The sequence below is a fragment of the Clostridium tyrobutyricum genome, assembly GCF_019144085.1.
GTDB lineage: Bacteria > Bacillota > Clostridia > Clostridiales > Clostridiaceae > Clostridium_B > Clostridium_B tyrobutyricum_A.
Genome location: NZ_JAHHUY010000009.1, coordinates 57672 through 98939, shown reverse-complemented (window position 1 = coordinate 98939; position 41268 = coordinate 57672). Strand labels below are relative to the sequence as shown.

Below are 41268 nucleotides of genomic sequence, written 5' to 3'. Positions count from 1 at the left end.
ACAAAAAATAATAAGAGTATAATTTTTTATTATACTCTTATTATTTTTTGTTGCAAAAGACTATTCAATTATTATATAAAGTAAAATTTAAGTTAAATCAAGCTGGAGTGAATGTAGCTGGTACATATAAAACACAATTTAAATAAACACCACGACCTTCATCAACTTTGGTCATTGACCAAACAAGAGCACCTCCAACTAAAGCTATTGAAGATAAATACCCACTAGCTACTGATTTTCCAGCCTTAGCTAAAAATCCACCAACCGTACCTCCTAAATACATATAATCTTTAAAATCATTTATTGCTCTATGCGAAAAATAAATTTGAGCTCCCCACCAAGTATATCTTACACTCATATAACTTGATGATGATGATACTGAAGCTACTGACATTTTTAACTTACCGTTTGATTTATTAGCTGACATATTATCAGTAGTTAAAGATTGAATAAATGTATTACCATTTTTAGTTATATCATTTGAATTTATAACTTCTTTTAAATTTTGATTATTATCTTTAATACAATCTAATACTGTCTTTAATTCATCCTTATTAAGTTTAGAATAACCTTCTTTGGAGAGATAAAAACTATTTTTAGTAGTTTTTATGTATGGAGTTGCCTTATTTATTAAGGCTTGGCTTATAGAACTTTGTTTAGTATTAGAAGTCGTTGTAGTGGATATATTTGTACTAGGCTTGTCTATAGATTTTGCACTAACTAGACTAGGTATTACAAAACTTCCTCCTACTGCAATGGTTAACGCTAAAGAGATATTTCTAACGGTCTTAATATTTTTCATTATTTGTCCCTCCTGATATGTATTTTTTTGGTACTTCGCTAATATATTAACATATAATGCACTTTAATACAATACATATATAATATTTAGCCATTTTATGCATAGATAGTATTAAATATACATATAAGGTTTTATATAATATATAGAAATTCTATAATTATTAAATATAAAAAGACTAAGTGTAGAGATATTTTCAAATCATTATCTATAAATAAACCTGTTTGACTATATATTTATAGATAATTACTAATCCTTAGTATTCTCAATTAGAATTTTATTTATTATTTAATGAAAAATATTATTATAACTAAAACCAGCAAATAGTTGATACATCTATATTTTCGCTGATTAATTATCTTACACTATAAGTTCACTAAATTCTAAATGTGTGATAAGATCATATTGTATTTATTATCGTGAAGTAAAAATTACTTAAATAAGTAATTTGTGAGGAGTGATAAGGTATGAGTAAATATGCTGTTTTGTGGGAATATATTCAAAAGAAAGATAGTCTATCAATGAAACTATCTTTTGATGAAATACAGGACATTGTAGGAATTAAGATAGATCATTTTTTTAAGATACAAAAAGGAACTAAATGAATATGGATATCAAGTTGGAAAGATTTCTCTTAAAGAACATGCAGTAATTTTCAATAAAACTGGTTAAGACTTATGAATTTCCAATTTACGACCGAGTAATATAAATAATAATTTGAAAAGGAGTAAGATATGGCTTCTAGTCAAGAATATTTAGATTTTATTATTGGACAATTAGATTTACTGGATGATATTTCTTTTAGAAAATGATGGGAGAATATATTTTATATTTTCGAGGAAAGATTTTTGGAGGAATATATGATGATCGTTTTTTAATTAAGATAACTAAGGCAAGTAGAAAGTTGATTCCAGATGCAATTGAGGAATTACCTTATGATGGTGCAAAACTAATGCTTTTGGTTGAGGATGTTGATAATAAAGACTTCCTATATCAACTAGTTATGGAGATGTACAAAGAACTTCCTACTCCAAAATTAAAAAAGAAAAAGTGATTTGAAAGGAAGATTAAAATGAAATTAGATGGTATTGGAATATTTGTTAGTGATATGAGAACTATGGTTGAGTTTTATAAAATATCCTTGGATTTGAAATTCATTGGGATGGAAAAGAACCAAATGTAATGTTAAAAAAAGATTGAGTATTGTTTATGTTTTACGGAAGAAATGATCTTGAAAAAAATGACGAATAAACGATTCAATTATGCTAATGGTATAAATGGTCATTATGAGATTGCTTTAAGTGTTCCCAAACATGAAGATGTAGATTTAGTATATGAAAATATCATTTCTAAAGGAGTAGAATCAGTGATGAAACCAACAACAGAATCTTGGGGTCAAAGGACATGTTATATTGCAGATCCTGAGGGCAATCTTATTGAGAGTGGTTCATTTAATAAATAAATTCCAATTTTGTCTTAATATCCTTAAAACTACGAATTAAACGAACAATATAAAATTTGTGCATAAAAAATCAGATATATATGTACTTTGGTAGCAAAAAATATCGGCACTATCGTCACTGTAAAAAATAGGATACAGTGATGATAGTGCTTATTTTTTTAAGTCTAAATATCTGTATTATCTCTGATAACCTTTTTAGCTTTCAGATAATAAAGTAGTTCTTTTTTGTCTTCTATGTTCCAGTCTTTAAAATCTTGGAGTAGATTAATTACATGCATGAAATCAGCATCATTAGTGGCATTTGAGAATATATTGTCTTTAGAATCCTCAATGAAAAAAGAAACCGGAGTCTCAAGGGCAGCAGCAATGAGTTTCAAATTTTCAAAGGAAGGGTTGCTCCTTCCATTTTCAATATCACTCAAAAATGATATTGATATCTTTCCATCAATTCTATTTGACAGTTCTTTTAATGAAAGTCTATTGGCTTTTCTAATCTCTTTTAATTTAGTTCCTATCATACTCATAATATAACTCCTTCTATTCCGTAAATAACGTAATAACTAAAGTATAAACAAAATCAGAAAAAATGTAAAATGCTATATTAAAACTACAAAATATTATATAATATACGTAATTATTACTTGTATTACTACGTAATTATCGTATAATAATATTATGGAGGTGGGAATCTTGGATAATATAGGTGAAAAAATAAAAGAGGAAAGAATTAAAAAAGGATTAAAGCAATATGAATTGGCAGAAAAAGCAGGCATATCTAATACGTATCTTTCGGATCTTGAAGTTGGAAGAACAGCACCTTCTATAAAGACGTTAGACAAGCTATCTAAAGCATTGGAAGTGGATATTAAGATATTTCTATAACATTTTTAATAATTTAAAGCGACAATATGAGTCTATATAAGTTAATAAAATAGACTTATAGATAACTTATATTAAAAAATAATTAAAGGGGGAACAAAACATGAATAAAAATTGTAAAAAGATATTTGCAAGTACTATGCTTATATCTCTGGTATTAACAACTGCAATAACAACAGGTGTAGTCAAGGCTGATGCTGGAAAGGTTACAAGACTAGGGGCATCAGATAGATATTCTACATCAGCACAAGTTGCCACATCAAATTGGGGTAATGGAAGTAACAGTGTAGTACTTGTATCTGGAGAAGGATACGCAGATGCGATAAGTGCTTCATCACTTGCCAAGACATTAGACGCACCTATACTACTTACTCAGTCCAATACTCTAAATAGTGATACTCAATCTGCACTTAATACTTTAAAGCCTAAGAATATTTATATTGTAGGTGGAACTGCTTCTGTGTCTCAATCAATAAGGAATACATTAAAAAAATCCTATAATTTAGTAGAACTTGGTGGAAAAAACAGATATGAAACTAATGTAGCAGTAGCAAATGAACTGGTAAATAATCATGGAGTAAGTGCAGACAATGTAATGGTTGTAGGAGGCCAAAATTTTTCAGATGCTTTATCTATAGCTCCCATTGCAGCAGCCAAGGGAGAAATCTTATTATTAGCCGACAATAATTCTAATGATATAAGCCAGCAATTAAATTTCATAAAAGCTAATAAATCAAAGGCTACTATAATAGGTACAAGCAATGTAATAAATGACAATATATATTCAAAATTTAGTGCAATAAACAGGGTAAATGGTGGTTCCGACAGGTTTGATACTAATCTTAAAATATTGAATTACTATAAATCTGACTTAAAAAATGACAAGATTTATATTGCTAATGCCACAGGAAATGGATATGCGGATGCTCTTGTAGCTTCTGTTTTATCTGGAAAATACACATCACCACTTGTATTGACTGATAAGGAAAACACACAAAATACAGATAATGCTATATCTTATATAACTAAAAATATTGATGGAAATAAAACCACTGTTAATGTAGTAGGTGGAAATGCTGTAGTACCAGATACTATAGTTAATATTATAAATATAAATATTAATAAATCTCAGCAGAATGATAATAATAGTAATGGAAACACTGATTCTTCATCTAGTAATACAAATAATTCAGGTTCTAGTGATGTTAAAGTAAGTTCTATAAGTTTAAACAAGTCAGCTGATACATTAACAGTAGGAGATACAGACAATTTAATTCCAATAATATCCCCAACTAATGCTACAAATAAAAATATAATATGGAACAGCTCTAATAAAGAAATTGCAACTATAGATTCCAATGGAAAAGTGACAGCAGTAAGTGTAGGTAAAACAACTATAGTAGCAACTACAGATGATGGAAATAAAACAGCATCATCTGTAGTTACAGTAAATGATAAAGATGCGTATGCTCCAAATGCTGAGATAACCTTTAAGGATATTAATCTAGAAAAAGCAGTAAGAAGTACAATAAATAAGCCAACTGGTAAGTTGTATAAAAGTGATGTGGACAAAATAACTAATTTATCTGCTAAAAATGAAAATTATGAAAATAGTATAACTGATATTAGTGGAATTGAAAATTTAACTAATTTAAAAACCCTTGATTTAAGTTGGAATGAAATATCAGATATAAGTAAATTAAAATCTTTAAATAGTTTAGAAATTCTTAATTTAGAGGGGAATGAAATAAGCGATATAGCTCCAATAAAAGATTTAACTAATTTACACGATTTGGATTTAAGAAGTAACTTTATACTGACAGATATAAATGTATTAAATAAATTAACTAATTTACAGACTCTTATTTTAGGTGTAAATCAAATAAGCGACATAAGTCCATTAAAAGATTTGACCAACCTACAATATTTAGATTTAGGTGGAAATCATATAACGGATATCAGTGAATTGAAGAATTTAACTAATTTGCAACACTTAGATTTATTTGGTAGTGAGCTTGAAAATAGCCAAATAAAGGATATAACACCCTTGATTAATTTAAGTAATTTGAAATGGCTTGATCTACAGGGTAATCTTATAGAGGATGTTAGTTCGTTAGAAAAGCTAAAAAAACTGGAGTATCTTGATTTAAGGGGTAATAAAATAACAGATGTAAGTTATATAAATAATTTAACTAACTTACAGTCTCTTTATTTGGGAGGAAATTCAATAAGTGATGATACTAAAAATATAATAACATTACCCAATTGTAATGTAGATTACTATTATTAAAATAAATAAGATATATAAGAATATAAAAAATTATTAATAGTTACATTATTATATTTAATATCTCAAAGTTATTAGATGTAATAATGTATTTTTAATAAAAAATAGATATGGCAAAATGGCTGATATTGATTTCCATAATAATATGGATAATATCAAAAGTATCGGGTAGTAGTAAAACTACATCTAAATAGGTGGGATAAAAATGAAATATATAAGTTTAATATTATTTCTAATAGGATTTTTGATGATATTACTGAGTTTGATATTGATACTTATTAAGACTGCCAAGTGTAGAAAGATAGGAATTCTACCTGTAAGTGCTGTTATTGTAGGAATTATTGTATTAGGTTCAGGAGTGGAATATGATAAGATGCAGAAAATTGTTTTAAGCAAGATACCAAGTAAACTTAAAACCTCAGTATCAAATAATAATAATAAAACAGAGATTTCAAAAAATAAACCTTTTGATGCCAATGGGTCTGTGGTTCCTAAAGTTTCAACTTTGAATAGTCTTGGAGATAAAATGACAATAGATGCAGATGGAAGTAAAACTATAAATGATAATATAAGATTTTCTCCAAATAATATAAGACATTTTATAGATAATGATGGAGCAAAGGTAGATGTGCCAGATGGTAAGAAGTATACAGATGGAATACATTATACTGAATATACATTTACAAAAGATGATAGTGCATTTGACTATTCTATATATGTATCTAATGAAAATTTGTCTACTAATAATTATAATGATCCAGGTGACTATAAGGAAGATGCAAGTAGTGGCAAATTAGAAGATCATTCAGGAGATAAATCATATGAAGCTATGAGTTATCTTGATTTCATAAGAAGATTTGTACCAGTTAAAACACCAAAGAATACAATATCGGGAGATTTTCTCATAGGAAACTGGGTTGGGGCAGAACAGCAAATATTAAATAGTCAAATGACAATAGATATGAATATAAATGATGGACAAACACTTGACCTGCATTGTAAGTACATACCAAATATTGATTCAACCTATGGATATAAAGTAGAAGAGCTAGGGAAGAATGCTTATAAGCTATATTTATATAATATGACTGTGAGAGCAGATAGCAATAATGGCGGTGGTGCAGTATTTTCAGATGAACCAATAAATACAACTTTCATATTGTATATGAAAAATAAGAATAGCTTTGATGCAGTATTTACTAATAATGAAGATAAAAGAGTATCTGTAAATATGACTAGGAGTTAATTGAGATTATTAAAAATAGTAACTATGTAGGAAGAAAATTTTGTATATCTTTCTTATATGGTTATTATTTTTTTATTGATACTAGTAAATTTTATATGCTCTTGTAGAAATATGTAGTATAATATTGCATTGTTAGATAATTTTTACTACAAAGTGTTAAAACTAATTAATAAGAGGAGCTTGATTTATCTATGAATGAAGAGGATATGAATTTTAAAGATTTTATAAAATCTTTGGGTTGGAGCAACAATAAATTTTATAATAATATTAAAAGAATGTGCAGTAAGGAAGTGTATGACATTGATATTAATAATTTCAGAAAAGCTGGCAAAGCTAAGCTAGATTACAAGAAAGATGATAGAAATTTTTGTTTCAAAAAAGAATGGAAAGATATAGCATACGTATTATTTACTATGTTTTCTGAAAACCCATTTTATAGAAAAAATAGTACGGCTGAAAGTGTAAATCTGAATGACATAATAGAATATAATAAAAAATGTTTAAAAGTTGTAGCTGATAAATTACCTAAGAACTTTAGAAGAGAAACTCAAATACATCCTGTATATACTAGTACAATAATGGAAACAGGGATTATTGAAAACATATCCACAAAAATAAAATTAATGTTTGACTGCATATCTAAGTTACCAATAGAGAAGAGAGTAGAAATGTGGCTGAATTTAGATAATCAAATTAATGAAGTAATTATATATTATTATTTATCGTCATATATAGATAAAAAGGATATGGATAATAGTAAAGGAGAAGAGTTCAAAAATCAGCTATTTGGAGAGTATGAAAATATAAGTCTTGATAAATATATGGCTCAGGTATTAAAAAATGAGATGAACAGTGATTTTGTAAAAGAGAGAGATGCAATAATTAAAAAAGAAGAGGATTATTGGAAGGCTTTAGATAACTTTGCTATGTCTTTTGATTCGCCGGAAGAAATAAAAGCTGTAAATGAAAGTTGGGAAAAAAATATTGGAGAGGAAAATTATAAAAAGATGCAGGAAGAAAGGCTTGAAAATGAAGTGAAAATACGATTAAAGTATGCACATGATGTTGTTAATATGAATACATCTATTGATAGTACAATAGACAAGCATATTGAGAGTATTAAGAATGAAGAACAAAATGAAACAAATAAGGAGTTTATAAAGCGACTTAAAGAATTAAGAGAAATGAATAAAGATGATAAGTTTAAGAATATAAGTGATAGAATTCTTTGTGAATTGAATTACGGAATAATAAATAGACAAGAATAAATAATAAAGAATGAGTTATTCTAGGATGGTTTTCTGGAATAACTCATTCTTTTATAAAAATTTGCTATCCCATAAAAAAAATTAATGTAGGATACCTAATGAATTATAAAATCTAAAAATATATAATGTAAATACAGTAAAGGCCAAAACTGAAATAGTTATAGCATAGCTGCAGATATGCTTATGAGAGGAAGCTTTAATTTGATTAATGATAAGTATTTAGAAGAAATAAAAAAGGGGTTGAATTTTATTAAAGAAAGTAATGAGCTATGCGAGATTCGTATGTTAAAGACTGATAAAGGAACAATATCAGGATATTATAACGATTATGAAAGGCTTGCAGATGATATCAAACCCTATATTGGGAAATATAATGTATTTTTTACATTGAATCCTGTAAAAAAAGATTTAATCTCAAAGTCTAAGAATAAATTGAAATATTATGCAAAAAATACAACATCAGATGCAGATATTACTAAAAGGCGAATTTTATTAATTGATTTGGACGCTGTAAGACCCACTGGTACTTCATCAACAGACGAAGAACATAAAAGCGCCATAGAAAGAGCAAAAGAAGTTGAAGAATTTCTTGAAGAACAAGGATGGTCTGAGCCTATATTAGCTGATAGTGGCAATGGAGCACACCTTTTATATCATATTGATCTTGAAAATAACAGTAACAGCGTACAACTTATAAAAAATGTACTCAAAGTTTTAGATGAAATTTTTTCAGATGAAAAAGTGGACATAGATAAATCAGTCTATAATGCTGCAAGAATATGCAAATTATATGGTTCAGTAGCATGTAAGGGTGATAATACTGAAGATAGACCTCATAGAATGGCAAAAGTGCTAGAATATCCTGAAAAGTTTGAAAAAGTTGATGTGAAACAACTTCAAAAATTAACGTCGATGCTACCAAATGAGAAAGAAAAAAATAATAGAATTGATAATCATAATAAAATTGATATAAAAAGTTGGATGAAAAGATATGGAATTGAAGTATTCAAGGAAAAAAATTGGGGAAATGCTACTGTATATGTACTTGAAAAGTGTCCTTGGAGAGAGGAACACACAGATTATTCTGCCTATATTATTCAATTTGATAATGGAGCTATTGTTGCTGGATGCCATCATGACCATTGTAGTCAAGAAAATTGGTATACACTTAGAGACAAGCTTGAGCCAGGATGGAGAAAGAATAATAAAAAAGATAGAAGAGATGCTGAAAGTACCAAGAAAAGTCAATCAGATATTCTCATTGAACTTGCAAGTCAAGCTGAATTTTTTTCAGATTATTCAGAAGAAACTTATTGTTCAATAAGAGTTGACAACCATGTTGAAGTATATAAGTTGTCAAGCTTGAAATTTAAAATGTGGTTGACTAAAATTTTTTTTGATAAGACAGGTAAGGCTATAACGTCAGAATCTATGAAGCAAGTTATTGGTGTTTTAAATATGAAAGCACTTACAGAGGAACAAAACCGATATGTATCTAAAAGATGTGTAAAATATGATGAAAAAATTTATTATGATCTTTGCGATAATAATTGGAAAGTTGTCGTAATAGATGAAAATGATTGGAAAATAATTGATAATAATGAACCAATGTTCTTAAAAAATAAAAATCTGAAAGCACAAGTGATACCTGAAAAGTACGAAGATCTTTCCATATTGAGTAAGTTTTATAGGTTTAGAAATGAAGATGATAAAATTCTTCACATGGTAGATATTGTAACAAAGTTTATACCAAATATTCCTCATCCAATAATTGTAATATATGGAGAAAAAGGTTCTTCAAAAACCACGTCAATGCGAAAAGACAGGTCTATAGTTGACCCTGCAATAAGAGATATTGTAGCAATGCCAACGAGCAATAGTGATCTTGGAATTATTTTGAACAACAATTATATGCCATGTTTTGATAATATTGATAACATAAGTGCTGGAAAAAGCGACATTTTATGTATGGCTGCTACAGGTGGTGGATTCAGTAAGAGAAAATTATTTACTGATGAGGATGAAACAATACTATTTCTAAAGGATTGTGTGGTATTAAATGGTATAAATGTTGTCGCTACAAGACCAGATTTGCTTGATCGTTCAATATTACTTGAACTTGAGAGAATTCCTGACACTGAAAGAAAAGATGAAGAAACTATATGGAAAGAATTCAACGATGCAAAACCGAAAATTTTAGGAGCAATATTTACAACGTTATCAAAAGCTATGAAATTATATAAAACTATTAAAGTAGAAAAGCTTGGGAGAATGGCTGACTTTACAAAATGGGGATATGCTATTTCAGAAGTTTCAGGTATAGGAGGAGAAAAATTCATTGGAGCGTATTTAAATAATCAGAACAGGGCAAATGATGAAGCTGTTGAATCAAATCCAGTTGCATCTGTAGTTATAGCGTTTATGAAAGATAGAAAAAATTGGTCGGGAACTATATCGGAATTTCTTGAAAAGTTATACGATGTTGCCTTTAAAGAAAAAATAGATACTAATTCAAAACTGTGGCCCAATGAACCAAATGTTTTAAGTAGACGATTGAATGAAGTGAAATCAAATCTTCTATTGTATCGTATAAGTTATACAATAAGGCATCACAGCAAAGGTAAAAAAATAACTATAATTAAAGAAATGGATGTTTCGGTAAAAGATTCTGATATTATTGATTTTTAATTTGTTTGGATATTATGTTAATAGTGTCGATAGTGCCAATATTTTTGATGGTGAAGGGGTGTGAATGTTCAAACTAAAAAAAGTTGTTATAAAGTAGCTGATATATTTAATATTAAAATAATATTTTTGGAGGATTATAATATGGAAAAATTGGAAAGTAATAATATAAATAATGAGGAAGAAAGTATAGGTATAGATGATATTTTAAAAAGTGCTACTCAAGCAAAAAGTAAGGATATAACAAGAAGTATAGGAAGATCCGGGGTAATGTCAATTGTAAATGGTAGAACTGGGTCAAGGTTTACTTTTTCAAATGTATTTTTAGAGAAAATAGGTAATCCAGAAGAAATAGAAAAAACAATAATAGTTGGACAATCACTAGGAAATGAAAATAGTTATAAACTTAGAAGAAGCGGTAATAAAAGAATCATATATTGCAAGGCACTCGTTGAAGAAATATCAAAAGCCATGGAATTAGAGTTTAGTAATAGAACATCTATAACATTTCAAGAAGCTGAATATATAAAGAATGGAGAAAATACAATTGCTGTAATAAAGTCAAAAAAATAGAATTAACTTAATATCAACAAAAAATATAATAAAAACCCATTTAAAATTAAGTGAAGATTCAATTAATTTTAAATGGGTATCAAAATAAAATATGGGGTGAAGTTAATGAAAAAAAGAGATGTAAGTTATGACATAATGATAGATGTTATTTCAAATATAGTTAAGAATTATCTTGATAATAAGTCAAGTGCTTCTAATAAAGATGAAAATATAAAATAGAGATATTTTTTAATATATAAGGTACTAAAATAAAAAAGGAATTGTCCAGTATATTTTAGTATCTAAAATACCGGCACTATCGACATTACCGTAAAAATATATTTCTGTGCCAATAGTTGTCAGTATTAATTTTAACCAAAGATTATAATGAGCGGATTTATAAATATATATTATAATTTTGGAGGTATAGAAAAATGATTAAAGTAGCAGGATATGTAAGAGTATCTACTGCTGAACAGGCAGAAGAAGGATACAGTATAGATGCACAAGAAAATATAATAAGACAAAAGTGTAAATTTGAAGGAAAGGAGGTAGTGAAGGTATATGCTGATAAAGGTATTAGTGGTAAGTCAATGAAAAATAGATTCCAGCTTCAACAAATGATAAGGGATGCAGAAGCAGGAAAGTTTGATGAAGTATGGGTATGGAAAACAAATAGACTTGCCAGAAATCAATATGATTTGCTTACTATAATAAAGAAATTTGAAAAGTATGATGTAGGTTTCAAAAGTTGTTCAGAAGCTTTTGATACTTCTACTGCAGCAGGAAAATTAATGATGAATGTTCTTTCTTCTATAGGAGAATTTGAGAGAGAAACTACAGTTGAAAATGTTAAGATGGGCATGAAACAGAGGGCAAGAACAGGAAAATGGAATGGTGGAATTGTACTTGGCTATAAGTCTGTACCTATTTCAGAAAGTGAGACAAGCCTAAAGGTTATACCAGAAGAATCAATTATTGTTAAGAAAATATTTGAATTGTATTCTTCAGGAAAAGGATTGAAAGCTATATGTAATAAACTCAATCATGAAGGATACAAGACTAAAAAAAGAAATATGTTTTCTACATGTGGAATAAAGGATATACTTATGAATCCCATATATATAGGAAAGATAAGATATAATGTAAGAGAAAACTGGACTGAAAAGAGAAGAAAGGGCATAAATAAGAATCCAATCATAGTTGATGGAGAGCATGAACCTATAATTTCAATGGATCTTTGGAATAAAGTACATGAACTATACAAGATAAAGAGTGGAAAACCTAAGAAGACATTTGAGAGTAACTATCTTCTGACAGGACTCATGAAGTGTCCTCAGTGTGGAGCATCTATGGTTGCAGGTAGAACAAAGAACAAGCTAAAAAAAGGTGGTTATAGAATTACTAGATATTATGTATGTGGAAACTGGAGGAGTAAGGGAACTGCAGCATGTCATTCAAATGGGATAAGAGCTGATTATGCAGAGAAATATGTATTATCAAGAATTAAGAAAGTACTTCTAAATAAAAGAATATTAAAAGATATTGTGAGTAATCTGAATAGAAAAAGGCAGGAAATAATAAAACCGCTAGAGGATGAAATAAAGCAATTAAATTTTAATTTGGATAATATGGCAAAGAAGAAAGATAGGATATTCGACCTATATACAGATGGAATAATAAATAAGGAAGTACTATCTGAAAGAATAGAGAAAATAACAAAGGATATTAATGAGCTTTCAGATAAAAAAGATAGAGTTGAAAGAGAACTTGAAAATAATGATTCAGGAATTATAGCATATGAACAAGTAAAAAGTATACTTAATGATTTTAGTAAACTTCTTGAAATAGCATCTCCAGAAGATCAGAAGACACTGCTTCAAGTCATAATAAAGAAGATAACTATCAAAGATAGAAAACAGATAGACAGTATAGAGCTGCATTTTGATGAAAAAATACGGAAATACTTTATAAAATCAAGAGAAGGAGAATCTCCAGGTGATGGGGGTTCTCCTTCTTTTAGTGTGTTTACATTATGTATATGATAAGAAATAATCTCCGAAGGGAGGTGAGGATTTGAAGTTAATAGATTTCTTTACAGCAGGAATTTTACTTGGTATTTCAGTGTATATGGAAGTAAAGAAAAAATTGAATAAGTAGGAAGAATTAATAAAAGGATGTGATATTAATGGGATATTTCATATTAGGATTTGGCATAGGTGTAGGATTATGTATATTAGTGGATTCTATGGGAATTAATTGTGTAATTGAGAAGTAAAATGTAGTATAATTATTTATAAATAGAAAAATATGCTATATTATGTGGTGCATTTTCTATTTATAAGTATAATAAAATATCTAGTTTATTGTTAATTTGGAGGATAAATGTCATATTCATTTATAGATTTAGTTATTGAAACATTAAAAGTTGTAAAAAAACCTTTAACAGCAAAAGAAATATGGGAAAATGCTCTTCGATTGAATATATCACGAAAAATTGATAGTAATGGAAAAACGCCATGGGCAACTATAGGAGCTAAAATTTATATAGATATTAGAGATAATATTAATACTAAATTTATTCAAGTTAGTAAAAGACCAGCAAAATTTTATCTTAAAGAATTGTACAATGATAATAAAATTAAAGAGATTGAAAATTTTACAAAGAATAAAAAAAATAAGTTTAATGAAAGAGAACTGCATCCATTATTAGTTAAGTTTTTGTATTCAAATTCTCATTTTAAATGTTACAGCAAAACTATATATCATGAACTTTCAAGTAGAAGAAAAAAGGGATATAATGAATGGTTACATCCAGATTTAGTAGGAGTATATTTCCCGTTTAAAGATTATTTAGGTGAAACTCAAAAATTGCAGGAAGCTTTTAAAATGAGTTCATTTAAATTGTATTCATTTGAAATAAAGATAAAGTTAACATTTAGTGATTTAAGAGAATATTATTTTCAGGCAGTATCTAATTCAAGTTGGGCTAATGAGGGATATTTAGTAGCATTAGATATGGAAGATGATGTTCTTTTAAGGGATGAGCTAAGAAGATTAAATAATTCATTTGGAATAGGTATTATATTGTTAAATTCTAGTGAAATAGAACAAAGTGAAATAATATTACCATCTAAGGAAAATGATATTATTGATTGGGATACAATTGACAGATTGGCAGGTGAAAACAAAAATTTTAAAGATTTTATTTGTAATCTTACGGAAGATATAGAAGTAGGAAAAGTAAAAAGCATATATGATAAAGTTTTAAGTGATGATGATTACCTAGATTATGTAAAAAATAAAAAAATAATTTAAATATATTTAAATTAGTTATGAAATGATGTTATGAAAATTTTAGACCGCAAAAATTAATAAGATGTTATTTTGATAAAAATTATGATTCTAGAGCTTATTTTTTTGATGAAAAATTTAATAAAAACATGAGGAAGTAAAATGGTTGAAAATAAAGAGATTCTATATAAATTAGATAAAGGTGAAGAGAGAAGAAAAGCTGATTTTAGTATATGGGGATACCTTTATCAATTCGATTTAATGCTAATGGACATGTTAAGTCAAAATGATGAAGGTAATTTTTTTAATGATTTGACTAAAGATGTAGATGCTGAATATGAAATAGAGATGGTAGAAGATTATGCTAAAAATTTTATATATGATAATAAACAGTACATTAGAATTGCTCAAGTGAAATATCACTCTAAATCTAATAATTTTAATGATAAAGAGGCAATTGTATTACTTTACTATGCTTATTTGAAATTTATTAATTTAAAGTGTAGTGATATTGATTTTAAGTGTGGATTATTTTATTACAATAAAATAAAAGAAGGATGGGATAATAAAAAAATTAGAAATTTTTTCAAAGATTCTTTAAATAATTATATGAAAGATGAAGTAAAGCCACAAGTGTCCATGACAGAAATAAAATCATATGAAACCTCCAATAAAGGTAACGGTAAAGTACCAAACAATATAAAAAATAGGGTAAAAACTATTGTAAATAAGTTAAGTAATGATTCAATAATTGATAAGTTTATAAATAAATGTATAGTGGTTTCATGGGTTAGTGATAGACAAAAGTTGATTAGTGATATAAAAGATTTGTTATCTAATATGTATTCCGATTATTTTTTAAAATACCAAGAAAAAAGAAAAGATATCTTATATTCATTATGTATAAATTATATAATTAATTCTTGGCAAAAGAAAAAGAATAAATCTGAGAGGATATATATAAAGTTAAGCGACATTAATAGAAGATTGAAAGAATTATCAGATAATGAAGACGAAACTAATTTTGAAAGATTAATTAATAGCTTGAGAAGTTACTTTGATACTGCTATAAAAGACATAAAAGAATTACTTTTAGATGATTATAGTGAAACCGAAGTACAAGATATAATTATGACTTATTGTAATATTAGTGAGAATTTTTATAATTACTTTATTTTAACTTTTAAAAATAGGAATCATATATATTCATTTTTAAATACAATAGCTCCAGATGAATTTATGAGCTTAGATGATTATAATACATTAAATTCAGAAAAAAAATATGATATATTTTTAGAAAATAAAACATTTATACGTAGTTATATAAGCAGAGTAATAAAGTTTATATATGCATATACTATAAATAATAAACAATATAAGTTAAAAATTGAAAATTGGTTTGCTATTGACGATGAAATGTGGTTATTTAAACATCCGTATGAAAATAAAGAAAGCATTCTATTACCTAAGCCGCATGATAGGCCTAAACTTATGCGGAAGAGAATACTTAAAAGGATTTACAGATCAAGAAAAACACCTAATACTTGGCTTTTTGGAGACTCAAAGTTTGAAGGCTTTTATGAGCTACACATTAATAAACCTTTGTATTCTAATGATGTGGAAGTAGACAAGCCAGGCTATAAAAAGCCATTTTCTGTGGAGTGTATGGAATGTTTTAAGGAAGATGAACCTGCAAATATTAAGCAATTGAATAGAATTTTTGAGGAGAGATGTGTGTCTAATGATAAACACAAAAATTGAAGAAATTCTTTTGATATGTGGATACTCAAAGTGTGAGTTTTTTATTAATGATTGTAAAGAAAATATTAAATTTGAATTTGATAATATTTTTTCTAATAAAGAAAAAACAGAAGCTTATATTATTATTTCAGAAGATATTTCAGAGAAAATAATGAAAAAATATGAAACGGAAATTTTATGGTTTCAAAATTGTTATAGAGATAATGAAGCTTTAATTTATAATATAAATTTAATAATTTTATACGATAATAAAAGATTAAACCAGGAAATGAGCAATTTAATATTTAAATATGAGAGGGATACACATATATGTAGGAAAATTTTTATTAATTCTGATAGTGAATTGGGAGAATTAGAATTGGATGTGTTGCCATTTAAACCTTTAAAAAAAATTGAATTTAAAGGACAGGAAGAACAACTTAGAAATAAAATAACTTCAATAATAGGTGGACAAGATATTTATTATGAATTGTTAAAGCCTTATGAAGAATTAGATATTAAAACAATTAGAAATAAGTTATTAACTTAATGGAGGGATAAATGGGTAATTTTTATATAAAAAGTGTCTACATAGATAATTTTAGAGGATATGAGAGCTTAAAAGAACCATTTGTATTCAGTTGTGATAATAAAGATGTTAAAATGATTTTATTGACAGGAGCAAATGGATATGGAAAAACTTCATTGCTAGAAGCTATTGAATGGTGCTTTACAGGTACAGTGGAAAGATTAGAAAGAGATTTTAGAAGTAGATGCAAAAATAAGGAAGCTACAACTGACAAAGCTAATAAAGGAATTCTTAGAAATAGAAATGGAGAAAGAAAACCTGTATTTGTTAAAGTTGAAGCTATATATAAGAAAAAAAGTATAGTAATAGAGAGAAAATTTGAAGAAAGTTTAGATATAGATGGGTATAAGTTATCATTGCCAAAAGTAACTTGCGAAGATAGCGATATAAAGAATGAATTTGTTAAGGAATTAGAGAAAGTAATATATGAATTTAATGATAGATATATATGTTCATATGAAAAAAACATAATATTGTATAATAAAGGAAGAAAAGATATATATGAAATGTTTTCTTGTTTTTATAGAGATAATATAGAAGCTAAGAATATATTAAGTAATATAGAAGAAGTTAAAAAAAGATTAGAGACGGAAGAAGAAGAGATAAAAGATAACTTAGAAAGTATAAGAAAAAATAAAGATGATTCACTTAAAGTAATGGAAAATGTACAATCTATTATAGGTCAAGATGTAGAAAAAGAAATTTATCCTAATAATTCTATTTATAGAGGGGAAAACACAAATCCATATGGTTATTTAAAAGCTAAGAATAAAGATGATAAAACAGACATACATAATGAATTTAATAGTCATATTAGTACATTAACTAAAATATCTGTAAATGTAATTTATAATAATTTGAGTAAGTATAAGCAATATTTAAGTAACAGTATGAGATTAAATGATTTTATTACTTTGAAATCGATATACGAAAATAATTTAAATATTATAAATAAGTTAAAAGCAATAGATTTATATTCTATAGAAAATAGTAAACTTTCTATAGAACAAAAAATATCTGCTTTAGAAAAAATTAAGTCATATAAGGAATTTGAAAGTAATTATACTAGTGTTGGAATTAATGAACAACTTTCAAATCATGAAAAAAAAGTAGTTGAAGAAAAAAATAATAAAATAAAAGGTAATTTTAGTGAAATTGTTAAATTGAATGAAAAAATTAAATTATACAGTACAGATAATCCAACTACAAAATTATTAAGATTAATTGTTGATAATATAAATGGATTTAATAAATATAGAGAATCAGATGATACATGCCCACTATGCGGAAGTAGAGAAAAGTTTAGTACATCTGAACTTGGCTTAACTGCAAAGAAGTATTTAGGAGAACAAGATGAACAAAGGCAGAATATAGCAAAGCTGATCAACGAATTTGAAAAAAGTAATCAAGTATTAATTGAGGAAATTATCAATTATACTAGTAATATATATATTAGAAAATTAATAAATATACAAAATTTAATTAAGTTAAAAGGAAAAGTAGAAAATTATTTAAATTTGGCTCAAAAATATTCAATAGATTATAAGTTAATTACGATAGAATTCCTTGAAGAAAATATAAGTGAGTTAACTGATAATATTAAATCACTTAATTTTAATGTGCAAAGGGAAGAAGAATTACTAAATGTAATAAGTTCTTATAATCATTCTACATTGTTAATTGAATTTCAAAATAGTTTAAAGAAAATAAATTATATAAACTTACCTTTAAATAGGAAGTATAATTTATTAAATGAAGCTTTATTGAATTTGAAAAATGAAGTTTTTGACGTAGATGATTTATTGTTAATTGGGATAGAAGAATTGAATCTTAAAGATATAGAAAAGCGTATAAATATTTGTAAGTATATAAAATATAATATTGAATTAAGTAATATAAATAGTAGTATAAAAAGTATTAACGAACAAGAAGTTAAAATTGATGGCGAGCATAAAAAGATTTCTAGAGAAATAAAAAAGATAACTAAAATTATAAAGGAAATAAAGAAAGTTATAAAAGAAACAGAGATCAATCAAGTTTCACGAATAGCAGAGCCATTAGATGAAATATATAGAAAGATAACAAGAAATACAAATATTAGAAGAATAAATTTTCATAGAGCAAATACTCAGAATGGAAATGCAGAACTTGAGGTAATTGACTTAAAAAATAATAAAAGCCCATTTGCTAATATACTAAGTTCAGGGCAAATATCAACATTAGCAATTTCTATATTTCTATCTAAAGCAATGATTAATAAAAACCAGTTAATGCGGTGTTATTTTATGGATGAACCTATTCAGACTATGGATGATTTAAATGTATTATCATTTGTAGATTTATTGAGGTTTCAACTTAGTGAAAAATCAAATAATAATATATTTATGGACCAAATATTTATTTCAACATGTGATAATGATTTGGAAAGGTTAATATTGCATAAAATGAAGAGCTTTGGTGTTGGAATATGCAGATATAAATTTGAGGGACCAGAAAAATTTATTAGACAGATAATTATTTAACTATTTTAGAATTTATACATTTCAAATGTTATAGATATAAGCAAAAAGATAAAAATTGTCTTGACAAAGGGGTGAACTTTACTTAATATGGTATGGTTTATGGTATATTTGAAAGGTAAAAAAATTACTAATAAACTTTTACATATATGTAAATTTAAAAAATAAAAATCTACGTTATACTTGTTACGGAGAACCTTATCACAAATGACGGAGGTTTTTTGTGTAATGGGTTGATATAAGCAAAAATTTTTAGAAAATATGATTTTAAATCATAAAATATGTTATAATACTCTTATAAAGAGAGAAAATAAAAACAGGATGCGCTAACATCCTGTAGTATACAATCTAGTTGCTTAGGCAACTGGTATTACTATGTTTATTAAATAAAAATAGTAGCGTCCAATTGCGAGTCGGGGCTACTATTTTTTTATTTCTTTAATAAGTAAAACTATAAATGTTAATAGTGAAATGAGGAATAATCCTGCTTCAAAAAGTAACATTAAGATGTCATTACTCATTGTATCACCTCCCTTCAACAGGGATGAGTGATACCAGTAGCCCACACGCAACATATTCAATTGTACCAGTAAATTATAGCATGTCTAATAGAATAATTCTACAGTTAGTATCAGCTACGAATTGCCAGCATGCAATATTCATGGCTGTTCGAAGTTATTCATCGTGATTATGAGAAGAATATAGTTAAATAAAATATATAGTATCTATTTTATGAAGTAGATCAGTCTATATAAGAAATAAATTGTGAAAATATAGATATTACTATTGAATTTTGTAAAATTTGGGTGTAATATAACAATATAATATATTGATAATAGCACACTTATCGAAAGGTAAGGTCGCAAAGCCATGGGTCTGAAGAAAAATTATTTTTCTATGATTGCCAGGCTTCCAAATTATATTTAGATATGAGATTCTATATGTATATTTTTGGTGCCTATTATTAAATGATAGGCACTTTTTATTTTTTTTAGACATAGGTCAAATGTAAAATAAAGTATATTTCTTAAGGAGGATACAGTATGGGAGTAAGATTAATTTCTATCGATGTTTGTCATGCATCTAAAGTTGTTCCAAATGATATTTATTTAGAGCATTTTAAAAGGCAAGGTAAGGATATAGAACATTTACTTGTTGATGTAATGGGAAGAGACAAGAGGTATATGTTTGATGAAGGCGAATCAAGTTTGCTTTTAGCCATAAATGCAGCAAAAACTGTATTGAAAAATGCAAACCTTGAAGGGGATGATATAGATGCATTAGTATATTCTTCTATATTGTCTGAATACATAGTGCCTGTAACATCAATCCTGATACATAAAAAATTGAATATGGGAGCCAACGTAATGTGTATTGATGTGAATGCAAATTGTGCAGGGATGGCCATTGCTTTAGAAAACATGTCGAATTACCTGATGGCATCAAAACATGCAAAAAGAGCTTTGATTATTGGATGTGATGATGATAATGCCTTGGTTGACACTAATAATGAATTATGCTATGGAAATTATGGACATGCAGCTTGTGCTATGATTTTAGAGAAGGTAAATGATGATTGCGGTTTAATTGATAATGAGTATTATGTTCACACATCTATAATTGACAAGGTCATGTATCCAAGTTGTGGATTTTCTAATTTTTTAAAGTCTAAAAATGTGGATGAACTTTATTTGAAATGGCAGCCTTTTGATAGTGATTTTTTTGTTTCTAGTGCTGTTGAAATTATGACAAGAATGTTAAAAAACAATGGACTGACAAAAGATGATATTAGTATGTTTTGCTTTTCACAACTTGCGGTTAGAAATATAGAAAAGATAAGAGAACTGATGAATATAGATGAAGATAAAAGCATGTATATAGGAAATAAATATGGATATACAGGTACAAGCAGTCCTTTCATAGCCTTATATGAGTCAATAAAGAAAAATAAAGTCAAAAGGGGAGACTATATAATGATCTGGACATTTGCTGCCGGTTCCCAGGGTATAGTAATTTTATATAAATATTAGATGGCAAAATATGTTATGAAAAATAAAATTTATTCCTAGGAGGTATTAAATGAATTCTAATGAAAGTTTTCAAAAAAAATTTAATGAGAAATCTCTCAAAATTGTACTTATAATCTATATGATATGTTGTATTATGTCATTTATAATGTTTTCCACGATGAAATTAGCAGGATTTAACAATGATATAAGTGTATATGCCCTAATTATTCTTGGAATACTTGTTACCATTTATGGTATTGTATTTTACAAGTGCTATAAATGGACACTTGGTGGAGGAAAATTCAATTTAAAAGGATTCAATTCAACGAAAATCGCACTTTTGATAATAACTTATTTTCAGTATTTATATCTTAATTTTACGATGCACTTGAATTCCGTATGGCTTATAATTTTCTTTTTTATTGTTCTCGGAGCATTGCTTTTTGATTTAAAGATGATTGTAGCATCAATAGTTTTAAGTATTTTATGTGAGACAATAGTATTTATACATAACCCTTCTATTCTTAACTATAAAAGCCTGGGTATTGCAGATCCAATAATGACAGTATCTGCTACTTTTATAACTTTTGCACTTGTTTTTATTACAGTATATATGGCTTCAAGATTACTGAAATCAATTACCGAGAAAGAAATTGAAATCAAATCGGAAAATCAAAAATTATTGGATCTTTTTAATAGAATATCTGAAATTTCCAATATTGTTTTATCATCAAGTGAAAATTTAAGTTCTGCTATTGAGGAACAGACTGGTTCACTTGTGGAAATTTCAGAGGCAACAAGGTCAGTGTCTAAGGATTCAGATAATATGCTTGACAAATCGAGTAGAAATAAAGAGGTATTAAATACACTGTTAGATGCTAATGAGGTAGTTGTTGATAAAACCATGGACAGTGAGGATAAAATAAATGATTTTATCAGTACTACAGATAAAAATCAGAAATCTTTAAAGGATACACTTTTAATTATTACGAACATAAAAAATGGTATAGAAGATACATTCAAGTCAACAAAGGACTTAGAAGAAAAATCAAAAAAAGTAGATGAAATATTGAATCTTATTGGAAATATATCGGAACAAACCAATCTTCTTGCTTTGAATGCTTCAATTGAGGCAGCAAGAGCTGGTGAATATGGCAAGGGTTTCGCTGTAGTAGCAGATGAAATAAGAAAACTGGCGGAGGGAACAAAAGAATCACTCAATCAGGCCAGTGCAATAGTAAATGAATTGAAGAACAAAATTAATATAGTTCAGGAACAAATGAGCAATAATAATCAACATTCTAAAGATGGAAATAGTATTATAACTGAAACGGTAAAAGGAATAAATAAAATGACTTCTGATTTGAAGCTATTTAGCAATAATATAATGGACATAAATAAAGAATCTAATATGCTACTTACAAAAACTAAAAATGCAGTTCAATTTAATGAAGAAATATCAAGTATAACTAAGAGTACAATATCAAAATATGAAATGGTGACAGAAACAATTTCTCAAAATGCTGCTACCAGTGAAGAAATTGAGGCTAATATTAATGAACTTAGAAATGTTGCTGAAGATATGAATAAACTTGTTAAATAAATTTAAAGTGCCCATATATTTAATAAATTGATTTATTAAATATATGGGCATTCTGTATTAATTGAGAGAAGTGAGAATGTAAGGAAATATAACAACCAAATGACTATTTTGTAATTTCTGGGCTAATATTAGAATCACTATAAATATTAGAAAATATATTGACTAATATATTTTAAGTAGATATACTATAGTAGTCAACATATTGTCGAAATTTTAATTTAAGTAATAAATTTAGTATTAGATGGCTTTGTTCAAAATATAGAGAATAATATTACAGGGAGAATGGGATTATGAAAATAGACATATATAATATAGAAGCACTTGCAAGTGAAAAAATAAAAATAAAAATTTGTGAGCTTAGTCCAAATAGTAAACTAAGAATTAGTATGAAAATGGAACTACCATGGTGCACGGAAGAAGAATATTCATCTTACGGGGTATTTGTCTCTGATGAAAAAGGTGAAGTGGATTTAGATTTAAATAGTCCTGTAGAAGGTACTTATAAAGTTGCTGATAGTATGGGATTAATTTATTCATTGAAAAAGTCTAGAAGTCAAGGTAAAAACATAGCAGAAAATATATCTATTAATGAACCAATAATTATGAATATGGTATTTGAATCTGATGACGAAAAAAGAGAAATTAATTTAAAGAGGTTATTTAAAACAGAAGATGTTATTGTTAAGAATATATGTGAAAAGAATTTTAGTGGGCAATTATTCTATAAAGAAAAATCTAATGGCAAAACAGTTTTAATGCTAGGTGGATCAGATGGAAATATGAGTAGCCTATCTCTTATGGCAGCTCCACTTGCTTCTAAAGGTTTTAATGTTCTTACTGTTCCATACTTTGCTTCAAAAGGATTGCCAGACAAATTAGAAAAAGTTCCATTGGAATACTTTGAAAAAATATTTGAATGGATTGAAACTAATGAAATTACAAATTGTAAAGAAATACTTTTGCATGGAACATCAAAAGGTGGAGAATTAGCACTTTTACTTGCTTCACGATATAAACAAATTAAAAAAGTAGTTGTGATAGAGCCTCATGCTTATTGCTTTCAAGCACTTAATGGAATGATGAGCGGAAATAATGTTTCATCTTGGTCATATAGAGGACAGTCAATTCCATACATAGAAGTTGATAATAATATATTTTTTGAAGATCGAAAGCACGCTGTAGAAAATGGAATTCCATTTGGATTTGCTAGTACCTATAAAAAAAGTATTGAAAGAGCATCAAATAAAGAGGAAGCTAGAATAAAAGTTGAGAATTCTGAAGCAGATATTCTCATGATTTCAGGAAAAGAAGGTAATATCTGGAATAGTTATGATGGGTGTTTGGAGATACTACATAATTTAAAAAAAAGCAACTATAAGTACAAAATAGAATTGTTAATATATGATAAAATGGGTCATCCAATACCAATACCATATATTATTCCTATAAGCGAAACTTTATCAATGAATATGATGAAAGGAGTATTTTCTTCAGGTGGAACTATAGAAGGGAATGTAAAAGGACAGTTTGAATCATGGAAAAGAACAATTGAATTTTTTATGGAACCTTTATCACAAAAACTAAAAAAATAAGAATGAGTATAGTATGCTAATCTTATGATTATTGATATTTCCTCATCAAAATTATATAATCTATAGACAATGTATTGATTAAATACAATATTTATAGATTATATATTATATTATAGATTTATGAAGGAGATTTTTAGCATGGATTATATTGATTATAATAAAGGAATTTATCTACTGCATATTATGGAGCAGGCATTTTCAAGTCTTATTTCAGTTTCAAATAAACTTCAAATTACAGGGGATCAGTATTGTAAGCCATTAACATCCAGACAATATATGGCAATGCTTGCAGTTCTTCATTTACCTAAAGATGAAACTACTTTTATTAACATTGCTAAAAAGTTAGGAACAACTAAACAGAATATAACCCAATTAATTAAAAATCTTGAAAAAAAGAATTTTGTGTACATAATACCCAGTAAAAAAGATAGGAGATCAGTTAACGTACGTGTGACTGATTTAGGAATGAATATTATGATTAAGTGTGGCAGAGATGGTAGTATTAATTTTATGGCTGATATTTTCAAAGATTTTACTAAAGAAGAAGTAGAAACTCTATGGAAGCTGTTGATTAAGTTATATTGTTTTGATGGTGTAAAAATGGATGGGTTTGAAGAAAAGGTTGAGATACAAAATATTGATAAAGATAAAGAAATAAGAGTTGGAATAGAAAAATTTTTAAAGAGAAGAAGTATTGATTGATTATTTTACTCAAACTTTAATATTAAATTGCTGTATAAATTTACAGTAAAATTAAAATGTTAAATAATAACTTTGAAAATAATCAATTTTATAAGCTTATTCTAAAAATAAGCTATATTATGTTAAGATAAAGGTGCAATTATAATAAAAAAGGTATTGACAAAGCTAGGTATACAGTTTAAAATTAAACTCATCAAATAAAAGCTATGATGGAGATAAGTAAAAAATATTTCACCAACAGTGAGCTGAGGACAGTGTGAACTCAGTGGCAGAGTTTTTTTGAATAACACTCCGGAGTTGTAAACTGAAATATCTGAAGGATGTATTTTAAATCAAACTTTTGAGATGGATTCAGATAAAGTAGGAGAGTCGTATTCCATGCGTTATTTGGATACCAGTAGAACTGGAAAGAGACCAATATGATATGGTAAATTAGGTGGTACCACGGATAAGCGTTAATTCGTCCTATTAATTAAGACGAATTAACGCTACTTTTATATCTGAGGAGGAATATTAATATGTGTACAATTATGTGTTATACGGGAACAGACATGAAACATGAAAAATTTGCATCTGCATTGCAGAGAACTGAGTCTAGAGGACCGGACATGACTGAAATTCTTACTTTGCCATCTGGCATTTTTGGCTTTCAAAGACTTTCTATTATGGATTTAAGTTTTAGTGGAATGCAGCCATTTACAAGAAATGTGGATGCGGCTATATGCAATGGTGAAATTTATGGCTTCCGTAAACTCAAAAATGAACTAATAGAAAAGGGACATAAGTTTATTTCCGATAGTGATTGTGAAATATTACTTCCCATGTATTATGAATATGGATTAGATATGTTTTCAAAATTAGATGCGGAATTTGCAACTGTTATATACGATGGAAAAAAAGACAGCTATATTGCAGCAAGGGATCCAATTGGAATTCGTCCTCTATTCTACGGTTATTCAGAATCAGGTAAAATAATATTTGCCAGTGAAGCAAAAAATCTAATTGGTCTTACAGACAAGATTATGCCATTTCCACCAGGACATTATTATGCAGATGGTAAATTTACATGTTATTGCGATATAGCAGCAACAGAAGGAGATTATTGCAAAGACAGTTTGGAAGTTATTTGTACTAAAATTCATGATAAATTGGTGACTGCTATAGAAAAACGTATGGATGCTGATGCTCCTGTAGGCTTCTTGCTAAGTGGCGGTTTGGACAGTTCACTAGTATGTGCGGTTGCTCAAAAAATGAATCCTGAAAAGCCAATAAAAACATTTGCAATAGGTATGAGTGAAGATGCAATCGACTTGAAATATGCACAGGAAGTTGCAGATTACATTCATAGTGATCATACTGTTGTTTATATGACTAAAGAAGAAGTTCTTGAATCGCTTGATGAGGTTATTAAGATTCTTGGAACATATGATATTACTACAATAAGAGCAAGTATGGGAATGTATTTGATTTGTAAGAAAATACACAAGATTTCTGACGTAAGAGTTCTTCTTACAGGTGAAATTTCAGATGAATTATTTGGTTACAAATATACTGATTTTGCTCCAAATGCAGAAGAATTTCAAAAGGAATCGCAAAAGAGAATACGACAACTTCATATGTACGATGTACTTCGTGCAGATCGTTGTATTAGCTCAAACTCTTTAGAAGCAAGGGTACCGTTTGGTGATATAGATTTTGTAAAATATGTTATGGAGATTGACCCTGAAAAGAAATTAAACAAATACAACAAGGGTAAATATCTTTTAAGACATTCATTTGAAGGTGACTATCTGCCAAAAGATATTTTATATCGTGAAAAAGCAGCATTTAGTGATGCTGTAGGCCATTCAATGGTAGACTATTTAAAGGAATATGCAGAAATATGCTATTCTGAAGAAAAATTTGAAAAATTATGCAAAAACTATGATTGTCACGCTGAACCATTCACAAAAGAATCATTGTTATATAGAGAAATTTTTGAAAAATATTATCCAGGACAAGCAGAAATGATAGTAGATTTCTGGATGCCAAACAAAGAATGGGAAGGATGCAATGTAAATGACCCTAGTGCGAGAGTATTAGCAAACTATGGTGCCAGCGGTAAATAATTAAAAAATCCAATTCAATATATTAAAAGAAATGTGTCTTGGAAAATACATTCATGTATTTTCCAAGACACATTTCTTTTTACTGGTAACTATCAAATATTTTTGTAAGTTCACACTATTTATTAGTATTTGAATTAGTTTGACCAGTGGATGTATTAGCATTTTGGTTTGACCCACTTGTTGATGTATTTGAATTTGAACTTGTTCCATCCGTTGATGTATTTGTGTTTGTATTTGAATTAGTTCCATCTGTTGATGTATTTGAATTTGTGCTTTTATCTGAGTCCGTACCGCTATTTGATGTATTTGAATCTGAATTCGTAGTCTTATTTGTATTTGAACTATTTGTACCTGATGACGATTTTGAATTAGTTCCATCTGTTGATGTATTTGTATTTGAAGTTGATGTCGAATCCTTCTTTGATGTATTTCCTTCATTACTTCCAGTATTAGATGTATTTGTACTATTATTTTTTCTATATTTTGATGTATTTGTATCAGTATTTTTAGTCTTTTGCCCAGATGATGATCCTGTTGTATCATTGGACTGAGTTGGAACGCTGGTAGTTGTATTTGAAGTTGGTGTATTGTCAGGTGTTCCACTTAAATAGTACTTTGTTAAAATTCCAATAAGTACAACTAATACAATTGATACAATACTTATCAGTATTTTTTTAGTTTTACCAGCATTATTTCTATAGAATGTCTCTCCTTTTTTATCAGGAGTTACTGCTTCATTCTCTTTGCTTGTCCTTGAAACTAGGTTGCCTATACTTTCAGGTATATTTAATAGTGAAGATAAAAAACCTTTTTGTCCTGAAGAGTCTACCTTTTTGAAATTTTCAGGAGACCTAATGGCAATAACAGGTTGATTATGAGTTGTGTATTGATTCTTTACATATAAAGTAACCGAAAACTTATCCCCTCTGCTCAAAAAAGGTATATAAACATCCAGAGAGGTGTTTTTTACTGAAGAATCAAATTTTAAACCTTTTGTTATCTTTGCATCTCTAGCTTTTAAATTATCTTGAGAACTTTGTATGTCTATATTTAACTGATGAATTATTTTTTTTGATGTATTTTTAATTGTAATAATGTACGCATAAAATTTTTCACCGTTTACTTTTAGCGGGATACCATTTCCTACATTACATAATAGCCTGGGTGCTAAATTTTTATAATAATCCAACAATAGCCCGGATATAAACGATATTACTATAGTTATAATAGCAGTTTTAATTATATTTATCATATTATTTTCGCTTCCTCATTCTTCCCAAATAAATTTTCCCACTAATGTGCAATTAAATTATAAATTAGATAGATACACGTGTCAAACCTAGTTTACCAATGTTAACAATTTATATAAAATTATATTCCTTGATTTAAAATAAAATACCTTTGAAAAGGAATTATAGAAGATAAATTCAGGAAAGTATAATTAAACTTGGACAATTTGCTTTAAATTATATATACTATAAAAAACAATATTTTGCAATACTATTTTATTTAATATGGGAAGAAGTGTGATTCTTTGACAGATACAGCGAGCAATACAAATAAAAGTGTAATGATATATGCGTTTATAACAGTTATTTTATGGGCATCTGCCTTTGTGTTTACGAAAGTAGCCCTTGTAAATTTTACACCTGAATCATTGGGAGCGGTCAGATATTTATTTGCAAGTATTTTATTAATTGCTTTTGCAGTTATTAAAAAAATTTCATTGCCCAGTATAAGGGATATTCCTATATTTTTCCTGGCAGGATTTACAGGGTTTTCATTTTATATATATGCATTTAATGAAGGCTCAGTAAGTTTAAGTGCATCTACATCAAGCATTCTTATTAGTACAGTTCCGATTATAACGGCTGTTCTTGCAATGATATTTTATAAAGAGAAAATCAATAAGATATGCTGGCTTGCAATAGGAATAGAGTTTTTAGGTATAATTATTATTGCGGTAAACAATGGTGTATTTGCAATTAATAGAGGAGTTAACTGGATGATGGGAGCAGCTGTTTCATTTGCAATTTATAACATGCTGCAGCGTAGGATATTGAAAAAATATACTTCACTTCAATCAACTACATATAGTATATTTGCAGGTACTATATTGCTGGGTATTTTTTTGAAAGATGGTTTAATACAATTATATAAAGCCCCTACACTCCAAATATTGAATGTTGCCTGCCTTGGATTTTTGCCTGGGGCAATAGCTTATTTAATATGGATGGCAGCTATGTCAAAAACAAAAAAAGTTACTACTGTTACAAATTTTATGTTCATTACACCCTTATTATCTACAATTATGGGATTGATTATAATTAAAGAAATTCCATCTTTTATAACTATAGTTGGTGGATGTATTATTGTAGGGGGATCAATTTTGTTTCAAATGCTTAACACAAAATAGAATCGGTGGTACTTGACAGCCGCTGCAATAAAATTTATTGTATATACATATAATAAACACAATATTGATTTATAGAAAGAAGGCAAACCAATGAAAAATCCTATAGTTACAATTGAAATGGAAAATGAAAAAAATATAAAAATAGAGCTTTATCCTGAAATTGCACCTAATACAGTAAATAACTTTATATCATTAGTAAAAAATGGATTCTATGATGATACAATTTTTCATAGAGTCATACCTGGATTCATGATTCAAGGAGGAGACCCTGAGGGAACAGGAATAGGCGGCCCGGGATACTCAATTAAAGGTGAATTCTCATCAAATGATTTTAAAAATGATTTTAAACATAAAAAGGGTGTAATATCCATGGCTAGGACTATGGATCCAAATTCTGCAGGTTCACAATTTTTTATAATGACAGATGATGCACCACATCTTGATGGAAGTTATGCTTCCTTTGGAAAAGTTATAGAAGGAATAGAGACGGTAAGTGATATAGTACTGAAGGAAACAGATTATAATGATAAGCCATATGAAGATCAGAAAATGAAAAATGTTACTGTAGAAACTTTTGATGTACAATATGCTGAACCTGAAAAAATAAGTTGACAACTTTAAAGAAAAATAATATACTTATCAAAGTGTATTATAGATAATATAAGCTGTGATGAAGAGGAAAATATTTTATAGATTGACTTAAGAGAGCCAATATAAGGTGTAAGTTGGCGTTGATTTGAATATTGTTTATCACTTCGGAGCTTCCAAGTAGAAAGGTTTTTCCAAGTAAACAAGGACGTATACCAGCGATATATGGTTAGGGTTTTTGAGTAAACATCAAATTTTATTGAATAATGACCTGAAATGAGGGGCAACTTGTACTTAAAGTTGCAAATAAGGTGGTACCACGGAAATATAATCTTTCGTCCTTATAAACATAATAATATTATGTTTATAAGAGCGAAAGTTTTTTTATTTTTGAAAAAATATATAAATTAATGTAATACTAAACACGAGAAGGGGGATTTTAATTATGAAAGTAAATTTAACATTAAAGGATGTATTAGAGGCTAAAGAGAGAATAAAAGATATATGTGTAAAAACTAAATTGATATATAGCCCGGAATTTAGCAGAGAAAGTGGAAATGAAGTATACATAAAGCCTGAAAATCTTCAGATTACTGGAGCGTTTAAACTAAGAGGCGCATCTAATAAAATCGGTAAATTGAGTGATGAACAAAAACAAAAGGGACTAATAGCTTCATCAGCAGGAAATCATGCACAGGGAGTTGCCTACTCTGCACAGAAACTTGGAATCAAGGCAACAATTGTAATGCCCGAGACTACACCTTTTATAAAGGTTCAGTCCACTAAAAACTATGGTGCAAACATAGTACTTAAAGGTAAAGTTTATGATGAGGCCTATGAAGAAGCAAAAAGACTTAAAGAAGAAAATGGTTATACTTTTGTTCACCCTTTTAATGATGTAGATGTAATGGCAGGTCAGGGAACTATAGCACTTGAAATAATAGACGAACTAAAAGATGTTGATGCAATAATTGTACCAATTGGTGGAGGCGGATTGATAAGTGGAATATCAGTAGCAGCTAAATCCATTAATCCTGATATAAAGATAATAGGAGTTCAGGCAGAGGGTGCAAATCCAATGAAGATTTCCTTTGATACTGGTAAACTTACTTATGCAGATAAAGTTGATACCATTGCAGATGGAGCAGCAGTAAAACAACCTGGAGATCTTACATTTGAAGTAATAAAAGAATATGTAGATGAAATTGTTACAGTAAGTGATCAGGAACTCATGGAAGCTGTATTTGTTATTTTGGAAAAGCATAAGCTTATAGCAGAAGCAACAGGAGCAATGTCTCTTGCAGCACTAAAGAGATTAAACTTTAAAGGCAAGAAAGTAGTATCTTTAATAAGTGGAGGAAATATAGATGTAGTAACAATAGCTTCACTTTTAAACAAGGGATTGTTTTCAAGAGGAAGGATATTCTGTTTTTCAGTTAATCTTCAGGATACTCCAGGACAACTTCTTAAAATAGCTCAAATACTAGCAGAAGAAGGAGCTAATGTAATAAAATTGGAGCATAATCAATTTAAATCAGTGGATAGATTGAAACATGTTGGTCTGGAAGTAACGGTAGAAACAAATGGATATGAGCATATAGAAGATATAGTCAAGAAATTAAATGATTATGGGTATGATGTACATAGAGTTTGCTAGGAATCAACTTAAATAAATGCTGTGGCTATTAATGCTACAGCGTTTATCGCACCTAATTTCGTCATCAAAAGGAGAAAAATGTTATTTCAAAAATTAAATATTATTGAACCTATTTTAAAAGCTTTAAAGAACCAGGGATATACTAATCCTACTCCTATACAGGAACAATGTATTCCAGTTATACTTAAAGGAAATGATTTGGAAGGATGTGCCCAGACAGGTACGGGTAAAACTGCGGCCTTTGCTGTTCCTATATTACAACTTGTTTATAATGAACAAATAATGCAAAAGAGGTCTTCAAAAAGTATTAGAGCTTTGATATTAGCTCCAACTAGGGAATTAGCTATACAGATTGGAGAATGCTTTACAGCGTACGGAACATATACGGGGTTAAAAAATACTGTTATATTTGGTGGAGTTTCACAAAAATCACAAACAAATGCATTAAAAGCTGGAGTAGACATTTTGATTGCAACACCAGGCAGATTGTTGGATCTAATACAACAAAAATACGTAAATTTACAGAATATAAAGTTCTTTGTACTTGATGAGGCAGATCGAATGCTTGATATGGGTCTTGGACATGATGTAAAAAAGATTATAGCAAAACTGCCTAAGAGTAGGCATAACATGGCATTTTCTGCTACTATGCCAAAGAAAATTTCAAAATTAATGGATTCTATTCTAGTAAAACCAGTTAAAGTAGAAGTTGCGCCTGTTTCATCTACAATTAATACTATTAAACAGGAAGTATATTTTGTAAGAAAAAGAAGCAAAACTTCTCTGCTTGTGCACTTGTTAAAGGACAAATCTTTTAAATCTGTTCTTGTATTTTCAAGAACGAAACATGGGGCAAATAAAATAACAGGGGATCTTGTTAAAGTCGGAATAAAAGCTCAAGCTATTCATGGAAATAAGTCACAAAATGCAAGACAACTTGCTCTAAGTAATTTTAAGGAAAAGAAGATAAGAGTTTTAGTGGCGACGGATATAGCTGCAAGGGGTATTGATGTAGAGAAAATATCTCATGTAATAAACTTTGATTTACCGGATACACCAGAGACATATGTTCATAGAATTGGACGTACTGGAAGGGCAGGAGCAGAGGGAATTGCAATTTCATTTTGTGATGATGAAGAAAGAGAGTATCTCTCGGATATTCAAAAAACCATATCATATTCAATACCAGTAATTAAAGATCATCCATATTCTATAGGTAACTCTAGTAGGAATATAAGAAAGAATCATTACTAAGCAACGAATGCAGCAGAAATATTGACAAATAAAAAATTAATTATATAATAATCCTATAAGAATAGAATTAAGTATAGTAATCATCAATAAATTATACAGAAGTATTTAGGGGGAAAAACAATGAATAAGTTGAAAAAAGTTTTATTAATTGGATTAACAGCTATATTAACATTGGGAACAGTAGCTTGTGGTTCAACAAATAATAGTTCAAGTACAAGTGGGACAAAGAATATTACTATAGGAGTTTGCCCGGGACCTTATGGTGACATGGTGAAAAAGGCAATACAGCCATCTCTTGAAAAAAAAGGATATAAAGTAACTGTTAAGGAGTTTAGCGACTATGTTCAGCCAAATAAGGCATTAGCTAATAAAGAGATAGATGCTAATCTTTTTCAACACACAGCATACTTGAAAAAGTTTTCCAAGGATAATAATTTGAAATTATCAGCAGTTATAGTTGTGCCAACAGCTGGTATGGGTATATTTTCAAATAATATAAAATCGTTAAAAAATTTACCTAATGGAGCCAAGGTAGCTATACCAAATGATCCTTCAAATTTGGCAAGAGCTTTAACATTACTTAAAAATCAAGGATTAATTAAAATTAAAGATAATATTGATGAGACTAAGGCAACACAAGATGATGTAATAGAAAATAAGAAGAATCTGAAGCTGGTTCCTATAGAGGCAGCTCAGGAACCAAGAAGTTTGGATAGTGTTGATATTGCACTTATTACAGGTAACTATGCTATATCAGCAGGAATGGATTTTTCAAAAGCTTTAGCAGTAGAAAAATTAGAAGAAAATTATAAAAATGTAGTAGCAGTAAGGACAGAGGATTTAAACAAAGATTTAGGAAAAGATTTAAAGTCCGCTGTAGAATCTACAGAATTTAAAAATACTATCGAAGATAAAAATGGAGAATTTAAGTCTTTTGACAAACCGGAATGGTATGTAAACAAATATGGTATAAAATAAAAAATGAATTTATTTTATTTAATGGGAGTTTAATACTCCCATTAAGTTTACCCTGCAATAATAATTTATAAATTTCAATTATTTATATGAGAGTTTTAGGAGTGAGGTTTTTGATAGAACTAAAGAATATCAACGTGGTTTTTAATGTGAAAAACACTAAAGTTTACGCAGTTAAAGATGTTAATCTTAAGATAAATAAAGGAGAAGTATTTGGCATAGTAGGTTTAAGTGGAGCAGGAAAGAGTACTTTAGTAAGGACTATAAATTTATTACAGAAACCGACTAGTGGAAAAGTCATAATTGATGGTAAGGATATTACACATTTAAAGGGTGAACTTCTTAGAAAAATCAGACTGAATATCGGTATGATTTTTCAACATTTTAATTTAATAAGTGGTAAAACAGTATATAAAAATGTAGAATTCGTGCTTAAAGCAAACAACTATCCTAAAAATAAACGTAAACAGAAGGTAGAAGAATTATTAAAGCTGGTTTCTTTGGAGGATAAGGCAAAAGCTTATCCGGCAAATTTAAGCGGTGGGCAAAAGCAAAGAGTTGGTATTGCTAGAGCACTGGCAAACAATCCTCAGATATTGTTGTGTGACGAAGCAACTTCTGCTTTAGATTTGGAAAATACTGAAGAAATTTTAAATCTACTCAAAAGAATAAATAAGAAATATGGTATAACTATTGTATTTATTACTCATGAAATGGAAGTAGCTAAAACTTTCTTCAACAGGATAGCAGTAATGAGTTCAGGTAAAATAGTTGAGATAAATGATGTCTATTCCATATTTGCAAATCCTAAGGATAAAGTAACTAAATCATTGATAAATAAAAATTTGAACATTGAATTGTCACCTGGAATTGAGAAATTAATTCAAGTGGGAGAATTGGTGAAACTTTATTTTAAAGGAGATAGAAGTATAGATCCACTAATATCAGATGTTTCAAAGAAATTTAATGTTAATTTAAGTATAATTCATGGAAAGATTGATTATATAAATGATAAGCCGCTGGGTATTTTAATTGTAAATATTACAGGAGACAAGGAGGAAATAGCAAAGGCAAAATTGTATATGAAAGAAAATGTATCTGGAATTGAAGAAAATTACAATTTACAAAGAGAGGTGAATTCAATTGAATAATACTTTTAACATATTACATAACGAATTGGGTCAGGCAATTAGAGACTCTCTTAATATGATAGGTATAGCCATAGTTTTATCCATTGTTGTAGGTGGACTCATAGGGTTGATATTATATCTTACATCTAACCCGTTATTTTTTAAAAATAAAATTATCAATTCTATTGCAGGTATTATTGTAAATATAATTCGTTCTTTGCCATTTATAATATTATTGGTATTGTTACTTCCAGTAACTAAAATCATAATTGGGACTAATATAGGACCACAGGCGGCATCTGTGCCACTTTCAATTGCTTCAATTGCCTTCTTTGCCAGAATCTCAGAAGGTGCATTTAATGAAGTGGACAAAGGTGTTCTGGAAGCTGCAGTTGCTTCAGGAGCAAAGATAAGATTGATATTGACAGATGTACTTATAGTTGAATCTCTTCCAAGTCTTATAAGGGGAATAACTGTAACTCTGGTAAGTTTGATTGGATTTTCAGCCATGGCAGGAATTGTAGGCGGAGGCGGTATAGGTGATCTGGCTATCAGATATGGTTACTATAGATATGAAACTGGAGTAATGATAGCTACAGTAATTATATTAGTAGTTGTAGTTCAGGCTATACAATTTATAGGCGATGGATTTGCAAAGCTATATTCAAAAAGATAGGAAGCATTCATGGAAAGAAGGAAGATTTATGGATTTTGAAAAATTATCTGATATTATAAAAGATAAAAATAGGATAAAGATAGGAAAAGATATAGAGGACAAATATTTAAGTGATGCACTAAACAGACATAAAGGTAAAGCTGATGTATTAATATTTCCGATAAACACAGAAGAAGTAAGCAGCATAATGAAAATAGCCTATGAAAATGGCATACCTGTTACTCCGCGAGGAGCTGGTACAGGATTGGTTGGTGCAACTATTCCTACCAGGGGAGGCATTATATTAGATTTATCCTTAATGAAAAATATAGTTGAATTAGACGAAAATACTCTTACAGTAACTGTCCAACCGGGAATTTTACTTGTAGATCTTCAAAAATTTGTTGAACACAAGGGACTTTTTTATCCTCCGGATCCAGGAGAAAAAAATGCTTCAATAGGTGGCAATATAAGTACTAATGCCGGCGGAATGAGAGCTGTAAAATATGGGGTTACAAGAAACTATGTTATGGGTTTGGAAGTAGTTTTAGCCGATGGAACCATACTAAATACAGGTGGAAAAGTAATAAAGAATAGTTCTGGACTTGATATAAAGGATTTAATAATAGGTTCGGAAGGTACTCTTGCAATTATAACCAGGGCAGTATTAAAACTTATACCAAAACCCAAAAAGAGTATAAGTGCTATTATTCCATTTAACTCTTTAAAAGAAGGAATAGATACAGTTATCAAGATAATAAAAAAGAATGCCAATCCTACAGCTATTGAATTTATGGAAAGTGATGTTATTGAAAATGCAGAAAGATTTTTAAAGTTAAAATTTCCATGTGATAAGGGAAAAGCGTATTTATTATTAACATTTGACGGAGATGAAGAATTCGAAATAGAGAGTAATTATAAAAAAGTAAAAGAAGTTGCTTTAGAAAATAATGCTCTGGATTTTATTTTATTGGATAAAAAGGATGATATAGACAGAACCTGGAAAATAAGAGGAGCTTTGGTTACGGCAGTAGAAGCTGTATCTGAACAGGAACCTATAGATATAGTAGTTCCAATAGACAGGTCTGCAGATTTTATTAATTATACGAAAGTAGCAGAAAAGGAATTTGGAATTAAGATAAGTAGCTTTGGCCACGCTGGTGATGGAAATGTACACTTATGTGTAATAAGAAATGGCATGGAAGAAAATCTATGGAATGAAAAATCAAGGCAACTACTTAAAGCTCTTTATAGAAAAGGAAAGGAACTCAATGGACTGCCATCTGGAGAGCATGGCATAGGAATTAACAAGAAACCATATTTTATTGATGTAACGGATAAGATGAATGTAGAGTATATGAGAAAAATAAAAAAAGCCTTTGATGAAAAGGGAATTTTAAATTGCGGTAAATCATATTCAATATGACTAAAATATTGATTTGTAATTCATGACAGTAGTTGGAGTATTAAACTGGTATATATAAATAGGCAATTGAAGCAGAGGCCTATTTACATATACCTTTTTTATATTTTTTAAAGATATATATGATAAAATAAATTTAGTTGTTTTTATAATTTAAAATATTATTTGGAGTGGTATATTATGGATCATATGGATTATGAAATATTGGAGTGTTTAAAATCTAATGCTAGAGTTAAAGCATCAGTAATAAGCAAGAGAATTCATCTATCAGTTTCGGCAGTTCTTGAGCGCATTAAAAAAATGGAGACAAATGGAATAATAAAAAGATATACTATAATACTGGATGAAAATAGAATGGGGAATAATACAAGTGCTTTAATGGAAGTAAGTTTGGATCATCCGAAATTTTATGAATCATTTACTAATGCAATTAAAGAAAGCAGTAATATAGTTTTTTGTTATTATCTAACTGGTGATTTTGATTTTATATTAAAAATACTTTGCAAATCTCCAGAAGAGTTGGAAAAAATTCATCGTCAGATAAAGAGTATAGAAGGTGTATCCAGAACAAAAACCTACTGTGTTTTAAAAAATGTGAAAGGTGAAGCATAACATATTTCATATAGCTAAATTTATAAAGTAAGTTACGCTAAATTATCAAACTGAAAAATTTTTGCCCTATATAATAAAATAACATAAAATTTTTTGCACAAAGTATAATAAAAAATAAATTGTACATAAATTTTAAGAAACATTGAAAAAATTTATTTAATAATATAATATTTAATTATACTTAAAACTATCAAAAAAAGATGTGAAAAATTATTAAACTATTAAAATACAGGAGGGCGTTTAAATGAAAAATTTAGGATATTACAATGGAAAGTATGATTTGATTGAAAATATGACAATACCAATGAATGATCGTGTATGCTACTTTGGTGATGGAGTTTATGATGCTACCTATAGCAGAAATCATGTTATATTTGCATTGGACGAGCATATAGATCGTTTCTTCAACAGTGCGGGCTTGTTAAAAATTAAAATTCCATATACAAAAGATGAATTAAAAGAATTACTCAATGATATGGTTAAAAAAGTTGACTCAGGAGAGCAATTTGTATATTGGCAGGTTACGAGAGGAACAGCAATGCGTAATCATATCTTTCCGGGAGATGATGTAAAAGCAAATGTATGGATAATATTGAAACCTCAGAAAGTAAAGGATATGTCACAAAAATTAAGGCTGATTACTTTGGAAGATACCAGATTTCTACATTGCAACATAAAGACATTAAACTTGCTTCCAAGTGTAATGGCAGCACAAAAAGCTGATGAAAAAGACTGTCAGGAAGCAGTATTCCACAGAGGTGACAGAGTAACAGAATGTGCACACAGTAATGTATCTATTATAAAAGATGGTATATTTAAAACAGCACCGGCAGATAATTTGATTTTACCAGGTATAGCACGAGCACACATTATAAAAATGTGTAAAAAATTTGAGATTCCTGTAAATGAAACTCCATTTACTCTGGAAGAATTAATGGATGCAGATGAAGTCATAGTTACAAGTTCAGGACAATTTTGCATGACTACTTGTGAAATTGATGGAAAACCTGTAGGTGGAAAAGCACCGGAAATAGTTAAAAAACTACAGAGTGCATTACTTGATGAGTTCTTAAAAGATACAGAGGAAATTTAGGAGGGGATTTTATGAATCAAGAAGAATTGACTATATTAAATATAGGAGAAAATTTAGACAACCTAATGAACCTGGATCCAAGAGGGTATGGTGTATGTAGAATTTTATACAGTGCAGCAAGAGAATACACTAAAGAACCTTTGACAATGAATAGTGCGAAGAAATTGGTAAGTACATTAAAAGAAGGGGATTTAGTATATATAATGACAGGTTTTGTATTACTTCCATTTAAAAAAGCTGAAATGGACGGAATTGTAAGTACAATGCTTTTGGCAAGAGCGTTAGTAAAAGGCTTTAACGTAAAACCTGTAATAGTATGTCCTAAAGATAATATAAAGGCAGTAGAAAATTTGGCTTATGTAGTTGGACTTCATTTTCATGACAATATTGAGGAATTAAAAGAGTATCCTCTCTCAATAGCTGGAATAACATTTACCAAGGATGCAATGAAGGCGGGAACACAAGCTGATGAACTTATTGCAAAAGGACTTCCAGGTGCTGTTATAAGCATAGAATGTCCAGGAGCCAATTCTGTTGGAGTATATCATAATGCTATTGGAAAAGATGTAACTGAACTGGAGGCAAAGCAGGACATACTGTTTACTAAATTAAAGGAAAAAGGTGTTCTGAATATATCTATAGGAGATCTTGGAAATGAACTTGGAATGGCTACTATAAGAGAGCATCTTGAAAAATATGTACCATATGCTGCAAAAGGAGGCTGCAGCTGCGGATGCAATGGAGGAATACTGGCAAGTGTAAAAGCTGACAATATAATAACCGCTACAGTATCGGACTGGGGATGCTACGGACTTATAGCCGCATTGGCCTATCTGAAGAAAGATTTAAATATAATGCATACCAAGGAGATGGAAAAGGAAGCCATGGTTACAGCATCCAGAAGTGGAATGATAGATATGTATGGTGATTTGATTCCAGCTATAGATGGATGCGGGCTATCCATGAATACTTCAATAGTTAATTTAATGAGAGAATGTGTACAATCTTCAATAAAATTGGAAGAAACTTGTGCTACATGGTTTGAAAAAGTAATTGAATTAGGATTTTATGAAAAACAAAAGTTAACAAAAATTATTTAAGGGGTGAAAAATATGGATTATTCAAAGATGAAGCCCTATGATGTTCGTAAATTGATACGTGAAGAAAAAATTACAACACCTACTGCAGGAATGTGTGCAGGCTATGCTCAGGCAAATCTGGTAATTTTGCCAGAAGAACTGGCTTATGATTTCCTATTATTTACACAGAGAAATCCTAAATCATGTCCAATACTTGAAGTAGGCGATGTTGGAAATAGAAAGCTTAATTATTTAGGTAAAGATATAGATATTACCAGAGACATCCCCAAATACAGAGTTTATGAAAGCGGAGTTTTAACTGGAGAGTACAAGAATATACAGAATATGTGGAGAAATGATTTTGTAAGCTTTTTAATAGGTTGTAGTTTCTCCTTTGAATCAGAGCTTATAGAGGCAGATGTTCCTGTAAGACATATTGAGGAAAATTGCAATGTACCCATGTATATTACCAATATTGATTGTGTACCTGCAGGAATATTCAATGGGAAGATGGTTGTCAGCATGAGGCCCCTTCCATATGACCAGATAGTAAAATCTGTTCTGGTAAGTGGAGATATGCCCAAGGTTCATGGCGCACCAATTCATATAGGAGATCCGTCGGTTATAGGAATAGAGGATATAAACAGTCCTGATTTTGGGGATCCTGTTACTATAAAAAAAGGTGAAGTGCCTGTATTCTGGGCTTGTGGAGTCACACCGCAAGCAGTAGTCATGAATGTGAAACCTAAAATAGTCATTACACATTCACCAGGACACATGCTGATAACAGATGTAAAAAATATAGACTTGAAGTATTGAGGAGATATTATGTATAAGGTAGATTTAAATTGTGATTTGGGAGAAAGCTTTGGAAATTATAAAATTGGATCAGATGCAGAAGTTATTCCATACATCTCATCTGCAAATATTGCCTGTGGATTTCATGCTTCTGATCCAGTAGTTATGGACAAGACAGTTGCATTGGCAAAGAAATACAAGGCTTCTGTGGGAGCACATCCGGGACTAGCAGATTTAGTTGGATTTGGAAGAAG

At 28.9% G+C, this 41268-nt stretch carries 34 protein-coding genes, 2 pseudogenes, 1 riboswitch and 2 other annotated features (1 of these 39 cut by a window edge); of the genes and pseudogenes, 32 read left to right on the top strand and 4 right to left on the bottom strand.

What is annotated here, in order from left to right:
- Positions 1-97: 97 nt before the first annotated feature.
- The gene (locus KM800_RS06255; protein WP_217812318.1) at positions 98-802 is read right to left on the bottom strand and encodes a hypothetical protein; all 705 of its coding nucleotides are present in this window, start codon (positions 800-802) and stop codon (positions 98-100) included.
- 464 nt (positions 803-1266) lie between these two features.
- On the opposite strand from KM800_RS06255, the gene KM800_RS06250 reads away from it, so the two are divergent.
- From KM800_RS06250 to KM800_RS06240, 3 genes and pseudogenes are all read left to right on the top strand, one after another.
- Positions 1267-1404 carry a hypothetical protein gene (locus KM800_RS06250; protein ID WP_419195458.1) on the top strand — a complete coding sequence of 46 codons (138 nt, stop codon included), beginning with the start codon at positions 1267-1269 and terminating at the stop codon, positions 1402-1404.
- 129 nt (positions 1405-1533) lie between these two features.
- Positions 1534-1853, top strand: a pseudogene (locus KM800_RS06245) (TfoX/Sxy family protein).
- A gap of 18 nt (positions 1854-1871) precedes the next feature.
- Positions 1872-2261, top strand: a pseudogene (locus KM800_RS06240) (VOC family protein).
- A 164-nt stretch (positions 2262-2425) separates the two neighbouring features.
- Here KM800_RS06240 and KM800_RS06235 read toward each other — a convergent pair.
- On the bottom strand, positions 2426-2785 hold the full coding sequence (locus KM800_RS06235; protein ID WP_217812317.1) for a helix-turn-helix domain-containing protein: 360 nt from the start codon (positions 2783-2785) through the stop codon (positions 2426-2428).
- A 166-nt stretch (positions 2786-2951) separates the two neighbouring features.
- Between KM800_RS06235 and KM800_RS06230 the strand changes: the two genes are divergently transcribed.
- The 11 genes from KM800_RS06230 (at position 2952) to KM800_RS06180 (ending at position 19323) form a co-directional block, all read left to right on the top strand.
- Positions 2952-3143, top strand: coding sequence for a helix-turn-helix domain-containing protein (locus KM800_RS06230; RefSeq protein ID WP_217812316.1), 192 nt, complete (start codon positions 2952-2954; stop codon positions 3141-3143).
- 100 nt (positions 3144-3243) lie between these two features.
- On the top strand, positions 3244-5430 hold the full coding sequence (locus KM800_RS06225) for a cell wall-binding repeat-containing protein (protein WP_217812315.1): 2187 nt from the start codon (positions 3244-3246) through the stop codon (positions 5428-5430).
- 202 nt (positions 5431-5632) lie between these two features.
- Positions 5633-6673 (top strand): hypothetical protein, encoded by a 1041-nt coding sequence (locus KM800_RS06220; protein ID WP_217812314.1) that lies wholly within the window; start codon positions 5633-5635, stop codon positions 6671-6673.
- Positions 6674-6864: 191 nt separating this feature from the next.
- Positions 6865-7941: a hypothetical protein gene (locus KM800_RS06215; protein WP_217812313.1), complete on the top strand. Its 1077-nt coding sequence runs from the start codon at positions 6865-6867 to the stop codon at positions 7939-7941.
- Positions 7942-8142: 201 nt separating this feature from the next.
- Positions 8143-10629, top strand: coding sequence for a hypothetical protein (locus KM800_RS06210; RefSeq protein ID WP_254906475.1), 2487 nt, complete (start codon positions 8143-8145; stop codon positions 10627-10629).
- A 141-nt stretch (positions 10630-10770) separates the two neighbouring features.
- The gene (locus KM800_RS06205) at positions 10771-11199 is read left to right on the top strand and encodes a hypothetical protein (RefSeq protein WP_217812311.1); all 429 of its coding nucleotides are present in this window, start codon (positions 10771-10773) and stop codon (positions 11197-11199) included.
- A 413-nt stretch (positions 11200-11612) separates the two neighbouring features.
- The gene (locus tag KM800_RS06200) at positions 11613-13223 is read left to right on the top strand and encodes a recombinase family protein (RefSeq protein WP_217812310.1); all 1611 of its coding nucleotides are present in this window, start codon (positions 11613-11615) and stop codon (positions 13221-13223) included.
- 340 nt (positions 13224-13563) lie between these two features.
- Complete coding sequence (locus KM800_RS06195) at positions 13564-14496, top strand: COG2958 family protein (protein WP_217812309.1); 933 nt, start codon at positions 13564-13566, stop codon at positions 14494-14496.
- Between the two features lie 138 nt (positions 14497-14634).
- Positions 14635-16233: a hypothetical protein gene (locus KM800_RS06190; RefSeq protein ID WP_217812308.1), complete on the top strand. Its 1599-nt coding sequence runs from the start codon at positions 14635-14637 to the stop codon at positions 16231-16233.
- Positions 16214-16762, top strand: coding sequence for a hypothetical protein (locus KM800_RS06185; protein ID WP_217812307.1), 549 nt, complete (start codon positions 16214-16216; stop codon positions 16760-16762). The genes KM800_RS06190 and KM800_RS06185 overlap by 20 nt, the downstream gene beginning before the upstream one ends.
- Positions 16763-16773: 11 nt before the next feature.
- Positions 16774-19323, top strand: a complete 2550-nt coding sequence (locus KM800_RS06180; RefSeq protein ID WP_217812306.1) for an AAA family ATPase — start codon at positions 16774-16776, stop codon at positions 19321-19323.
- Between the two features lie 419 nt (positions 19324-19742).
- Here KM800_RS06180 and KM800_RS15655 read toward each other — a convergent pair whose 3' ends face one another.
- The gene (locus KM800_RS15655; RefSeq protein ID WP_330655533.1) at positions 19743-19823 is read right to left on the bottom strand and encodes a putative holin-like toxin; all 81 of its coding nucleotides are present in this window, start codon (positions 19821-19823) and stop codon (positions 19743-19745) included.
- Between the two features lie 324 nt (positions 19824-20147).
- Positions 20148-20237, top strand: a riboswitch (cyclic di-GMP riboswitch).
- A gap of 126 nt (positions 20238-20363) precedes the next feature.
- Here KM800_RS15655 and KM800_RS06175 point away from each other — a divergent pair.
- The 5 genes from KM800_RS06175 (at position 20364) to asnB (ending at position 27334) form a co-directional block, all read left to right on the top strand.
- Entirely contained in the window at positions 20364-21350 is a 987-nt protein-coding gene (locus KM800_RS06175) for a 3-oxoacyl-[acyl-carrier-protein] synthase III C-terminal domain-containing protein (RefSeq protein ID WP_217812305.1), read from the top strand.
- 49 nt (positions 21351-21399) lie between these two features.
- Positions 21400-22932 carry a methyl-accepting chemotaxis protein gene (locus KM800_RS06170; protein WP_217812304.1) on the top strand — a complete coding sequence of 511 codons (1533 nt, stop codon included), beginning with the start codon at positions 21400-21402 and terminating at the stop codon, positions 22930-22932.
- Between the two features lie 290 nt (positions 22933-23222).
- Positions 23223-24524: an acyl-CoA thioesterase/bile acid-CoA:amino acid N-acyltransferase family protein gene (locus KM800_RS06165; protein WP_217812303.1), complete on the top strand. Its 1302-nt coding sequence runs from the start codon at positions 23223-23225 to the stop codon at positions 24522-24524.
- 138 nt (positions 24525-24662) lie between these two features.
- Complete coding sequence (locus tag KM800_RS06160; protein WP_254906474.1) at positions 24663-25226, top strand: MarR family transcriptional regulator; 564 nt, start codon at positions 24663-24665, stop codon at positions 25224-25226.
- A gap of 197 nt (positions 25227-25423) precedes the next feature.
- Positions 25424-25697: a binding site (T-box leader), on the top strand.
- Positions 25698-25744: 47 nt separating this feature from the next.
- Positions 25745-27334: an asparagine synthase B gene (gene asnB, locus KM800_RS06155; RefSeq protein ID WP_217812302.1), complete on the top strand. Its 1590-nt coding sequence runs from the start codon at positions 25745-25747 to the stop codon at positions 27332-27334.
- 115 nt (positions 27335-27449) lie between these two features.
- Here asnB and KM800_RS06150 read toward each other — a convergent pair whose 3' ends face one another.
- On the bottom strand, positions 27450-28586 hold the full coding sequence (locus KM800_RS06150) for a hypothetical protein (protein WP_217812301.1): 1137 nt from the start codon (positions 28584-28586) through the stop codon (positions 27450-27452).
- A 282-nt stretch (positions 28587-28868) separates the two neighbouring features.
- On the opposite strand from KM800_RS06150, the gene KM800_RS06145 reads away from it, so the two are divergent.
- The 13 genes from KM800_RS06145 to KM800_RS06085 form a co-directional block, all read left to right on the top strand.
- Entirely contained in the window at positions 28869-29750 is an 882-nt protein-coding gene (locus tag KM800_RS06145; RefSeq protein ID WP_217812300.1) for a DMT family transporter, read from the top strand.
- 90 nt (positions 29751-29840) lie between these two features.
- Positions 29841-30362 (top strand): peptidylprolyl isomerase, encoded by a 522-nt coding sequence (locus KM800_RS06140; protein ID WP_217812299.1) that lies wholly within the window; start codon positions 29841-29843, stop codon positions 30360-30362.
- Positions 30363-30408: 46 nt separating this feature from the next.
- Positions 30409-30684, top strand: a binding site (T-box leader).
- A 99-nt stretch (positions 30685-30783) separates the two neighbouring features.
- Positions 30784-31995, top strand: a complete 1212-nt coding sequence (gene ilvA / locus KM800_RS06135; protein WP_217812298.1) for a threonine ammonia-lyase — start codon at positions 30784-30786, stop codon at positions 31993-31995.
- Between the two features lie 78 nt (positions 31996-32073).
- Entirely contained in the window at positions 32074-33249 is a 1176-nt protein-coding gene (locus tag KM800_RS06130) for a DEAD/DEAH box helicase (RefSeq protein ID WP_217812297.1), read from the top strand.
- A gap of 120 nt (positions 33250-33369) precedes the next feature.
- Positions 33370-34227: a MetQ/NlpA family ABC transporter substrate-binding protein gene (locus KM800_RS06125; protein WP_217812296.1), complete on the top strand. Its 858-nt coding sequence runs from the start codon at positions 33370-33372 to the stop codon at positions 34225-34227.
- A 110-nt stretch (positions 34228-34337) separates the two neighbouring features.
- Positions 34338-35375, top strand: coding sequence for a methionine ABC transporter ATP-binding protein (locus KM800_RS06120; RefSeq protein WP_217812295.1), 1038 nt, complete (start codon positions 34338-34340; stop codon positions 35373-35375).
- The gene (locus KM800_RS06115) at positions 35368-36030 is read left to right on the top strand and encodes a methionine ABC transporter permease (protein ID WP_217812294.1); all 663 of its coding nucleotides are present in this window, start codon (positions 35368-35370) and stop codon (positions 36028-36030) included. The genes KM800_RS06120 and KM800_RS06115 overlap by 8 nt, the downstream gene beginning before the upstream one ends.
- Positions 36031-36058: 28 nt before the next feature.
- Positions 36059-37435, top strand: coding sequence for an FAD-binding oxidoreductase (locus tag KM800_RS06110; RefSeq protein WP_217812293.1), 1377 nt, complete (start codon positions 36059-36061; stop codon positions 37433-37435).
- Between the two features lie 177 nt (positions 37436-37612).
- Positions 37613-38044 carry an Lrp/AsnC family transcriptional regulator gene (locus KM800_RS06105; RefSeq protein WP_017752176.1) on the top strand — a complete coding sequence of 144 codons (432 nt, stop codon included), beginning with the start codon at positions 37613-37615 and terminating at the stop codon, positions 38042-38044.
- Positions 38045-38288: 244 nt separating this feature from the next.
- Entirely contained in the window at positions 38289-39137 is an 849-nt protein-coding gene (locus KM800_RS06100) for a D-amino acid aminotransferase (RefSeq protein ID WP_217812292.1), read from the top strand.
- Positions 39138-39148: 11 nt separating this feature from the next.
- On the top strand, positions 39149-40237 hold the full coding sequence (locus KM800_RS06095) for a DUF4392 domain-containing protein (protein ID WP_217812291.1): 1089 nt from the start codon (positions 39149-39151) through the stop codon (positions 40235-40237).
- A gap of 12 nt (positions 40238-40249) precedes the next feature.
- Positions 40250-41035: a putative hydro-lyase gene (locus tag KM800_RS06090; protein ID WP_217812290.1), complete on the top strand. Its 786-nt coding sequence runs from the start codon at positions 40250-40252 to the stop codon at positions 41033-41035.
- Between the two features lie 9 nt (positions 41036-41044).
- Positions 41045-41268, top strand: partial view of a 5-oxoprolinase subunit PxpA gene (locus tag KM800_RS06085; protein WP_217812289.1) — the start only. The gene runs 532 nt beyond the window's last position; the window shows 224 of its 756 coding nt (coding positions 1-224); the start codon lies at positions 41045-41047; its stop codon lies off the right edge, out of view.

Bases quoted from the DNA above. Each gene is read 5' to 3' on its own strand.
- KM800_RS06185 (WP_217812307.1), top strand. From the start codon at position 16,214: ATGATAAACACAAAAATTGAAGAAATTCTTTTGATATGTGGATACTCA.
- KM800_RS06255 (WP_217812318.1), bottom strand. From the start codon at position 802: ATGAAAAATATTAAGACCGTTAGAAATATCTCTTTAGCGTTAACCATT.
- KM800_RS06090 (WP_217812290.1), top strand. From the start codon at position 40,250: ATGGATTATTCAAAGATGAAGCCCTATGATGTTCGTAAATTGATACGT.
- ilvA (WP_217812298.1), top strand. From the start codon at position 30,784: ATGAAAGTAAATTTAACATTAAAGGATGTATTAGAGGCTAAAGAGAGA.
- KM800_RS06095 (WP_217812291.1), top strand. From the start codon at position 39,149: ATGAATCAAGAAGAATTGACTATATTAAATATAGGAGAAAATTTAGAC.
- KM800_RS06235 (WP_217812317.1), bottom strand. From the start codon at position 2,785: ATGAGTATGATAGGAACTAAATTAAAAGAGATTAGAAAAGCCAATAGA.
- KM800_RS06200 (WP_217812310.1), top strand. From the start codon at position 11,613: ATGATTAAAGTAGCAGGATATGTAAGAGTATCTACTGCTGAACAGGCA.
- KM800_RS06190 (WP_217812308.1), top strand. From the start codon at position 14,635: ATGGTTGAAAATAAAGAGATTCTATATAAATTAGATAAAGGTGAAGAG.
- KM800_RS06250 (WP_419195458.1), top strand. From the start codon at position 1,267: ATGAGTAAATATGCTGTTTTGTGGGAATATATTCAAAAGAAAGATAGT.
- KM800_RS06165 (WP_217812303.1), top strand. From the start codon at position 23,223: ATGAAAATAGACATATATAATATAGAAGCACTTGCAAGTGAAAAAATA.
- KM800_RS06110 (WP_217812293.1), top strand. From the start codon at position 36,059: ATGGATTTTGAAAAATTATCTGATATTATAAAAGATAAAAATAGGATA.
- KM800_RS06150 (WP_217812301.1), bottom strand. From the start codon at position 28,586: ATGATAAATATAATTAAAACTGCTATTATAACTATAGTAATATCGTTT.
- KM800_RS06205 (WP_217812311.1), top strand. From the start codon at position 10,771: ATGGAAAAATTGGAAAGTAATAATATAAATAATGAGGAAGAAAGTATA.
- KM800_RS15655 (WP_330655533.1), bottom strand. From the start codon at position 19,823: ATGTTACTTTTTGAAGCAGGATTATTCCTCATTTCACTATTAACATTT.
- KM800_RS06125 (WP_217812296.1), top strand. From the start codon at position 33,370: ATGAATAAGTTGAAAAAAGTTTTATTAATTGGATTAACAGCTATATTA.
- KM800_RS06140 (WP_217812299.1), top strand. From the start codon at position 29,841: ATGAAAAATCCTATAGTTACAATTGAAATGGAAAATGAAAAAAATATA.
- KM800_RS06175 (WP_217812305.1), top strand. From the start codon at position 20,364: ATGGGAGTAAGATTAATTTCTATCGATGTTTGTCATGCATCTAAAGTT.
- asnB (WP_217812302.1), top strand. From the start codon at position 25,745: ATGTGTACAATTATGTGTTATACGGGAACAGACATGAAACATGAAAAA.
- KM800_RS06170 (WP_217812304.1), top strand. From the start codon at position 21,400: ATGAATTCTAATGAAAGTTTTCAAAAAAAATTTAATGAGAAATCTCTC.
- KM800_RS06160 (WP_254906474.1), top strand. From the start codon at position 24,663: ATGGATTATATTGATTATAATAAAGGAATTTATCTACTGCATATTATG.
- KM800_RS06215 (WP_217812313.1), top strand. From the start codon at position 6,865: ATGAATGAAGAGGATATGAATTTTAAAGATTTTATAAAATCTTTGGGT.
- KM800_RS06180 (WP_217812306.1), top strand. From the start codon at position 16,774: ATGGGTAATTTTTATATAAAAAGTGTCTACATAGATAATTTTAGAGGA.
- KM800_RS06195 (WP_217812309.1), top strand. From the start codon at position 13,564: ATGTCATATTCATTTATAGATTTAGTTATTGAAACATTAAAAGTTGTA.
- KM800_RS06100 (WP_217812292.1), top strand. From the start codon at position 38,289: ATGAAAAATTTAGGATATTACAATGGAAAGTATGATTTGATTGAAAAT.
- KM800_RS06105 (WP_017752176.1), top strand. From the start codon at position 37,613: ATGGATCATATGGATTATGAAATATTGGAGTGTTTAAAATCTAATGCT.
- KM800_RS06130 (WP_217812297.1), top strand. From the start codon at position 32,074: ATGTTATTTCAAAAATTAAATATTATTGAACCTATTTTAAAAGCTTTA.
- KM800_RS06225 (WP_217812315.1), top strand. From the start codon at position 3,244: ATGAATAAAAATTGTAAAAAGATATTTGCAAGTACTATGCTTATATCT.
- KM800_RS06220 (WP_217812314.1), top strand. From the start codon at position 5,633: ATGAAATATATAAGTTTAATATTATTTCTAATAGGATTTTTGATGATA.